Source organism: Orrella sp. 11846 (assembly GCF_048820935.1).
Lineage (GTDB): Bacteria > Pseudomonadota > Gammaproteobacteria > Burkholderiales > Burkholderiaceae_B > Algicoccus.
Genome location: NZ_JBMERD010000018.1, coordinates 1 through 49,518 on the forward strand (window position 1 = coordinate 1; position 49,518 = coordinate 49,518).

The following is a 49,518-nucleotide window of genomic DNA, read 5'->3' on the forward strand; positions in this document are numbered from 1 at the left end:
GAATCATAATCCGCAGGTCCGGGGTTCGAGTCCCTGATGCGCCACCAAAAATTCATAGCAGTATCAAGAGCTTACGCCACTATGCCCAGTGGCGTTTTTTCTTTCTCAGCAGAGATTGACCAAAAATTGACCGTGTTTGCGTGGGATGCCATGTGACTCGGTGCCAAGTGAGCGTATTTCTGCACCATCTGGATCGTCTCCCACCCGCCAAGTTCTTTCAGCACCATTAAGGGCGTTCCACGTTGAGCGTGCCAACTCGCCCAGGTGTGCCTTAGATCGTGCCAGCGGAAGTTTTCAATCCCGATCTCTTCACATGCCCTTTTGAAAATGCGCTTGTCATGCTCAGTGATCAGCCTGCCCTCACCCGAATCGCGTGTGAATACCCACTGCCCTGCACTTCGTAACCGACGCTTGATGACAGCGTAGGCATCATCGTTGAGCGGTACGGATCTCGCACGTCCTGATTTCGCTACGTTGTGAGTAATCCAAGCATGACGTTGGTTGAGGTCAATTTGAGAAGGTGTCAGAGAAAACAATTCACTTTCTCGCAACCCGGTTGAGACAGCCACCAGCGCAGCATCACGCATCCACTGCATACTCATTGATGTGATCAGCGCATAAATTACGTCTGGCGATTCCCATCGAACCCGAACCTTTGGTTCACGGTAAGTCGGTAGCGCTGGTGCCGAATTGATCCAGCCCCAAGTGACACACAGATTGAGCATGCGTCGGATGGTGGACAAATACCGGTTCAATGTCGCATTCGCCAACGGTGTAGGTGCTTTCTTCTGATGCACCCGATGGGTTGGCAATGCATCCACAATATCGTCTGATGTTAAAGAGCTAATGGTGCGACCTGCAAATCTTTCTCGCCAGTACGCGATATGCCGTAACTTCGTGGCATAGTCATTTTGACCAGCACATTCACGCAAGAACCGTACTGCAGCTTCCTCAAAGGTTTTGTCTGGCGTTTCTCCAAGCTGGTCCTGACGCCACATACTGGCCTTTAGCTTGTCGTGGTACTCTTGCGCCGCCTTTCGGTCCGTGGTGAAAGAAGAGCATCTAACTCTTTGGCCGCTTGGCGAGCGGAAGTCGATTTGCCAAACACCTGATTTTTCATCTTTACGGATTGACATGGGTTTTCTCCTACTACCCGCAAAGACAGCCGGGTTACAGTATTACGCGGTGCGGACAGTTCCGCAAGTCTGGATGGCCAGACAAGCCAGACACGACCGCCCGGCAATCTGAATCCAATTTCGTGACGTTTTTGGAAAATGGTGCTGTAAGACAACCCAAGTTTTTCAGCCACCTGCTTAAGTGTCATCGCGTTTTCTGACATATTTACACCTCAGTTATTCATTGAGCGCCATCTTCTCAAGGCGCTCCAGTTCTGCATTGGCATAAAAGATGATCTTCTTGATGTCACGGATCCGTGGACTGTGAGAAACCAGTCCGTATCGGTAACAGGCTCGGAAGATTTCACCAATCTGTGCGTTCATATCTCTGTGCGAAATCAAGTCTTGCAGTTCAGCTGCACCTTTTGGCAGCTCGTAATATGACGCTGTGCTGCCATCACTTGTGTGTTTTCCGTTCATGTCAGCACCACCACAACAATTGCTACTAACAAAAGACCGATCGCTACCATCATCAGCACGTCTGCAACAGACACAGATGATTCTGGTGCCGTGTTGGTACCGGGAATGATCGAGACAGGATCCTCGGGATTCTTTGGCAGCTCCACCCAAAAATCATTTGATTCACTTTTACGCTGAAGGGCTGGAATCTGGTAATGGGGTGCGGAGAATTGCAGCGCACGTTGCTGCGACTTCAAAAAACGAGTGTCAATATCAAACATGATTACTCCTTCACAAACGCGCCACCGGCGGTCATATATCCCTTTCTGCCTTTAATGGCATCCCAAGCAGCTTCGGTGCACTCCGAAATCTCCACACCGCGTACGAAACATGCGTTAATCAAACACACGATCACATCACCCACAGAGTCAATGAAGTCATCGCGATCACCTTTTATGGTGGCATCGGCCAGCTCACCCATTTCACTGACTGCTTTTAGGACTTGTGCCTGGGGGGTTGAGTGTTCGTAGATTCCACGTTCTTGCGCCCATTGCTGAACTAGCCGAACAAAATGCGTAAAGTCTGTTGCGTCAGGCTTGCTGGTCGAATCAACCGGTGCAAGTAAGGCGGCGTGATGTGGTGCCATAGCAGGAAAGAGCATGTCTGCTTCTTTTTGCGTACAGATTGCGTCATCTTCGTTTGAGCAAAGAGTTGCCATGCCGATTTTGTTCAGCATGTACCAACGCGGTGGGATATTCGTATTCATTTTTGGTGCTCCATGTTGTACACAGCTTCTTGCAGGGCCGTGATCAGTCTGTTTGCGTCATTACGTGACATGCTTAATGTGACGGTGTCGTTTGTCTGGCCACTGCTTCTGATCATGAGCAGTAGCGAGTCGTCATTGCGTGGTGCGATTGGAAGAAACTTGTCTTCAGGTGTGAGTGTGAGGATGTTTGAGAAAATCATTTGACTGCCCTCCTCAGTAGTTTTCGATTTCGAGTGCTTGGGCGATCAGTGCCAGACCCTTACGAGTGATGTGACAGTAGGGTCGTGTGACTCGCATTTCTGTTTCGTCATCTGTGTATCCAGCTTCCTTGTACTTAAGCCGTCCGTTCTGGATATGGCGCTGATACGCAACCCAACTTCCGTTTTGTCGATATACCCAACCGTTTTCTGCAAGCCAGTCAGTTAGTTCTGTGCGTTTCATGCCCAGTACTTTTGACGCTTGGGTGATCGTGAGGGTTGTTTTGCCGGCAGAGATTCTTTCCAGTGCTTTGAGTTTTGGCTCGGCTTCTGCCAGTGCTTCTGTCTTTTGCTGATTTTCAAGTGCCAGTGTTTGGTTTTCTTCTGCAAGATCGGCAGCAAGTCGCAGCGCATCAGGCAGATTCTGAGGAACGGACATGACGGCTGTTCTTGCGCGACGTTCGCACTCGATGAAATACAACCGTGCTTGCTTGCCTTTTTCGTTGCGCTCGACCATCGATAGCTCTTTGGCCATTTCGATAGTTAAGAAATAATCTGTTTGCTTTCCGCCGGTCGGTAAATTTTTACCGATCGTTGTAAAGTCCTGATTCTCAACGAAACCGAAGTCATTGATGCGGTTTTTGATCCAGTTCCTAAACTCTGATCGCACCTCTAGGAACGCATGTAATTCACGAGCATCGACAGTCTGAATTGTTTCGTCCCCAATACGACCTTGGGAAATGGTGATGATGCCGTCTTGCGGCAAGGCGTTATTCAACATTTTCTTTTCCTTTACAGGTTCAGGTTTCATGTGTGCCGGGTAGATGGCAGAGAACTCGGTATTGAGTGAGTTGTTTCCCTTGGGGTACTCAGCGATCAGCAAGTCGCCAATCTGGTAATCGGGAACCTTGGTGCCTGAAAGCGTGATGGGGAACGCGACCATGCCGCACTGGATGAATAAGTGCGTGACGTTGCGTGATTGACGTGCAATGTTTTTGATCGTGATCCGTAGGTGGTTTACGGTCGATTGATCGGATGCGGGTTTCAAAGAGGTAGGCGCGGACGCACCAATAGACTTACCAGTCATGGCTGACTCCTGTGTTGCGGTTAAGAGCCGCTGCCCCCTGCTAAAAGGGCGGGCGGATCATGCGGGTTAGCAGACCGGAACACAGGTACCGGCGAGCCCGAAGGCTCCCCACACGACCCACCCATAGGAGTGCCATGCTGCGCAAACAAAAAGCCGCGTGTCGAAGGAGACGGAGCGGCCAGCTGTGCGCCTGTGTATTCCGAGCTGCTAAACCCGAATGTCCTTGTTTTGGACATTGACCGAGTATAGGTCAGCTTTTCACACAAGACAATCAGTAGTATTTAAGCTAATGTTTTGTTAGGTAGCGCGCACGTTCAGCTACAAGTGCGCCGATCAAGGCAATTACGAAGGTATCTTTTGCAACGTTTTCGGTTGTTATGTATCGTTGAACCAAATCTGCTTCTGGTCTTTCAGATGAGGACAAAATATTGCTGATTAGATTTTGGTTATAGGAGAGTGTATTCATGTCGGGTTATGCCATATGGGAAAGGTGTGAGTAAAGAAAAGAGATTCAGTGAAAGGATGTTATGCACTGCCCTATTGATTGGCGTTGCGTTCGGTATCGTGGCTGGGTTTACACTTGGTTGGTTATGGCAAAGTCGATCAGGAACGCTGGCAGGAGTGCGCATACTAGATGTACTTATTGCTTTCGGCACTGTAGGCTCTACAGCAACCGCTCTATGGTTTGGGCTAAGCCAAACAAGAAAGGAAAATAAAACAAGACGAATCCGGAAACGGATTGCGTTACAAGAGCTTCAGGCTAGGATTTTGATTGCGAAGAACAGCGCAATCTTGTTACAAGGCGCGTATCTCGCGGTACGACCTGGCTGTCCCAACGAATCGTCTTCACAACTAATGGATAGGATTGCAGGTCATTTAAAAACCATTACTGAACTTTTCGATAAGGATTTTCTGGAAGGCTTTAGCGAGGCGCTGGAAGATCAGGCCGCTCAATTGATAACACAACTAAGCAGCATAAGGTTATTGAAAATCGAGTTTGGTATCTTTTCATTTCATGTGCGTAACGACAAAGAAAAAGCCATAAATCTAGCCCTAAAAAACAGGCAACAAGTTGGTCAGTTTCTTGGTATGCTGAATGACTTAGAGAAGCACATTCAGTAGCCCAGTTGTCTTTATGAATGCATTACAAAGTCAATCAATCACTTGAGCATCTTGTGCTCTTTAATACCGAGCACACCAGGAGGAAGCACATTATCAGGAATGGCTTCAATAAATTCTGAATGGCTGGTGCCACCAGCTGCTCGTATGTAATCAACTTCGACTTTTGCTGTGTTGATGATGTTTTGGCTAAGATCGCTGATTGCTTTCGCTTGATTTACATCGATCTTTCCTTCTTTGAGTAATGCGATTGCGTCAAAAAGTTCATCACGAAGATGACTGATGTTTTTTGACATGATTGATTCTCCTGTTTAGCGAAGCACGCGTCATGATTGCGCGCCTAATTTCATCTGGGTATCTGTGAAGCGTGTTGCGCTTCATGTTTTCAGCCATGCTGATGCACTCAAGCCTGTCGATTGTGATTTCCTCTTCGATGGTTGTTCGCACACCATCTTTGAACCGCACAACATGCTTTGGCGGTATCGGACCGTGAACGGCTTCCCACACTAATCGGGCAACCGTGACCCATCGTTGCGCTGGTGCAATTGATGGATCGTCAGTGATCTTTTTCTCAAGATTGCCATCGTGATTGATTCTGGTGCCGCCGATCGGGATGTAGTTGTGCCGGTTGTGGATCGGGTCACTTTTCTTGAAGTGGTGCCGCACACTGTTTGGGTGTAGACCAGCGGATCCCGGTTTACCCTTATTCCATGGGACGTGTCCAGGTTTGAATGTGGTGTCTTTGCCACCTGAATATCCAGACTTGAATCGAGATGACTGTGAGCTGGACATGTACTCCGGCGATTTCTTAAGCCCTAAGCGGTACGCTACACCGTATATTGATCGAAGCGACACACCAAAGAGGTCTGCAAGTTCTTTGCCTGGTGTATCTGGATAAAGTTTGCGAAGTGTGTCCTCTTCTGATTTAGTCCAGCGTCTCCTTTTCATTGTGTTTCCCCATCACGCTTTGTCTCAAACAATCAACAATGTCAATTTCAGCCACAACGCAAGCACCAATCAAAGATGCTAGCGTGTGCCCAATGATGCGTTTAATCCGTTCCCTGTCATCGATGTGCAAATTAGCTTGCGCAACGGTTATTTCAGCAGCATGAAACATTAGATGAACCGGTGTCTTGTCCAAGCCTCTTTTGACTAGATCGGCTTCGAATTGTGCTTTAAGTTGTTCAAACGTCATTCTGTTTCTCCAAGCTTTTATCTAGGTAGAACATACCTTCGAACGATTCAGCAGCTCTGTTAAGCAGCACCCCTATTGGGTAGGCAGTCACTTTGCCTTCTTTGGTGTGGATCCTGATCTCATGATCATCACCAACCCCGAAGTCTTGAATTAAGGTTTGGGCGACTTCCATGAGTGCAAACATTGAAATCGCACCATCTTTGATGATCTGTGCTTGGTCTTCAGTCATTGTTGGCCTCCGATGGGCTGATGTCTCATAATTCAATCTCCACAAGTACAGCGCTGGCAAAAGCGTGATGGTTTGCACATTCCAGTGCGCGCTTCTCTGTCTCGTGATAGGCAGCAGACCCATCAGAGTAGAAGTTCACATACACCGTTTTCTTAACGGGTTTCATGAAAAGTCGTGGGTGATATTTATTGAGCGTTTTCCCGTCCTCAAAGCATTTGGAAAAAGTTTTGGTTGTCGTATTGAAAAGGATGACACGGTGACTAGCTAGTGCATCCGGCTCATGGAGGATAAAGCGATACTCATCGCCAGATTCGTCAACGACCGGATCACCTGCTTTCGCTCGCTCTAAGTCAAATGGTTTCATCAATTGAGCTCCTTGAGCTGATTTGCCAGCTTTTCGCACTCAGCGATGCAGAAATCTAAAGTCTTGTGGGTTGCCATTGGGTCATTGGGAATACCGATCACGTCAATCAATTTGCCAAGATAGCGTGCGTAGATTTCTGGATCTGGAGCGTCATGCAAGTGAGCACAATCAAATCCAAATGCCCACGGTGCACCTGAGAAATAAGCACAATGATTTGAAAACGTGATGCTGCCGTGAACGTCCAGTGAAGAAGGCGTTCCCCCATCAAGGGTGCTGTGTGCTTCATCGTATTTCACACCTGTTAGCGGATGCTGATCTGGCAAAGCGACATAACCACATCGATGCCCCTTATTGGTCATCACGACTACAGCATCAAATCCGGCATCTGTCGCCCACCTCTTTTCGATTGTGTTCATTTCAATCCTCCCTTTCTTTTTGATGTTGCAAGAACAGCGTCATGTGCTTCTTGTGGTGTCAGTCTGACTAGGTGGCTTCGTAAGAACACAAGTTCAGCTGATGATCCATCGAGGTCTTTCTCCATCAGTGGCATAGACACCTCCAACTTCCTTGCCAACCGAGTAAGGTGTGAGGCATCGATGCCTGAAAGATACTTATGAAGCCTGGCTACTGATCTCAGCGCTTCGGGCATATCGAAGTACTGACGATTGCCTTTATGGACGATGACTGCGTCTGCATTGACCGTATCGACAAAGCCGGTTGCACGAATATCATCAATGGCTTTCTCGATTGGTGACAGCACTATGTCAACTTTGATCGTCATCGGAACAATCGCTGCACGTGGCCGGTATTTCTTCTTTCGACGCTTGCTCACATCGTCATTCCCGCATTCTGTTTTCTGCTAAAGCCTTGGTTGCTGCAGCAATGTGGGGGTCATTGGCCAACATGTCATCGAGTGACATGCAAACACCATCTTTGACACCCTCGATTTGAACAATTCGATCAAGAGCATTTTCGAGCGTGCTCACATAACCTTTGATTAGTGCCTTCAGTGCTTCACGCAGCTGATTGTGTTCGTAGGTAAGAACTGTGCAGCGCTGGCAACCAGATACGCCACCAGCTCCAACAGCGTCCATATCCTCTTTAAGCCGGATGATCTTCTGACGTAGTGAATAGTTTTCAGACTGCTCGATGCGCAGCAGATCAATAGCTCGTTCGCGCGTGATGGTTTCAATTTTTTGGACTTGCATTCCAACCTCGTTCAGAACGGCACATCATCATCGATGTCCTCTAGGTTTGCAGCACCACTAGCGGCTGGTGCCTTTTTCGTAGATTTAGATTTCTGGCTTTTTTGTGGAGTCTGTGCACTCTGCGAATCTGGTTGTGGATCCTCAGATGGGTATTGCGCTCCACTATCATCACGACCACCTAGCATTTGCATCTGATCGGCTACGATTTCAGTTGTGTATTGATCTTGGCCGTCACGGTTTTGCCATTTACGGGTTTGCAATCGACCTTCGATGTAGACGGGACGGCCTTTAGCCAAGTATTCCCCTGCGATTTCAGCCAGTCGGTTAAACATCACAACCCGGTGCCACTCAGTCTCTTCCTTTCGATTGCCTGATTCTTGGTCCTTGTACACACGGGAAGTAGCGATTGAGAGCGTGCAAACTGCAGCTCCGTTATGCATGTAGCGCACTTCGGGATCTCGGCCTAGGTGGCCAAGAATAATTACTTTGTTAACTGATGCCATCGTCATTCCCATCTACAAAGTTAAAAATTGCTCCGCGTGTTGCAGTTCCTAGGTGGTATAGGGTGTAAATCTCAACTCGCCGGGCGCCATTGCGAACAGCAGAAATCGCGGCTTGTTTGGCTTTTTCACCACCACGGATAATTCGAGGTTTTCGCTTAGGAACGACGATCAAGTAGCGTGACTCAGGCTTTTCAGGCTCAACACGATCTTGGAGAATCTTTTCGGTTTCTTGCTCGATTTCCTCAAGTGCTTCAAGCATGTCGTATTTGATTTCTGGCTCTGGTGCTTGTGAAGGCTCAGGTTCTGGTGCCGGTTTACTGATTGGTCCCAACCATGCGTAACGATTCCCCCAACGTCCTTGTGTCGGAATGACTTCGATTTGCCCCATATTGAACAATGCTCGAACGCTTGCATTTGCCTCATCTTCTGTCACATCGGCGTTAATCATGATCTTCTGAATCGTGAGTCCAGTATCAGACTCCTGCAAAATAGTTTCGACCCGTTCAAGTGCTGATTTCATATGTTTTCCTTGTTGATTCGTTCGTAATGTGCGCGATCAAGTCACGGGACTGTCTGACATAAAGCAGTCTTCATATCGGATTAGTCCTTGAACAATTGGAAACAGAGACAGCGTCGCTAACACGCTGCACAATCCCGTGACTTGATGGCACTCATTAGATAAATAGATGGCCCACCCCGCAGGACTGGACCATATTGCTGATGTCCGCAAAATGGTCTGTGCTCTATCCGGTTGAGCCAAGGAGAGGTGTTGGTAGGTGCCAGCCTTTTAACGAGGGCTGGCCGACTCGCCTTGTTGTCACCACAACAAACAAGGGATACTATGAGCTCACCACAACAAACATAGGAACGCATGATGAATGCGCGTGAGCTCATAGCGGCAGTTATTGATTCAATAACGTCGCATAGGGTTGTCGTGATTATTTCTTTTTTGCTTTCGCTTGTTGGTGTCTATGTGCTTGCGCCGCAAGCCTGGCATGACTTCTTTCTTGGAAAAACACCTGCGTTTGTGCCTTTTGGCATAAATCTGTTTGACGTAATTGCGTTGGCGTTTGCGCTAACAATCGCACTCGTTGTGCATGCAATCATCCGCAGAATCGCTTTGTATCGCCATCGCTCAAAAAGACTGAACGCAAAGAAAATACAAAAAATAATAGATAGTGGACAGATAACTGGTGAAGACTATGGCTATCTTGTGGCCATGGCGCTCAACATTCCATTTTCCACAAGACATTTTTCAACGCAAATATCGAAACACAAACTCAAAGAAGCAGGACTGATAAGAGTCGGCCACATGGGAAATTATTTGGTGAAAGACGAAGTAAAAGCCTTTATCTTTGAAAAGATTGAATCAAAAGAAATAGATCCGAACAGTTTGTTTCCAGGTGTTGATTTTTAACTCTCAGACTTGTCACTATTTGCGTTGTAGACGTGTGGTACGCCCTTGTGAGTAATGACCTTGCCGTCATGTTCGAAAACATGATTTGTTGTGTTTGGTGGAGGTTCATCAGTCGCAACAGCATAATGAATTTGGCAGCCTGCCACGATCATGTTGCCAATCTCAACGTACCAGTTTGTTGAGTTTCGATTTGTGTTGATGCCTAGCACCTCTTTATCGCTTGAGACTGCTTTCACTGTGCCCCACACTGCTCGATAACTATTGCCGTTTGGTGCATAAAACCAGTTATCAGTTGTGATGAGTGCGTTATCACCTACTTTAATCATGATTTCTTTCCTATGTTGGTAAGGTGGTGACGGGCGCTAAAATCCCGCCTAGGTCGTTTAGGCTTGCGTATCACGCCAATCGATCTTGTGAGTGACACTGTCGCAGTGATATTCAAAAATATATTCTGTCTTATTTGATGTTGGCTTTACGAAAATGTCGAGCAAAAAGCCAACAATCGCCAATATGAGCGTAAGGCCTAACATTGATAGTGCCGCACGACGTGCGCCTCTATAACTTAAATACTGCGTCATGATGATCGTCGCAGATAGAAAAAACACCTGTGCCCATGTCATTTTGATTACTCCTAAGGGTGATGGTGGTGGGTGCTGATCTCCCACATAGCAGTGAACACCTGCCGTATTTCATCAGGCTAAAACGTTGCTGCTGCGTATCCTCTTTGCACGTCAGCCCGTGCATTCACCATCAGATCAGGGGGCTGTAAAACCAACAGCTACACAGACAGGCCTGTCCATAGTGTGCACACTCAAGGATTTACCTAGTTCTAATTCTCAGGACACCTTTACCTTGCAATGCCGTGTGTCTATATATCCACACCGCCCCTGATCTGATAGTCCTGCGCATTTAACGTCAGCGCAGGAAGACGTGATGATGACCGGACTCGAACCGATGCATTAGTCGTAAGACTCTCTACCAACTGAGTTACATCATCAGGACTGGAGACGTTAGAGCCGAGTTCCTCACAGGCTTTGAATCTTCACTTTTCACGCTGTGCTCTTGTCCTAACGGTTTGCTCACAGATCGCTACTTACTGGTAACGCACCTCGGGACGCTGAGCGTTCTCCAGTCCTGATGATCCTGCACTTTGCCGGTGCAGGTCGGCATTGGTTAAAAGGTTTCTGGTTGAGCGATTCCGCGAATTGCCCACATAAATCCCTGCTGCAGATTAGTTTTTCCGAGTGCAACAGATCGCTGGTCAAGTTCTGAGTTTGTTTGCAATCGGTCAACCCATGCACCGACCTGCTGTGCAAGGGCTTTACCTTCGTTCATCATGTCGATTTCAGCTTGCGAAAGATCGCGGTATCCTTTGATTAGTTTGTGTTGGTTTTCCATGTTTATCCTTTGTGTTCTGGATATTCGTCATAAAACGCTTCTTCGGGACTTTGCCCAGCATCGAATGGCTCTCGCCATGCGTCCGCATCAGAGACATTTTCACGATGTTTTGCTGCTAGATCTTGCAGAATCATGTACCAATCGTCCCATTCCATATCCATACCTTTTCCTTTTGAAATTTATTACCTGGCCTTCCACCAGGTCGTGAACTCTCACCGCATTCATTACGGACCTGTGCGCCTTCAGGCTGGCGTATCTGAAAATCACTGCAACCGACGCAGTGACAGTCAAAGGCTTAGGCTGGTACCACAGCCTGTAGTTCTTGGTCGTACTTTTGAATACCCCATGCCAGTGCGTAACAGCACCAGATGAAATGATGTGTGTATCGGGTGCAATCGACTTCCCAAAAATCAATGATCTCGAATTTCTGTCCGCCAACTTTTGCGGAGAACAATCTGGCAGCGTCGTATGCATCTACAGCACCATCGTTTGAGTAAGCGAGCACATCATCCTCAATCTTCTCTCGTAGTTTGCGGCGTTCGTCACGATTCAGGTCGTAATCTTGCCACCAGCTAACGAGCAATTTCTTGACGTGCTGCTCAAATATCTCAGGTGAGTATTCCGTTGCGCCTGTGCTGCTCTTACCGCCGTCTGTGGCTTGCAACTTTTCAGCCCAGTAATCCTTATTGATGAATAGCCTGTTATTACCCGCGTACTCACGATCTATACGGAAAAATTCAAACATATCTTCAAGCCGACAGAACACATAAGTTCCCATATCGCCGCAGTAACAGAGATAGCCGGGCCATGTGATCAGGTCAAAGTACATGCACATTGTTCCTGGTCTTCGGAAGCGGATATGTCGATACACTCCATCGTCTTTTATGACTTGCATGACGTGATTTTCTACGTCTTTCAGGAACTCTTGCTCAGTAGTCATGTTGATTCCCTTTTGGAGCTCTTGGAAGCGGCATCCAATGGGTGACTTCGTTTACAGGCTCACACCCCCAGAAAGTCTTATTGTTGCCGTCTAAATTAAGTAAGTAATATCGAAGAACAGCCACATTTGAGTCGTTTCCACTTACATGTTTCATGAAAACAAGAACAGGTGCGCTGTATCTGACTGCGCCACCGCACGTCCCGATCAGCACTGGCAATTTCTGGTTGACGCTAATCCATTCATTTTTCATTCCGATGTAACCTTTGGTGGTGAAGGGAGTGGCATCCAGTGTGAGGCGCAAAAAGTCAGACCTGGGACACCAAATGAGCCACCATGTTCGCTTTTAGCAAAAGTGCCACCTAACACCTTTCCCATAAGATGAGATAGACCTCCGGGTGTCATAGCGACGACAAACGCAACTGGCTGACCATCTTTGGGAAATTGATCATCGACACTGATCCAGCCATCAGCATCAGGCTTGTCTGGCTTACGGGTGTCTTGACCTACTGTGATGGTGATGACACTACCCTTCATGTCTTTTCTATAAATCGCACGCTCAATCGCTTCCTGTGCGAACGCCATGGCATGGTCACGGTCATTTTCTAGGTCATCGATAATGAGTTCCATGGATCTCGTGCCATTGGTGATATTGATCGTGAATCGAGTTTGAGGTTGCTGTTCAGTCATGCTGCTTGCCTTTCTTCTAAAAACGACTCAAGCCAGAAGTGTGGGTTGGTGCCATTTGCCTTGGCTTCGTAATAATCAGCCCAGTCATCTTTGCCTTCTGCTCTTAGAATCTCAGCGTAATCACGTTGCGCTTGTCTGTTACCTTGCATGGCGAACCATTCAATGTTTTCACGACCAATGTCTTTTGAGTATGTAATTGCATGGCTCATACTGCCTCCTTGAGAATCGAGTCCTCGGCTTTTCACCGAGTCGTGAGCCCTCACTGCGCCCATCGCAGTGTCCGTATCGGGGACAAGCCGAGAAGCTGCACCGTACTGCTGGAATATCCATATCCGGCTTGCAGAGACGGCATCCGCTTCAATTTGCTAATCGTTAATGGGATTAAATGCAGCCGTTATAAATTTGACGGTTCGTTTCTGTTTCGATACGTGCCCAGACCGCAGCAACGGCATCTTCAATGATTTTGTGTGGACGTACCAGCTCGTACCACATCACAAGATTTGCATCATTAATGCGGTAGCGCAGACGGCACTCAACAGCGTATGGCTCACCACCTTCCAGTACCTGGACACCGATCTCAAAGGACTCAGGGATATGTAACTTCCCCTTTGCAGTAGTGCCTTGAATCTCTTCCTCGTAAGTCAGTTCTTGCTCACCATTGGAAAGCCGAATGCCAGAAGAGAAGTTCACTTTCTTTTTTGCCTGAAGACTGCGGGATATTTCAAGCATTTCAGCGCCAGAAGGTTTCACGATGTCCAACAAGTTGCGTTCAATGAAAGCTGCAAAGTCAGCTTGATTCATGACGTCTTTGTCTTTTGCTGTCCATTCTTTCCATTCCGTAGAGAACGGGCATGAGTAGGTAACACGATGGTCACGCCAACCGGCATCGATTTTTTCATGATCATTGAGCACTCCGATAAACCGAGGAGGATTGACCTTTGCGTAAATCTGACTGTGCTCAGTGGCGTGTGCATTGAAATAGCGCACAAAACTACTGGCGTCTTCCATGACAACATCGCCAGTCTTTCGGTATGGGCTGTCTTCAAACTTTTCTAGGTCGTGGATCCTGAACCCATCTGGAATAACAGTAAAACTACCAATGCCCGTTGTCTTTGGTGTGCCAAGCGCTGCACCTGCACCAAGTGCTGTGTCAATATCGTTTGAATTTTCGCTCATTATTTATCCTTAAGAACTTTGAGGGGACGTTCGTCCTTCCCGATTTGTTTGAGGTTATCGATTGTCATTTGGCGGGGATCTTGTCTTGACAGGTTTCCTTCTGGTGTTGCCCACATGATTGAGCTGGCTTTTGCGAGCTCTGGCACTGTGGTTTTGATCTGATCAGTAATCTCGAGCTCACCACCCAAGCCGGGTTTCAGCTTGATATTCAACTGAAGGCTTCCGACCCTGCCTGTCTCAACACAGGCGTTCACAACTTCCTGCAGTTTTTCAGACAATTCATCGTGCAGAGTTCCGTATCGCAACTCTTGCAGCACGTCACTAAATGATTTGGTGCTCATAAATGCTCCTGTTATGTCGCTTCAATAAACACCGGACCATCCGATGCTTATCAAAGCGCCCACTTCCGTAGGCGTTTTGTATCCTGCGCAACTCCCGATCTGAATCGGCTCGCAGTGAGCTGTGCTTTCCCAGTCAGTCATCAGTCCAAATACCTCGCGTTTGTCTGATCCACGCGCTGGCTGTATGTCGCCAGTCCCCAGTTCTCAGCATCCTTCACGCAGTCGCACACCGCAGATGCTGGTCGCCAGTTTTCACCCTATTGCTCATCGGCGCGGGGTGGATTCGTCGCGCGCCTTGTCCCGGTCGCATTTCACCTTGTGGTGCCGGGTGCTGTTGTCGTCAGTTTGTTAAAGAGCGTTGCTGTTTTTGCAGCGTTGAATAAATTAAACCATAGTTCATTTATTTAATCAACTATAGTTCATTCAATAGTTCAATAACACAAACCATTCTTAGAACTGCACATGGTGTATCGTTTGGTTTTGAGGGTTGTTTGTTTCGAGCTTCTGAAAAACGGCTTGAATTGGCAGCTTTTAATGACAACTAGCGTTGAGAAATGACATGCGTAGACTAATCATGTTGGGTGTGATGATTGTGATTGCTGGGTGTGCGACAGTTGGTACGCCGATCACAGAAAACCAGCTGAGCAGCTTTCAAGAAGGCGTAACCACAACCAACGATGTCATTGCATCGCTCGGAAAGCCATTCAATGTCTTGAGAAAGTCTGACGGAACGACTTCCATGACATATGTGTATTCAGAGGCATCAGTTCATCCAGCAACATTTATTCCAATTGTTGGCGTGTTTGCTGGTGGTGCCGATACCAAAGGAACGTCCGTTATTTTAAATTTCGACAAAAACGGGAAACTCATCGATTACATAACGTCACACACTTCTATGACGACAAACGCCCTAGGGCAAGCGACTACAACCACAGAGGTCAAGCAGTAACAATTCTTTTGTTATGGGTGACTCAAAATGAAGAAGACACGAGCAGTGCTTGCGGGTACTGGTTTCGAAGGTAGGGAGACTGTAATTAGGAGCTTTGCCAAGAAAGGCTCGGCATTACAACTTCGGAGAGAACCTGCCAACAAATATGATAAAAACGCCATCGCTGTATGGCTTGAGTGCCGAGTATTTTTTGGGCTGCTGAAGTTTTGGCGAAAGATTGGTTACATCCAATCAACCAGGGCCCAGAAGCTGGCACCAAGGATTGATGAAGGAAAAATACAGATAGTTCGCGTGTCAGTTGTAAATCTGTATTGCCCACCAGATCTAAACCATCCGGACGTAACCGCTCTGATTGAGTATGTGAACAATTAACGTCCGAGTTGAAACAAACTTGAAGCCTTCAAAGCAAACGGTCCAGGCTGGCAAACACGGATGAACGATGCTCTGCGTGAGTGGCTGAAGATGCAGCAGGCGTAAGCGCAAAAAAGCCCCTGGGAAGGGGCGGGTGTGGTGGTTAAAGCAGGCAAAACATCACAAAAGGCAGCAAAAATTGATGGCCTAACTGTTTACAACTGACTAGCGTCAATCGTATTACTTGACTCAATAATACGGTCTTCAGGTTTAACTCTAACAAGAGTAAAGCTTTCAAGAACGACAAGAGTAGCTGGAAATGCATCCTTACCATCTGGTTGAGTCGCCATGATACGGCCAGACCCAGTATTGGTTTCCAAAATCCAGTGTCCCTCTTTGATGCCATACATTTTAAGAAGTGAAATCAATACATCTTTAATTGATACCTCAATGTTTGGTGATGATCTTGCGTTTTTTGACTGTTTTTTTGCTGCTTTTTTTGCAGGTGTTGGTTTTTTAGTTGCTGTAGGCTTGTTCGACATAAGAAAAACCCCCTTGAATGTCGTAGATTTGTGATTCCGTGGGACGCAGACGATCTGGCTTACTGCCCTCAGAAATCTGGTACGAACTTTTGTGCATCCTTTCGAAAAGAACTTTTGCAAAAACTTCTTTATTAAAGCTTTTGAGTTGATGGTTGCTAAAGACACGCTCTGAAAGAGCCTCAACAATTATAGAATTAAGGCTTACTCCTTCATTCTCAGCAACAAGCGTCGCTTGGTGGTGTAGGCTTTTGCTCATTCGCAACGTTACTCTGCCGTTAAAATTGGAATCAATGCTCGGCAGTGGGGCTGGGAATTCTCTTCCCTGTTCTTTTGCGATCTCGTAGAGCATTACAAGCGCCTCACGTGCTTCTTCGAATGCATCTGCAGCACACTCAGCGTACCCCGCAACGCCTGGCACTTCTTTGGCCTTAGCTTCGTAAAGCAACCCATCTGGAGAATCTATTCGTTTTATTTCTATCGTGTAGAGTGAGGGATCGAAGTGTTTCATTGTTTTCGCCTTAAGTAATCCTCTAAATCATCGCTTGCTCGTTCAAGCTCTGCAATTATGTTCCTTACGTATACTGACAAGACTTGAGGATTTTTGCCATGGCCACAATTAAAGTTTCCACCTGAATAATGTTTAGTATCAGCATGTGAATACACTTTGTGATTAGGGGCGTTTCTAGAAGTCACTTTGTATCCCAATGATTCTAAACTTTTAATTACTTCTGAGCACCGGAGGTTAGTGGCTCGCGAACTAAGAAGTTGAATGGTATTTGCAACTTTACTCATATGACACCGTATGCGGTGTCAGAACTCAATATCCTAACACCTGTTATATTTTCTGTCGAATTAAATGTTGTTGCTCTTGTGGTTAATATCAACTTTGATAATAACCTTTGTTGCGGCCTTCTCACCCCTTAAACGACCACCAGTGACGGACTAAGCTGTGATCAAACCAGCATTAAAACCCGATGATCATTCCTGGCTTTTTCAACTCTGATCGATCTTCAAAAACTATGTGTATCGGCTCTGCGCTTACGCTAACCTTGGAGAGACCGGCTTCGAGAACCTTGGATCCTTCGTAATGGCCATCCAGAGTGATTTCTCCTTGAGGTTGTACGGAGGTAGCAGATTTCAACCCATAGGACCCAAGGCTATCTCCGAAAATATCATTAGCTCTCACACCAACTTTCACGCCTGCAATAGGTTTTTCTGTCAGATTTCTAACTGTTACTGACACTTTGACTGCACCCTCTCGGTACCCTGATTCTGTCGCTTTCTCAATTTTGATATTTTCAATGGCAACGGCATTTGTAAGGGCCTGTGCTTTCGCTTCTTCTGCGCGTTCCTTTTCTTCTATTTCTTTCTGTCTTGCTTTTTTCTTATCTTCGAATGCTTTTTGATCGGCGATCGCTTCAGCTATAGTGATATTGGCAGTCGGGACACCAGTTATTGCAGAACCTATTGCAGATCGCATCATGTAATGAACCAACAACTGCTTTTCAGCATCCGGCAGTTCTCGAAAAGCTTTTTGGAACTCTTGATCTTCAGCTGCTGCAGTAGGGTTTGCCGGCAGAATAACTGTTGATGATGCTATTGCCACAGCACTGCACAACAACAGAGAACACGACAAAATTAGTTTTGAGAATCGCATTTGGGTGTCTCCTTTGCTCATGGATATATCGATATTTAGCTGAAACGAGTGTGTGTTTTAATTTAAATTTCAGCCGTTCTTAAGTGTCCACCAGGCTAAAACCTTTCCACAGACCGTTATTGTTTCGGCTGCTTTACGTAGATCATGTCGTTCTTCATCAGGATATTCCTTGGTATTTTCGCTCCTCAATATCAAGGTACCAGTCGACAAAATCATGGCTTTTTTCAATAAGAGCAATCCTCCCACGTCGATAACGTAGTATCCGGGTGCATCTATCCACTTGTGCTCAATGTCAACGAAAACAATATCCTGGTCATTGATTGCTGGCTCCATACTGGTGCCGACACCCGTAATGAGCTTTATTCGATCAGGATTAACTGTTCCGACCTTCTGGCGTATGAAGGTCTCCAAAACATCAAGATGCTGAATAACATGCTCAGCATTTTGGATTCGACCCTTACCCATTGATGGTTCGTATGGAAGATGTTCCAGTCGAACGTAGCCGTATGGCACCACTTGAGTATCTTGCTGCGAAGGCTTGATTACATCGCCTGGCGGTTCTGAGTCACCCAGCGCCAGCCAATCACTTTCGATTTCCAATATTCGAGAAGCCTTTGCGTTATTGACTGCACTAAACGCGGAAGACTTGCCGTCTACGACCTTCTTAACAGCCTGATAGGACATGTTTAAAGCGTCAGAAAGCCGCCGAACATCATATCCAGCGCGTTCCATTGCCCATGCGAGACGATCAGAGTATTCAACCATAGTTTAAATAATAAGTTATTTCACATTAACCATAGTTGCATTTATGCATGAACTATGGTTCAATTCTTTTATGAAAAAAGATGAAGCAATCAAAATTCTTGGTGGAAGCATTTCATCTGCTGCTAATGCTGTTGGTATTTCATATCAAGCAGTAGCGAAATGGCCAGAGAAGCTTTCGCCACGCATTGCAGACAGAGTTATTGCGGCAAAGATTCGGCTGGAGAAGGACAACCAGCCAGAACATACCCACGCTTAACTCATGTTTGCATGCTCTCCCGTCATGTTTAGAGACATGGTGTGGGGCTTTATTTGTGAATAGGGAAAGGTAATTCATGCGTAACTCCTGTATCCGTTTTGTGGCTAGGTTGATCCGTCCTGCGGAACTGCACATCGCTATTGATGATTTGCGCAGGGGTAGACCGATTTTCAGTACCCAACAAGGAATATCAAAATGAAACAATTCAATCCTCGAGGTTGGGGGGCAACCGGTCACGAATCCGCTGAGCAACGTCAAAAGTATTTTGCATCTCTATTTTTTAATGGATTAGATCGCGGACAAAATTTAGGTATTGCTGAACATCCACATCAAAAGAATCACAAGTGTCTTCGGACGCATGGCTGTTTAGTAGGAAAACCCTTCCAGCCTCAACGTTTCGTTCCAGCTCTGGCAGTAGCACTTGCAATGTTTCCTTTGGTAGCACTGCTACGAGTGATTTCAACAGAGAGGCGTGAGCGATGAGCATGCCATGCAAGCGTTCTGGATTGCTTTTATGTTCCATGGTCGGTCCTTTGCAAAAAGTATCAAGTCGGAAATTTGGTTCTATGCGCTCAGGACTGACCTCCCTTATGACTCGTTTGACCAGGAGGTTTGAATGAGCACAACTACAGTTTCGCCTGAACTGATTGAAAACACACGCAAGAAGGCTGAAAAGATTCAGGCACAGATTTTGCAAGCACTTGCATTGAAGACTCAGAGCTTTGCCGCTGATTGCATGGGTTCGTCGGACAGTACAGTAAGCCGTCAGAAAGAAGGTTTGCAGCAGTTTTGTTTGTTGCTCGCAGCTGTTGACCTTCAAGTGTCTCCAGTCGATGCGGTCGTGGTTGAGCAGACTGAAATCAAAGCACTTGAGCGCATGGCCTACAAGTATTTGAAAGCCAAGGTTGAATCTGGCGAGGTGGTCTGATGCGAGGCGAGCTATGACTTTCAAAGTGCCTAATCAATATCGCATTCGAGATCCGAAGTTTGGATGGTTGGCTACTGACGACTCAGCAGGAAACAACGGAGCATTCGTTATTCCTTTGCCACGTGGCCAGCGCTTAAATGTAATCGCGTCATCAGACAGCGAATGGGAGCATGTGAGCGTATCGCGTAAAGATCGCTGCCCGACATGGGAAGAAATGTGCAAAGTGAAAGAACTGTTCTGGTGCCCAGAAGACTGCGTTATTCAGTTTCATCCAGCGAACTCAGATTACGTGAATGTGCACGAGTATTGCTTGCACATGTGGCGCCCAGTTCGTGAGTCTTTTCCGATCCCTGAGTTTTGGCGAGTGGGGTTTAAGACATGAAGGCCTGGAACTCGACACTCAAACGCGGATCTTCGCAGTTAAAGAGATCACCATTCAAACGCGCCACACCAAAGACAAAGAGCACGCGTGCTGAACGTGGACTCGCACAACGTATTGCTGAGTCACTGGATGCAGCCATCAGGCATGCGAAAAGGCAATCTGCCCTACTTCGCAGTGAATCACACAGACGCAACGTTGCTGCTCTTCCGTGTGCAGCCTGTGGCAAACAAGGCCAGTCGCAGTGCGCTCATGCGAACGCAACCAAAGGGATGGGTATCAAGGTTTGCGACAGCCTGACGTTCCCCTTGTGCCATGAATGCCATATGGATCACGACCAAGGCGGCCACCTGACAAGAAACCAACGTTGGAAAAAGGAATGGGAGCATGCCGATTACACACGCGCTGAATTGATCAGAAAAAACTTATGGAATGAATCGATTGAAAAACATTATCAACGTGCTATTGAGCCGTTGAAACGGATGTTATCGAAATGAGTTGTTGTACGCACACGCCTAGGATCGCTTCCGAAGAGCAGACTTCCCACCTGCCTGGCGCTGTGTTTTTTGTGGGCATCGAAAGGGATAGATATGACTATGAATCAATCTGGCGTGGAGGTGGTGTTATGAATTACTACCCTCACCATATCGGCGACTTCAACAGCGCGACACGACATTTAACACGTGTTGAACGGTCGTTGTACAGGGACTTAATAGAGCTGTATTACGACACCGAACAGCCGTTGCCCGCTGATGATTTTGATCGACTTGCAAGACGTGTTATTGCCACCAGTGAAGAAGAAAAAGAAGCGCTACGTTATGTTTTAGGTGAGTTTTTCACTTTAGACGATGGTGTTTATTGTAATTCCCGATGCGATGCAGAAATCTCCAAGCATTACAGAAACAAGAAAAACCATTGGGGCAACAATTTAACCAAGGCACAACGATGTGAGATTCAAGCTGCTAGAAATGCAGCCAGGCTAAAAGCAACACCTAATTGGCTGACTAGTGAGCAACGCAAAAGCATTAGAAATGCCTACGCGCAATCATCTTTTAAAACTGCCAAGACAGGAGTTCCGCACGAGGTAGATCATATTGTCCCACTTCGTGGAAAGCTCGTTTGTGGGCTTCACGTGCCATGGAATTTAAGAGTGATAGAGGCCTATCGAAACCGCCAGAAAAGTAATATCTGGGAGGTTTCGTAATGCACTACTACAAAAGAAACATAGGCGATTACGCCAAAAAAGCAGGCAGGCTAACCATGCTTCAGCACGGAGCGTACACGCTTTTGATGGATTCGTGCTACGACCGTGAACAATTTCCCACGTTAGAGGAAGCAATCGAGTGGACATGGGCCAGCACAAAAGAAGAAATCGAAGCGGTTGAGTTTGTTTTAACCAGATTCTTTGATTTGGTAGATGGCGTTTACGTGCAAAAAAGAATCGAAGAAGAGATCGAAGCGTATCAAAAAAGATCTGAAACCAACTCTCGGATTGCAAAAGAAAGAGAAGCGAAGCGTAAAGAAAAAAGCACGAAGCGTGATAGCAATAGCACGAAGCGTGCACATGATGTTAACGACCCTACAACGAATCGCCACCTAACCATTAACCAAGAACCAAGAACCAATATACAAACCACCCCTAACCCCTCCTTGCTGGAGGGTGAAGAACTGGAACCTGAAAAACCAAAGCGGGAACGCAAGAAGCGTGTCCAACTGAAAACATTCATCGAGCTCTGCAAGACCTCAGGTGAGAAACCAATCAGTGGATACCAACCTTTGTTGGAGTACGTGGAGGCAACAGGTCTGCCGATGGAGTTTGTACAGCTTGCATGGGAGGTGTTCAAAACAGAATTTATGCCTGGTGGTGCCAATGAAAAACGTCAACAGGCTGACTGGCGTCGTCATTTCCTGAACTACGTCCAGAGAGGTTACTACCGGCTTTGGTATGCCAAACAGTCGGGTGAAGACACGCTTTACGAGCTGTCGACCCAAGGCATTCAAGCGCAAGCGCTGCATCGGGAGGTGGCATGATTTTCAACGCTAATGCTGAACAATCGGTACTCGGTGCGCTGCTGATCGACAACGATGCTTACGACCGACTTGGGAACCTCAAGGCTGAGCATTTTTACCGTGGTGATCATCGGCAAATCTTTTCGGAAATATGCAAGACGATTGAAGCTGGTCAACCTGCGGATGTTGTGACGATTGGAGACCGATTGCCTGAGAACATTTCGTTTGTGTACCTGAATGAACTGGCTGCAAATACGCCCAGTTCAGCGAATACGGGACGTTATGCCGAAATGGTGCGTACAGCTGCACAGCGTCGTGAGCTGGCGGCTCTGGCAAGCGATTTGCACGACGCAACGCAAAGCACGAAAGATCCGGCGCAAGTGATCGATGAAGCCCAAACGCAGCTGGAAAGCATTGCGGAACAGCGCGTCAAATCCGAACCCGTGAAAGCCGGTGACGACATGCAACGCTACATCGAAGAAATCGAAAAGCGTGCAGAAGGCAATGGGGTCAAAGCAATCCCTACTGGATTTACGGATCTGGATGAGCGCATGGTTGGTGGCATTCGCCGTGGTGAGCTTTGGATCGTGGCTGCGAGACCAAAGATGGGGAAAGCTCAGCCGATATGGTCGAAAGTTCTACTCGCAAACGGAAAATGGAAAAGAATTGGTGACCTCAAAGTCGGGGATGAGGTTGCGTCAATTGACGGCTTGCCAAGCAAGGTAACAGGCGTGTTCCCTCAAGGGCGAAAGCAAATCTACAAAGTGTCCTTGTCTGATGGTAGGCACACCTATAGTTGCGGTGAGCACCTTTGGCGAGTCGGCAATAGAAAATGGAAAGAGGATCGGATTGCTAGCCTTGATGAAATAAGTGCCATGCTGGAAAAGCCATCGATGCAAGGCCGCGTTTATGTTCCAGTCTTTTCTGGTCATTTTGGAACCGGGAGCCTCCCTGTTCGACCATACGCATTGGGAGCTTTGATCGGAAATGGCGGATTTTCAAGCGAAAGCGGCATTCGATTTAGTAGCGCCGATGCTGAAACACTAGCCCATCTTGAGGAAGATATTCCCGGTGTGCGGCTAAACAATGACGGCGAATATGATTATCGAGTTGTTACCCGAGTCGGCAATAAAAGTTGGCTTATGGATGCGATTCGTAGTCTTGGGCTAATGGGGAAGGCTTCATATGAAAAATTCATCCCTGAAGAATACTTGCAAGCAAGTAGAAAAGATCGTCAGGACCTCTTACAGGGCTTGATGGATACCGATGGCTGGGCTGAAAAGAAAGGATGCGCCTTATTTGGGACTTCTAGCAAACAATTAGCTCTTGATGTTCAAAGTCTTGCGAGGTCATTGGGCTATGTGGTGAGGCTGTCCGCCCCTCGTCTAAAAAAGCTCAATCACGCCGGAAAGAAAAAAGCAGGTAGACCTTTTTTTGTACTTAGCATTTCTGGATCAAACCGGTCAGATTTGTTTAGGCTTCCTAGAAAAAGAGAGCGCTGCGGTGGAAAAGAGTCGCGCCTAAACATTTCATCGATTGAGGCCGCAGGATTTGATGATTGCGTATGTATTTCTGTATCGCACCCTGACCGCTTGTACATAACAGATGACTACATAGTTACACACAACACCGCTTTCGCGCTCAACGTGGCACTACGTGCGGCACAGGATTATTCGGTTTTAGTGCTTTCGATGGAGATGCCAAAAGATCAGATTCATGATCGGAACGTGGCCACGCTTGGACACATCCCGCTTTCCCACGTCATCGACCCACGGAAGATGCATCAAAACGACTGGACAGGTCTGGTTTCTGCTGTGGAGAGAATCGGGGATCTGAACCTTTTCATTGACGATCAGGGCGCACTTCGCTTGATCGATGTCCGGATGAAGGCAAAGCAGGTCAAACGTCGCCATGGGCTTGATCTTCTTGTGATCGACTACTTGCAGCTGATGGATGGTGAAGGCGACAACCGCAACGCTCAGGTCGAACAAATCACCAGAGGCCTAAAAGCGCTGGCAAAGGAACTTGGTATCGGGATTGTTCTGTTGTCTCAGCTGAATAGAAACCTTGAACAACGTCCCAACAAGCGGCCCATGCCTTCTGATCTACGAGATTCCGGTGCAATTGAGCAGGATTGCGATGGTGCCTTGTTCTTGTACCGCGACGAAGTTTACAACCCTGACAGTCCAGACAAAGGCATCTGTGAAGTCAACGTGGGATTGATTCGACAAGGTGAGCCAGGAACGGTTGGGCTGGCCTACATCGGACAGCAAACCAGATTTGAAAGTCTAGAGCGGGGTCGTGTCTTTGGGCAAAGAGCCGGGAGAGTGACCAAACACAGGGGGTTAAAAGATTGAGAGTTCAGTGTGTTCAGTGCGAAAGCTTCTCACTTCAAAAGGCCGGCGCAATGGCCCGTGAAGGTTTTGGTGTGTGTCTAAAAGACCCGAGTCCTGGTGCCTATTACCCGGCATCGTACAAGCGTGACTGTGAGAGATTCGAACAAGCTGAGCAAAACCAGACTGACAATCGCATCCAGTGGCTCGCAAAGCGCCGATGGACGATATCAGCATGAAAAAAGTAACTGTGCACCTGCCGTGGCCGAATAGCAAGCTTTTACCGAACAGACGCGGAGGGCGTCATTGGGGTTCATACCAAAATCAAAAAGTCGATTCTCGAGCACAGGGCTTTATTGCTGCTGCTGAATCAAACATGAAACACCTGTTCTCAGCTGATGATCTGGTGAAAGTAATGATCGTTTTCTATGCCCCCGATGCGCGCTTACGCGACTTGGACGGACTGTATAGCTCACTTAAACACGCACAGGACGGAATCTGCAGATATTTTGGCATCGATGACAGCCGGATGAACCCAGTGACCTTGGTACGTCGCATTGATCCAGACAAGGTTGGATATGTGGTGATGACGCTAGAGAAATTGGAGGAGGAACCATGAGGTATTTACTTATTTTCGTAGGGGCTGCAGTCATGGCCTATTTGATAACCAAGGGTGTCAGCGCCGTGCTTGCTGATCGTCAACCGAAGTCACAGGGTCGTCAGCCCAAACCACTAGATCGTCAACAGAAATCATCTAATCACCAACCCAAAAGAAGGAAATCAATCAAATGAATACCAAAGGAATTGCGTTTATTGTGTCAGGCATTTTTGCATTTCTGGTCATCCTCACTCTGTCATTCGGGTCTTGGTACCAAGTTGACCAGGGCGAACGAGGTGTGTTGCTCGAAAACGGACGACTTTTAAGAGTTGAAGACCCGGGACTTGGATTTAAGATTCCCGTGATCGAGTCTGTCCGTTTTGTGTCCGTTCGTGATCAAAACGTCGTCATGAACCTTGAGGCGTACTCATACGACCAACAGCCAGCAAGTATGCAGGTGTCAGTGACATACAGTGTCCCTGCTGACCGTGTGGCAGATCTGTATAGCGAGTATGGAACGCTGAGCAATCTACAAACACGGGTGATTGAGCGCCGGACACCCGATGCAGTTAAGAACGCATTCGGTAAATACACAGCAGTTCGTGCAATTCAAGAACGTGAGAAGTTAGGACTGGATGCAACACAAGCGGTTATTCAATCGATGCGTGATGCACCGGTTCAGATTGTTGGTGTGCAGATCGAGGAAGTGGGTTTCTCTTCAGCCTATGAACACTCTATTGAACAACGAATGCTTGCTCAGGTTCAGATCGAAACTACACGTCAGCAAAAAGAAACTGCAGCGATCAACGCTGAAATCAAGGTGGTTAATGCGACTGCTGATGCAGACGCACGTCGTCAGGAATATCAGGCACAAGCGGATGGTATTCGTCTAAAGGGTGAAGCGGAAGCAGCAGCGATTAAGGCACGGGCTCAAGCACTGTCAGAAAACACAAACCTTGTGAGTCTGATTGCAGTTGAACGGTGGGATGGTGTGCTTCCATCAACACAGGTACCGGGTTCTGCCCTGCCCTTCATCGGCATTAAGTAGTCAATCTAAATCACCAAAGGAGCAGTCAGAGTGAGCTGGCAACACCGATGGGAGACAAAAGACCCGTTGCTTGTGCTTGAGCGTAAGCAACGACGAGATGGCTTGGTGCAATCAATGCTCCAGCTGGAACATCATGGAGAGGATTGCATGGCACGCAAATTAAATGTGGCACCACATATTACAGCAGCACTTTATCAGTGGGGCGTTTGGGCCAGTCGCCCACAGTTCTGGGCGAACCTAGGGGTCACTCCGTTCTGCCGATTGGTAGGTATCGGGCATAGCCGTGAAGCTCCTGACGTAAGACTGGATCCGCAATCAATGAAGATCCACAAGACATTTTTGCGTATGCGATGTCGCGTGACCATGATGGTTCTAATTGGGTATTACGTTGCAGGACATAATTGGGACAGCAAAGAGCATGTGTTCAAGCAGTTTGGAATCTCACGCAGAACATTTTATGAGGCGTTGCGCACAGGAAGCGTGGCACTTTACAACGCATCTAAACTATAGACAAAGTGGTTGCTGAAACTATTTTGGCATGATATGATGGTTTTCAGATAGAGTGCGTTAATTGCGCGCACGAGTTTTAGCCCTAGAGTTTAACTGCTCCGGGGCTTTTTGCTTTTGTACGCAAGGTGATTGAGTGTCGTTAGGTGAGTCTGTTGAGTTAGCTTGGTCGGTGTGTTGCCAGCCATTCGCTTAAGGCGTTATCGATGCGTGATTGCCAACCTGGTCCAGTGGCACGGAAACTCTCTACTACGTTGGACGATAGTCGAATGGTGATGCGTTCTTTTGTCGCTTCCTTTTGGGGGCCGCGCCGGCGCATACCAATTTTTGCTTGCAGCTCAGGCGGTAAAACTTCAGAAGCAGGAGCAAACTTCTTCAAATCGGTGGCGGTGAGTTCACGAACTTCACCTTCTGCATCGATTAGGGGTTTTTTAGCGCTGTTCATATGCCTTTACCTCTCGTTTGTTGGCTTTACGCAAACTAATGATGCGTAGCCCAGCCTCAGTTGCGGTAAACACCACGACATACAGTCGTTGTTCAATGTAGCCCACGGCAATGTAACGAGTTTCTCCGTAGTCCTTGCGGGTATCAGCATAGACGTGAGCAGTATCAAAATCGAATTGAGAAACCATATCGAACGACAGTCCGCGTTCTGCGATGTTTTTGCTATTTTTCGCGGGGTCGTAAGTGATATCCATAGTGCAAATTGTACATACGAATTAGTTTTCTGTAAAGCAAATTGTACATACAATATTCATCCTGTTATCACGCGATAGTGGAGCCGTTCACTTATTCAAATGGCTTTCACCATTCTGCTTGCTGGTGCAACAGGCGGGTTAGCGTTTGCGATTAAAGGTGTGCCGAATTGAGCAATGTGAAAATCACTCGAAATGAATCTGGCAGAGGTACGGTGGTAATCGACGGTGTGGATATGTCATCCATGCTTCGCGCTGTGACGGTTTCGATTACCGCAGGTGTCCCGACACGGGTCAATATTGACTTGGCTGCATCCAAACTAGAGGACGTAGTTCTTGATGGCGCTGAGATTTATGTTGCGGGCGTCGCGATGCCCGCAAGCGTAGAAATGGCGCTTTATCAACATCTATTTCGAAAGCATGGCTTTAATGAACTGGACGTAACACCACTTAACAACGATAACGAAAGAGAGTTTGCTGTTAAATCTTTATTTTCCGATCCCTCCTTGCTGGTCTACCCAACCAGCACTTAACGGCCCTGCTGTCTCATGATGGTAGGGTCGTTTCTTTATATGGCAACCAAACCAAAGACATTCAAACGTGCTGCTTTAACTAATCGGCATGAGCCATTGGATGTTGGTGCAGCCAAGACATATGCACCTGTTCGGTATGGTCAAGGAAGGGGTGGCCGACCGTGGCGACGTTTACGGTTACAGATACTTGAGCGCGACAACTATCTCTGCCAGTGCTCAGATTGCAAGACACGCAAGATTCCCTTACCTGCGCATGAGGTTGATCACATCTCTAATGAGTTAGACGCATCGGGCAAGCTAAACGATGCACCGACAAACTTAAGGGCAATAAACAGAGATTGCCACAAAGCGCTCACAGCGCAACAAAGACGCCTTGCGAGTCGTGGCAGCACGATGACACCAGCGTGGCTACCTGTTACTGCGAAGCCGCTCACATTGGTCTGCGGTCCACCAGGTGCAGGGAAAACGATGTGGGTCACTGAACATGCCAAGAAGGATGACCTAGTCATTGATCTGGATGTGTTTGCAGTTTCTGTGATTGGTAAACCATTATGGGAAGCAAGTAAAAGAGAACGCGCGCAAGTGATACGAGCAAGAAATGATTTGCTTGCTGATTACATGCGAGGCAAAACAGGACATCAGCGTTGCTATTTGATCGATACAGCAGGCAGCTTTAAGCGCCGCAAGTTCTGGTCAGACCGAAACGCAGAGGTTGTCATCGTTGATACAGAAAAAGAAATCTGTAAGCAGCGTATCAGACAGTGCAAAGAGCGTCCAAAAGAGACACATGCAGGCAGAATTGCTGCGGTTGATCGATGGAAGTAGTGGCAAGAGGGGGAGGCGGGTCGAAACTTTCGCGCTGACGCCGGACACCAGCCGCCCACAGCCTTTTTTTTGCACCGTCAGTTTAGAAAAACCAGTTTTTTTAGGATAAAGATATGGCGAATCCGAAAAAGCCCACCAAGTTAAAAGTGGTGGCTGGCACGGATCGCCCCGACCGACATGGGGCTGATCCGATTGATCTGCCACTTGTCGATGAAATCCCCGAGTCACCGAGCTGGATGCCGAATCGGTTTGCCAGTGACGAGTGGGATCGCTTGGCCAGAATTTTGCACGCGAATGGTTTGTTAACCGAGGCAGGACTTGGACCACTGGCGATGCTTTGCGCGTTGCATGGAAAAATTGTCCAGCTTTGGATGGCAGGTGAAACACCGACCGGACACCTCCTTGCGCAGTATCGTGCCCTGGTTGGCGAGTTTGGTTTAACGCCGGTTGCGCAAGGCAAAGTCAGACCAGCCGAACGCAGTCCGACAGGCAATGCATTTGCGAACAATGGCAGACAAAGAAAATCATCGTGATTATGTTGCCATTGCGATCAAGTACGCAAAGGGTGCGATTTCAGATCGCGGGCGCAAACGGCATGGTCGATGGATAAGAGAAGCAGCGAGACGATTTCTCAATGATCTCAAGCGTGCCCGACGAAAGAAGAATCCGTTCTTCTTTGACGAATGGCATGCGAATGATGCGTGTGACTTTATTGAGAAGTTGCCTCATGTGGAAGGCAGATGGGCTGTTCCAACACTCGTGCTGGATCCCGCACAGATTTTCTTCATTGTGCAGCTCTTCGGTTTTCGAAAACATGATTGGGTCCCTGTAGATGGCTATGGTGATGATGATCGTTTTTATCCGAGACGGTTTACTTCAGCACTGTTTGCAGTTGCTCGCAAGAATGGCAAATCCGCCTTGGCATCTGGGATCATGCTTTATTGCATGTGTTGCGAACCAGAGGATGGTGCGCAGGTTATCAGTGCCGCAACAACGTATGACCAGGCATCAATCATCTTTCGCGTTGCAAAGCGCATGGTTGAGAAAACGCCAGACCTTGCGGAAGCGTTCGGACTGCAGACTTGGGCTAAATCAATTAGTCGGGTTGAAACAGGAGGCTCATTCAAGCCATTGCATGCCAAGGCAAGCACGCAGGATGGTCTGAACCCGTCGCATACGAGTCTTGATGAAATTCATGCGCACAAGACCCCTGACCTTCTGAACGTATTGCAATCCGCAGCTGGTGCCCGTGCCAATCCGTTGTGGTTATTTACAACCACAGAAGGTTATACAAACGCTGGTCCTTGGGGCGAGATTCGCGGGTTTGTGTTTGCACTGCTTCGGGGCTTGCTTGGAACGCAGGCAGATCACTTTTTAGCGTTGTATTACGCGCTGGACAACGAAGACAAGTCAGCACGAATCGCACAAGATGACGAGTTTGATGAGTCGAAGTGGATTAAAGCCAACCCCCTACTCGACTCAAACCCGCATTTGCTAGCAGCTATCCGAAAGGAAGCGATTGAAGCAAAGCAAATGCCTTCGAAGCTTGCTGAGTTTCGAATTAAACGATTGAACCGACCTGCGTCAACAGCGGGTGGTTGGGTTGATCTGACCAAATGGGGTAAATGTGGTGGTGAGGTCGATCTCAAATGGTTAGAAAATTATCCGTGTTGGGGTGGTTTAGACCTTGCCAGCACGACTGACATTGCATCGTTCAGGCTGGTTTGGCTTGTCGATGATGTTTTATATACGCATGGCTGGCGGTTTGTACCATCTGAAGCAGTTAGTCAGCGCACTGAACGTGGAACGGTTCCGTACGGTGGTTGGGTTGAGTCAGGAGACTTGATTCAGACTGAGGGCGAAGTCACCGATTACTCAGTGATCGAGAAGCATGTCCTTGATGCGGTTGAGCGCTTTCAGGTGGAAATGATTGCGTATGACGATTGGAACGCAACAGACTTAGTTAGCAGGCTGGTTGAGCAAAGTGTGCCGATGATTCAGTTTGTTCAAGGTACTAAAAGCTATCACCCAGCAATGCAAGCATTAGAGCGTGCGTATGTATCAGGGAAATTTGCACATGGTGGCGATCCAGTTCTTGCCTGGTGTGCTTCAAACCTAGTTGCACGACGTGATGTGAACTTGAATATGGCGCCTGATCGAAAACGCAGTGCGGACAAGATTGACGACATGGCTGCGTTACTGATGGCAGTCGGATTGCTCAATGCCGCAAACAGTATGGATGACAACGGGGATTTGATGGACGCCATCATGAATCCGATTATTGCTTAGGAAAACTTTTGGCTATTGCACTCTCACTCTTCTTGTTGGCAACAATCTTAGGGATGTCGCTACTTGTTGCAGGCGTATACATCTTGGCGGGTTTTGGCTGGTCCCTGCTTGCGTGTGGAGCGTGCTTATTGTCAGCAGCTGCGTTTATTCGCTCGGGAATGCGCGCTCATGAAAACAAAGAGGTGAGCGGTGGCTAAACGCGGGTTCATATCTGTACTGGCAAGTGCTGCTCAATCAGAGTCGATTTGGCGCAACCAACCCATTCGTTTGACGGATGGTGGTGGTTTCTGGTCATCGGTACTCGGCTTTTCATCGACCAGTGGAAAGAGTGTCACGGTTGATTCCTCTTTACGTTTAACGGCTGTTTGGGCTTGCGTCAGATTGATTGCGCAAACCATCTCGACTCTTCCGCTAGGAATTTACGAACGAGAACCAGATGGTGGCCGAAGCTTAGTCACCCGGAGTCCTTTGTATCGAGTCATACATAGCATGCCGAATGCTGACATGACAGCAGTTGTTTTTTGGGAAGCTGTTGTTGCATCCATGCTTTTGTGGGGTAACGCATACGTTGAGATTCATCGCAGCGCAAATGAAGTTATTGGTTTAAATTTCTTGCCGCCATCAAATGTTACCGTTTCTAGGCAAGATGATGGATCTCTCAAATACGTATACAGATCGAAAGGAAAGCAGCGACAGATTTCTGAAAAAAACATGATGCACATCCCTGCCTTTACGCTGGATGGTTTGGTTGGGTTATCTCCAATCGCATACGCGTGCAATACGTTCGGTGCAGCAATGTCTGCTGAAGAAGCAGCTGCTAAAACATTCCAGAATGGCATGATGCCAACGGTCTACTTCAAAATCGATCGGATTCTGAAAGCAGATCAGCGTGAAGAGTTTCGTGAGTATGCGAAAAGTGTATCTGGTGCAATTAATGCGGGTCGGTCTCCAGTCCTTGAGCAAGGCATGACAGCTGACACGATTGGGATCAATCCAAATGATGCGCAGCTGCTGGAATCTAGGCAGTACACAGGTGAAGATATTTGCCGATTCTTTCTAGTTGACCCAAGCATGGTCGGTTATGGCGGTAAAGATTCGAACTGGGGCACAGGCCTTGAGCAAAAGAACATTCGATTTCTGACTTACACACTGGCACCTTGGTTACGCCGAATTGAGCAAGCCGTTGGCCGCTCATTGATCAGTGCAGAAGATCGAGATAGTTTGTACGCGGAGTATTCAATTGAAGGGCTACTCCGGGCAGACAGTGCAGCCCGAGCTCAGTTTTACAGCACGATGGTGCAGAACGGCATTTACACAAGAGACGATTGTCGGGTACGCGAGAATCTACCGCGTCGAGGTGGCAATGCCGATGAATTGACTGTGCAGATGAATCTCACGCCGATCGACTTTCTCGGACAGTCTGCTTTGACTGATTCTCAGATGAAAAACGCGCTTGGCCAGTGGCTAGGCTTAGACAATGGAGAGCAATAATGCCTCGCAAAACACTACCTGAAGCGCCTTCTGTGAATAATCGACAGAACGTGTCATTTGAAATCTCGACCTCCATTCTTCAACGCTGGAATCCAGCAGTCCGTGCTGCAGCTGAGAGTGAGGATGACAACACCATTTCAATCCTTGATGAAATCGGTGAGGACTACTGGACCGGTGAAGGTGTAACTGCCAAACGTATTGGTGCCGCGCTTCGTTCAATTGGTGCCAAAAATCCAGTAACAGTCAACATCAATTCACCCGGTGGCGATTATTTTGAAGGGCTTGCTATCTACAACCTGTTACGTGCCCACGAAGGCGAAGTAACGATCAGAATCTTGGGTGTTGCTGCTTCAGCCGCTTCAGTCATTGCAATGGCTGGTGATACGGTTCAGATTGGTCGAGCTGCGTTTTTGATGATTCACAACGCATGGATTGTGGCCGTAGGAAATCGACATGATTTACGTGATGCAGCTGATTGGATTGAGCCCTTCGACAAAGTTGCAGCGGAGATTTATGTGGCTCGAACTGGTTTAGACGCCGACACGGTTGAGCAGATGATGGACTCTGAATCATGGATTGGTGGCGCCGACGCAATCAACAAAGGTTTAGCTGATGAATTTCTGCCTGCAGATCAGGCAGTAGAAATTGAATCTGGCTCACCTCAATCCTCTGTGCGTCAGGTTGACCTCATGCTTGCTAAGCAAGGCATTCCACGATCTGAACGCAGACGACTCATTAAAGATATTAAGTCCAGCACGCCTGACGCTGCTGGCAACGGTACGCAAGACGCTACCGCATCGAATGCGCACAATGCCATTCGAACAGTGAGCTTTGGGGAGGCAACAGAGCTTTTAGCTTCTTTTGAAGCACTCGCCAAAAAAGAATTGCTCACGTAAATAGCAAAAAGTAAATAAATCCTGAACCGCTTATAAAGCGGCTTTTTTTTATTTGAAAGGAATTTAGCGTCATGGATAAAAATGAGCAAAATACTCTTGAAAAAGAGTACAAACAAGTCCAACAGGGCTTGAAAGACGTCAGTGAACAGTTGAAAAACTATGCTGATAAATCGAAAACCGAATTGAGTGAAGTCAACAAGCTTGGTGATGAACTCAGTAAAAAAGTTGAGAACTCATTGTCTGAGTTCAACAAACTGTCAGCACGTTTGCAGGAAGTTGAACAAAATCTGGCACGTCCTAAAAACGAAGGTGATCCTGCTCCTCGTACACCTGGTGAGATTGTTGTGGCCAGCCAAGAGATGGAGGGTGTGAACAGCTCCTTCCGAGGCTCACGTCGGATTAGCGTTCCTCGCTCTGCAATCACGTCTTTGGACAATTCTGGTGGCGATCTTGTTCAGCCTGATCGTGTTCCAGGTATTGTGATGCCCGGTACGCGAAGAATGACATTGCGTGATCTGATTGCTCCAGGCCGTACATCAAGCAACAGCGTTGAGTATGTGCGCGAATCTGGCTTTACAAACAATGCTGACGTTGTTTCCGAAGGCGCATCAAAACCGTACTCCGATCTGACGTTTGAATTGGAAAACGCACCAGTGCGTGTGATTGCCCATCTGTTCAAAGCCAGTCGTCAAATTCTTGATGATGCACCCGCATTACAAAGCTATATCGATGCACGTGCGCGTTACGCATTGGAGTTGGCAGAAGAGGCGCAGTTCTTGTACGGATCTGGCCAAGGTGCAAACCTGACTGGAATCATCCCCCAAGCGGAAGCATTTGATCCTGAGTTCTCACCAGATAAGGAACAGGCTATCGACCGCATTCGTCTGGCTATTTTGCAGGCAATTCTGGCAGAGTTCCCACCCAACGGTATTGTGCTCAATCCCATCGACTGGGCACGCATCGAGCTGACCAAGGACGAAGAAGGTCGTTACATCTTGGGCAATCCGGGTTCTGGCGCTCAGCCGCTTTTGTGGAGTCTGCCGGTTGTCTCAACCACAGCGATTGTGCAAGATCAGTTCCTGGTGGGTGCTTTCAGTTTGGGTGCACAGGTCTTTGATCGTCAGGATGCCGAAGTGCTGATTTCTACTGAGAACGATAAGGATTTTGAGAAGAACATGGTCACGATTCGCGCTGAAGAGCGTATCGGTCTGGCTGTGTATCGTCCTGAATCCTTCGTTGAAGGCTCAGTCACCGGCGCATCTTCGTAATCTAAGTGGGCGGCGGGGAGCAATCCTCGCCGTTTTTGAATGAACGATCAAATTGAAGTCCAGGCGCTTAAGTTTTTCAAGTTCGGTAATCGTATTGTTTCACCGAAGACCGGCATGTTTGTGATGACTAAGCGCCAATTTACCGCTCATGAAGCAGCAGGTTTGGTTCGCGAAGTGCGCCCTACTCCGGATCGCGGCGAGAATTCGTCTGCATCGCCAGCGGTCCCAGCCTTATCGAAGCAGACTGCGAAAAAGTCCGTCAGTGGCGTGACCAAAGCCCGGAAAACCGTTTCGTCATCGTCGCGAACACAACCTACCGAATAGCACCATGGGCTGATGTTGTTTTTGCAATGGATCGCGCATGGTGGAATCATCACAAGCGTGAATTAGACAAAGTATTTACTGGCGACAAGGTGAGCGTCAGCAAGGTTTCAGGTGTTAAGTACCTGAAAAACCTAAAGTGTAAGAACTCTGGCCAAGGTGCGATTTTATATGCCTACAGCCAAGGCGCAGAACGAATTATTTTGCTTGGGTTTGATGCGCAACCTACCGATGGTCAAAGCCATTGGCATGGTGATCATCCTAAGCCATTAACGAATCCAAGTGCATTTGATCGCTGGCAGATAGAATTTGCCGAGGCTGCAAAGCGCACATCAGAAATTGAAGTAATCAACGCATCACGCGAAACGGCTTTGAGATGCTGGCCACGTGAGGATTTAGAAAGCGCACTGTCATTTACAGCATCAAAGCAGGCTTTTGTTGTGTCTGGCATGCATGGTGTTGGTGACACGCTGCATGAGCGTGCGGTTGTGCGTGAGTTGAAAAAGAATGGTGAGGTCTGGATCCATACACCCTTCCCTAGTTTGTTTTGGGACATGCCTGAAGTGCGGGTGCTGCGAAAGAACTCTGATCTTCCACCGCAGGCACGCAATGAGCGCCAAGAGTCAGACTTGTTTGACGATGCAACGCCACCAACGAACGCAAGGCAACTTCGCATTCAGTACGACCGGGCAGGTGTTTTGCGCCACGGTTCTGTATTGGCTGCGATGTCAGCAAAGGCAGGTGTGGCAACTGGTGACTTCAGGCTTGAAGCGCATCCAGACTGGTTATCACAAGCAGATGAATTGCTTGCACAGTGGAAACCAGACAAATCATTGATGTTTTATCGCCCTGTGATTGATCGAGTTCAGCACAAATTCTGTGCAAAACGCAACCCAGATCACAAGGCTTATACAGAACTGATTCGTTCGATCAGAGAACAGTTCTTTGTGGTTTCCATTGCGGATTCAACTACAGAGAAGATTGTCTGCCACGGGATCGAGCCTGATGTTGATAAGACAGATGGCAGTCTCACCATGGCACAGATTTATGGATTGATGGCGCATGCGGAGCTGGCGTTTGGTCCTGTGTCGTTTGCGACGATCTTGGCACAAGCGCTAGGTACTCCTGGCATTACGGTGTTTGGTGGTTTTGAAAGCAGCCTGTCTTTTGCAGCTGGTGCCAAACTCACACCATGGTTGGGGATTGATCCAGTCAAGCCATGCAACTGTTGGAATGCCCGTCATCGATGTGACAAACAAATCAATATGCCACAGGCCATTGAGCGAATCAAAGAGTTTATAGGTGAACACGTTGAGAACATTGATTGCAGGCAGGAAGTTACAAGCGCTGCTTAACGTGGTGCGTAAGTGCCGCAAAGTGCCGGGCATTGGCGTTGAGTTGGGTGTGTACCAAGGTGGATCACTTAAAGCGATGGCGCAAGCGGATTCCACTCGCAACTATTTTGGCTTTGACACATTTGAAGGTCTTCCGGAGCAGTCTTGGGATGAGTCTGAAGTGCATGTGCCTGGTGAGTTTTCTGATACGCATTTTGATGCGGTAAAGAAACGGCTGCCGAGAAATGTTCAGCTGAAACAAGGCATTTTCCCATTGAGTGCGTCTGATCTGGATCTTTCAGAGATCGCTGTTGCTCATGTGGATTTTGACTTTTACGAATCGACTCGCGCAGCAATCGAATGGTTACTGCCACGGATGTCTTCAGGTGGTGCCATCGTCTTTGACGATTACGAGTGGCGCAATTGCCCAGGTGTAAAACGTGCCATTGACGAAGCCGGTTTGAAGGTCGATACGAGACACAAGCATCAGGCTATTTATTGGGTACGGAAATGATTGATCTTGTTGTCGCAAAAGAGTTTCTGGACGTTATTCATAATGCAGATGATGCAAAGCTGCAGATGCTCCTTGATGGTGTCATAGATGAAGCATGCCAGTTTATGGGTATTGATTCTCTTGATGAAATTGAATCCAGCGCTCCAAGCTCAGGCACGATTCCTGCATCGATCACATTGGGCGTCATGTTATTGCTACAAGCTGTTTATCAAGCATCGCCTGAAGACGCAGAGATTTTGAGACGTGCTGCTGAAGTAAAACTCACACCCTATCGGACTGGTTGGGGAGCGTAATGCTTGCACATAGATTACGCCATCGAATCGAATTTCAAGAAAAGCAGGAAACACCCGTCGATTCGAACGGGTTTCGTGTGAATGGTGGTTGGGACACTGTTTATCTGGATTCAGATACACCATTGGACTCTGTGCCTGCAGAAGTTCTTACTGGACCTGGGCGTGAGCTGATCGCAGCTGGTGCCACACGCTCAGAAATCAGCGCACGTATTAACTGTCGTTGGTTCCCGGTAAATGAGCACGAGCTAGCAGCTTGGCGCATTGTGTGGGACGGCCGTATTTACAACATCGTTTCAATCGAGACGGATGCAACAGCGCGTCGTGAGTGGCGCTTTCAGGTGAAAGATGGTGGCACAGATGGACTCTGAGCGTTTGGATCGTATTGAGCGTAGTTTGGCTGAAATCAAGACCACATTAGAAATTGTTCAGAACGGTTTGACCGCGTTGATCGATGCACTGGCAGAAGAAGATGAGGCCCCGGTCTCATTTGATCTGGATGGCAATGAGTTGCCGATGGAACGTGAGCCGGGTCAATCATTAGGTTAAAGACATGAAAGTTGAGATGAAGTTGCAAGGTGTTGACGATGCGCTAGCAACACTCAAGAAACTTCCACCTGAGATTGTCAGCAAACGAGGCGGTCCTGTGCGTGCTGCGCTGGCTAAAGGTGCTCGCATGATTCGTGATCAGGAGAAAGAAAACCTGCGCTCAATCGTTTCCGCCAGCCCAGATACGACTGGATTGCTTGAGAAAAACATTGTTGTAAGTCGTGGGAAGCAGATTCATGGCAGCAAGGGTGAGCGTTATTTAGTACGGATCCGGCGCAAAGCGTATGACCAAGAAAAGATTGGCAAACGTGAAAAGGCAGGCAAACGGGTCACGACATACAAAACGGCTGCTTTGCTTGAGTACGGTTCAAAGCATCAAACAGCCACACCGTTCATACGTCCCGCAATCATACAAAAAGGTGGTCAAGCCATTGCAGTGATTACGCAAGACTTGAATCGGCGTATTCAACAGATCGTAAAAAAACTTGCGAAGGCATAACCATGTTTGCACCCATTTATTCAACACTGGACACACCCACGATTAAGAGCATTATCTCTGATCGTATTTATGCGTTTGACTCTGCTCCACAAAACGTAAAAACGCCTTACATCACATGGTTCGTGGTAGGCACTGATCCACACAATCAAATCTCAGGTGCACCCTGTGGTGACACCGACACAATCCAGATTGACTGTTGGACTGGTCCCCAAGATGGCAGTGAATCGGACTGCGTTGCGCTTGCGAAAGCAGTGCGTGATGCACTGGATGTAGCTGGTCAAGCCAACCGAGTGATCATCAATACGCGTGATACGGATACAAAGCTTTTCAGAATCGGCTTGCAAGTCGAGTTTTTGCACAATCGTTTTTGAAGCAACTTTCTTTTTCTTGGCAACCTTAAATCGGTAGATACCGAGCCTGTGAGGGTGGATGTGCTTTGAAAGTACGGGCTGTCCAACACGGATGGCCCTTTTTGTTTTTAAGGAGATACTGATGAAAGAACTTATGTTCAGAGACAGAACCTTCCGTCTGATTGAGCAAGATGGAAAGCAATGGGCTAGTGCAGCAGATATTGCACGTGCTTTGGGTTACAGCCGATCTGACAAGGTGAACCAAATATTTGAGCGTCATGAAGCGGAATTTTCAGCATCCATGACATGCATCACGATGGTTCAAGACCTGGACCCTCAAACTGGGGTTCCAGGTCAATTTCGTACAGCACGGGTGTTTAGCCTTCGTGGTGCACACCTAATTGCTATGTTTTCTCGCACAAAAAAAGCTCAGGAGTTCAGACGCTGGGTTCTCGATATTATTGAGCGCCATCAAGCTGAACCATCATTAATCCAAGAATGGTTCGACGCAAAAGCTGCGTTGGACGCTCAGGACAGATTTGCCAGCCTTTGCGGTCGAGGGCTAAATGAACACAAATATCGTAAGCCGCCACTGAGAAAACGAGTGGCAGCACTTGCCAAACAACTTCAACCCTCCCTTTTTCTGCACTAGCCCGGTAAACAACCGGGCTTTTTTTATTGAGGTATTGCCATGTCATTAGCAACCCAAGGAACGCACTTGTTTTTTCAGTCTGACAGTGCGTCAGATGGCTTTTTTAAAATCACCTGCCCCACTGGAGTTTCTGGGTTGGGCGGTGCGCGTGAACAAATTGATGACACTTGCTTAGATGCAACTGATGAGCGTAGTTATCTTGCTGGTTTAGCTGCTCCAGGCACAGTGTCAATTCCATTCAACTTGGATCCACAAGCCGTTGACCATCATGAATTCTTTGTTCTGAAAGAATCCGGAGAAAAGATCCAATGGCTTGTTTGCCTGTCAGACGGTGAAGATGCTCCAACCGTTGATTCAAATGGAGATTTTGATCCGCCTTCGGATCGAACTTCCCTTGAGTTCACAGCATATGTCGCAGACGTAGAAATTGACATTGCAACGGCTGACAAAGTGACAGGCACATTAACTCTGCAACGTTCTGGCAAAGTCACCCCCTACTGGAAAGGTATCTAAACATGTTAGATAACGCATTTTTCGTTTCGGACACAATCCATGAGCGTGAGGTAGAGCTTGCTGATGGCAGTAAGCACAAACTTTACTTCAAAGAAGTTCCGGCTGGAGCATATAGACGATTTGCTTTTGATACTGAGTCTGATAAAGAACAGGTCCGAATCGACGCAATGGCACGCCTTGTCACTGCGTCCCTGGTCACTCCGGACGGTAAATCAGCGATCACTTTTGAACAAGCTAAAAAACTGAAAGCAGCACCAATGCTGTCTATTTTCTTAGCAATTCAGGAGGTGAATGGCGTTGCAACCCCAAAGACAGAGACTGGCGATTCTGGCACATCCTAGCGTTGGCGCTGGGCAAGACTGTGACAGAGCTGCAGTCGATCATGCCTGTTAGAGAATTCCAATCTTGGAAGCTGTTTTACAAAGAGTCGCCATTCGATGACCATCATCGATTTCACAGACCTGCCGTTCTTGTCTCATCGAGCATGAGTCGCGGTAATGCAAAAGACAAGTTCGAGTTTCTGGTGCCAACACCAATCCCTGATGACATGACATCAGCCGATATGACAACACTGGCGGCGTTCGGTTTAACGCCACCTGCAAATAACGAATAGGAGAAATTATGGCAACTGCTGGATCCATTGTTGTCGAACTCCTGATGCGCACCGGTTCGTTTGAAACTGACTTAAATCGCGCCTCTAAGCGCATGAATGAATTTGATCGCAGCCTTAGTCGATACGCTCGCAACGTTGCGTTGATGGGTACGGCAGTCGTAGGCGCTTTTGCTGGTATGTTGAAATCCGCATCAGGTTACATGGATGAGATGGGAAACGCAGCCGAGCGCACGTCCGTCTCTACTAAGTCCTTTACTGAATTGGCGTACGCTGCTGAACGGGCGTCATTGTCCACAGGTGAATTGCAGCGCATTTTGCGGCGCTCAACAGAGGCCATTAATCATGCCATTGACGGCACAGGCAAGCAAGCAGACGCGCTCAGGCGGCTTGGCGTGTCGGCGCACGACTCTACGGGCAAGTTAAAAACCGCCGACGTGATGCTAAAGGACTTAGCGGATCGGTTTTCAAAGCTAGAGCCAGGCGCAGAGAAAACCAAACTTGTGCTTGATCTATTCGGTCAACAGCTTGGACAGAAAGTTATCCCACTGCTGAATCAGGGCGCTGAAGGCATGGAAGCGTTCGCAGATGAAGCGCGACGCTTAGGGCTAGTCATTGATGACGATGCGGCGCGTGCTGCGGCAGAGTTTAACGATATTTTGTCTCGCATGGGTGCGGGGCTTAAAGGCATGGCCGTGGCAATGGCTGGCGAGGCTTTGCCAGCGGTTAACGCGCTCATGCAGCGATTCTCATCAGTGAGTGGCGCGCTGGCAGACTTCGGACGCAAAGCTGGCAGTGCGTTTGCGCAGGCTGCTCAGTTTGCGGGTGCAATTTTAGACGCGCTTGCGCCACTTGGAAAGGCGCTGATGTCCGTGGCACAGTACGCCGATATTGCTGTGGCGGCCATTGCTGGGTTTTACGCGCCAGCGGTACTGTTAGGGTTGGCGGCGCTATCCAAAGCGCTGTTAGTCGGTGTAGCAGGTTCGATTAAAGCGATTACTGCGGCGATGATTGCTAACCCGATTGGCGCGATTGTGGCGGCGTTGGTGGCGGCTGCGTACACGGCTTATAAGTTTCGAGACAGCATTGACGAGGTTTTCGGCATCGATTTGATGCAGATCGTCAAAGACTCTGCGAACTACATCGTTAATAGCTTTGTTCTAGCCTACGAGCTGGTTAAATACTCGTTTAGCAACTTTCCGACTGTGATGGCGGCTGCTGCGATCGGCGCAGTAAATTACGTCAATCGCGCGTTCGATACGATGATTCGAGCAGCCGTGTCAGGTATTAACTTCCTGATTCGCGCCATCAATAACATCCCTGGCATCAATTTGGACGAGATTGAAGCGTTCCAGTTCGGTACGTTTAAAAACAAGTTTGCTGAGAAGATCGCATCCGACATTAACGCGGCTGAGATTATGGCGCGCGATATGTTCGCAGGTATGGCAAGCCCAGATAAAAAGCCCACAAGCGAGTTCGCGGGGCTTGAGTTGCCGGGGCTTGATGATGCTGGTGGCAAAGGCAAGGGTGGCGCAGCCAAAGCGCAGAATAACTATATTTCCCAGATGCAAGAGCGTATCGCGTTACTAGGCAAAGAAACCGAGTACGAAAAACTGTTAGCCCAGCTTCGCATCGGTTCGATTAGCTTTGCCACGGAAGCCGAACGCGAGTACGCGCTGGCATTGGCGCAAACCCACGATATGCTCACTAAAGCGCAGAAAGACGCGCAAGACTTCCAAGCGCTCATGAAGACGCTCTATCCAGAGCGTGCAAAGGCCGAAGAATACGCGGAGCAAGTGCGACTTGTGACTGAAGCCCACGCGATGGGCGCGATTGATGCCAACGAGTTTGCAGACGCCTTGCAGCGCATCGAGGACTTAGCAGGTGATGGTGACTTTTGGACAAACTATATCGAGGGTCTGGAAAAAGCGTTACATAGTTTCGACGAACTCGCAGGTAGCACGTTAGAGAAATTCACACGTGGGTTTGGTGATGCTTTTTCATCCATGATTATGGATGCGGAAGACTTTCAGACCGCGATGTATAACCTTGCATCTGGCATCTCACGATCAATTATCAGCGCTCTGGGCGAGATGGCTGCCCAATGGCTGGTGTACCAGGGTGTGCAGCTGCTTGTCGGCAAGACAACGCAAGCCTCGGCCGCGGGTGCCATGATGGCTAACGCAACAGCTCAAAGTTTACAAGCAGGTTTAGCAGCCTATGCGAGCACCGCAGCCATTCCAATAACAGGTCCGGTGATGGCTCCGGCAGCAATGGCCGCTGCGATTGCTGCAACATCCCCGATGGTGGGTGCCATTGGCGCCGCAGCGCTGTCAGGTATGGCCCACGACGGTATTGACAGTGTTCCAGAAACTGGAACATGGTTGCTGAAAAAGGGTGAGCGCGTCGTGACTTCTCAGACAAGCGCAAAGCTGGACGCGATGCTGGACAAGTCAATGAAAGGCCAAGGCGGCGGCAACGCCGTGGCGGTCACTGTCAATATCGCCAACGGCAAAACGGACACAACAGCTCCGAGCGGCTGGGAGTCGTTCGCGCGAGAGATCGGCGATTTTGTGGACGCTCGGTTTAAAGAGCTAGAGGCGCGCTCGAACATGCAAGGCGGCGCTGCGTGGTCTGTTCGTCAAGGAGTGCTCTAGTGGAAACTTTCACGTGGTGCCCGCGCGTCGACGCGAGTGGTGAGTACGCATATCGCGTGATCGATGCGCAATTTGGGGACGGCTACAAACAGTCAGTTGGCGACGGGTTGAATACAGAAACAAGTTCCTGGTCGCTGAGTTTTCGTGGCCGCTCAGACAAAATCGCCCCGATTCGGAACTTTTTGCGTGCTCGGCAGGGTTTTCAGCCTTTTAAGTGGACGCCTCCTCTCGGCGATGAGGGCGTTTATGAAGCAAGAAAGCTGAGTCTCGTGGCCATCGGCGGGGGAGTTTATGACTTGAGCGTGACTTTCACGCAGAGGTTTGAGCCGTGATTCTTGAAGACGTTCAAAAACTTGTACCGGGCAACTTAGTTACTCTGTACGAGATTGACTGCCGTGCCATCGGCGGCGATGTCGAGCGGTATCACAACCACAACGACGGCGAGATCGTCTGGCAGGGGCACAGCTACCATCCGTGGGCGATCGAAGCCAAGAACTTTGCGCGCACAGGAGAAGGCCAGCAGCCACGGCCTGAGTTGACTGTTGGCAACATCGGCGTGGACGATGAGGGTGAGCCGATCACTGGTGTCGTGACGGCTTTGTGCTTGGCGCTTGATGATCTGATCGGTGCCAAGGTGACACGCAAACGGACGTTTGCAAAATATCTTGACGCGGCTAACTTTCCCGACGGAAACCCGTCAGCAGATCCCAATGAGCATCTGCCTGATGAGCAGTGGTTGGTGTCGCGCAGGAAGTTAGAGACGCCACAAGCGGTCACTTTCGAGCTCACGAGTCCGTTGCAGTTTGACGGCGCCCGTCTGCCATCACGGCCTGTGATTGCAGGCGTCTGTGGCTGGCTTCTGATTGAAGCACCATTCGGCGGGTATCGCGGTGCGTACTGTGGCTACACGGGTGCGCAGATGTTTGACGAGGACGGAAATCCGGTCACGGATCCATCGCTGGATAGGTGCGGGGGCAGAGTGTCTGATTGCAAGAAGCGCTTTGGTGAGCACAATCAGCTGTCATACGGCAGTTTTCCATCAGCTGACAGGTTTAACTAATGCGCACATACATCAGAAAAGCCATCGAGCGCCATGCGCTTGAGGACTACCCGCGTGAGTCGTGTGGATTGATTGTGGCAGATGGCGACAAGCAAAAATACATACGGTGTCGCAACGTGGCAGAAAACGGGCAGGACTTTAGGTTACCGGCAGAAGACTACGCGGCGGCAGAAGATCATGGGCAAGTGTTGGCGGTTGTGCACTCGCACATTGACCGTGACGCCATGCCTACAGAAGCTGATCTGGTGTCGTGTGAAGTTACAGGCCTGCCTTGGCACACTATCGCGGTTGGCCAGGATGCGGGCGAAGACGCACCAAAAGTGCTGGGCTGGCACTCGTTCGAGCCGAGCGGATACGTCGCGCCGTTGGTGGGGCGATCTTTCACGCATGGACAGCTTGATTGCTACACGCTCATTCGTGACTTCTACGCGCGTGAGCTCGGTATCGAGATTCCAGACTTTGATCGTCCAGATAACTGGTGGGACAAGCCTGAATACGGTGAGCTTTACTTAGAAAACTTCCAGAAGGCTGGATTTAACCGAATCGACGAGCGGCCGCGATATGGCGATGTGATTCTGATGCAGTACCGCTCGGATCGCACGAACCACGGGGGTGTTTACATCAGTGACGAACCGCTGAAATCACAGCCGGGACTGCATCCTGTGCCCAATGCGTTGTTGCATCACGCAATGCCGCGCTTGTCAGAGCGTGTTTTGTATTCAGGCTACTGGTCAGATATCACCCGCATGATTGTGAGACATAAGGATTTGCTATGACTGACAAAGTTCGCACAGTGCGACTGTACGGCACGTTGGGCGCCCGTTTTGGTCGTGTGCATCGTTTTGTGTGTGCTGACACAGCAGGGGCTATCAGGGCCCTGTGCCACATGGTGCCGGGCTTTCAGCCGTTTTTGTATGAGTCCAAGGACCGTGGCCTGGGCTACGCTTGCTTTATCGGCAAAGAAAACATTGGAGAGTCGGCACTGACTGCGCCGGCTGGCGATGAGGACATCCGCATTGCGCCAGTGATTATCGGTTCAGGTCGTGGTGGTTTCTTTCAAATTATTTTGGGTGCCGCGCTAATTGGCGCTGCTTTCTTTACAGGCGGCACGTCGTTGGCAGCATGGGGCACGCTGCAATACGCGATGGCAGGTCTTGGTGCTGGCTTGTTATTCGGCGGCGTTGCATCAATGCTCACACGTCAGCCAGCAGGCCTGCAAAGCGTTCAATCTACTGACAACGGACAGTCGTACACATTTAATGGACCTGAGAATCTGACGGCGCAAGGCAACCCGGTTCCTATTCTCTACGGCGAGGCAATTGTGGGCTCCATCGTGGTGTCAGCTGATATGTACTCCGAGGATCAACAATGACAGTTGAGATCAAAGAGATCAAGGGCGGATTGAGCGTTCGAGGCTCAGGCGGTGGCGGCAAAGGCGGTGGCGGTTCAGCTCGCACGCCGGTTGAGTATCCGGATAGCGCGCGATCAATTTCATACGCTGTGCTGTTAGACGTAGTCTCCAACGGGGAGATTGAAGGCTTTGTACATCCCAACGAGCCTTTGCGCGATGTGTATCTCGATGGCACGCCAATCCAGAACACAGACGGATCGCTCAACTTCGAGTCTGTGCAGATGGAGTACCGCGCTGGAACTGTCGACCAGACGCACATTCCAGGCTTTCCTGCATCAGCGCACACTATTTCAGTCGGCGTCGAGGTCAAGCAGAGCCAGCCGTGGACACAAACAGTCACAAACTCTGATCTATCTGCGTTGCGCGTCACTTTGCGCTGGCCGGCACTTTTGCGGGTTGTTGAGGAGGGCTCAAGCGCTGGAGATCGAACAGGCACACGTGTTGATTACGCAATAGATCTTGCGACTAACGGCGGTGTTTTTGTCGAGCAGTTTAGTACGCATGTAGAGGCTAAAGCGCGCAACTATGAGCGCACGCATCGTATTGATTTGCCGCCTGGCACAACGTGGACTATACGTGTCAGACGACTTACAGCTGACAGCACGAACGCGATGCTTGAGAACGCCTTTCATGTGCAGTCGTATGCTGAGGTTATTGACGGAAAATTTCGCTATCCGATGACAGCACTGGTTGGTCTGAAGGTAGATGCGCGTCAGTTCTCGCGCATTCCAACTCGCGCTTATCGACTGCGCGGTATGCGCGTCAGGGTGCCAAGCAATTACGATCCAGTTGCGCGGACTTACTCAGGCGTCTGGGATGGTTCGTTCAAGACAGCGTGGTCAAACAACCCAGCGTGGATTTATTATGACCTACTGACGAACAGGCTTTACGGCTTAGGCGATCGAATCAGCGCAGAGATTCCTAATCGCTACGCGCTGTATCAGATCGGTGCGTACTGCGATCAGCTAGTACCTGACGGGCTTGGTGGGACTGAGCCGCGCTTTGTCTGCAACGTATTCATTCAAAAAGAGGCGGATGCGTTGCGCGTGATCGGCGACTTGGCCAGCGTCTTTCGCGGCATCTCTTACTGGGCTGGTGGCATGGTTGAGCCGGTCGCAGACATGCCCAGTGACGCAGTTTACACATATACTAACAGCAACGTCATTGATGGTATTTTTGAGTACGCCGGCGCAGACAGCACGACGCGCAAAACCGTTGCGCTCGTGTCATGGAATGACCCGAGTGATTTCTATCGCGCGAAAGTTGAAGTTGTCGAGGATAAAGCGGGCATTCAGCGCTTTGGCATTCGTAAAGAAAAGATCACGTCCTTCGGGGCTACGTCGCGCGGGCAGGCAGCAAGGGCTGGCAATTTCTTACTCTACACGTCTAGAATGGAAGGCGGTGGCGTCACGTTTTCCGTTGGTTTAGATGGCGTCATTCCGCAGCCGGGCGACATCATTCGCATTGCTGACAAGAATAGAGCTGGGCGCACTATCGGAGGCCGGCTCAAAGCTGCCAGCGCGACGGTGCTGACGCTTGATAGAGATGTGTCAGCAGGCGCGACGCACATTGTTGTCAATCTTACAACAGGCGCAGCAGAAACTCGTGAAATTTTAAATGCAGACGGCGCAACTGTAACTGTAAAATCTGCTTTTTCATCTACGCCAGCTGCCCAGGCGGTCTGGTCTGTTAGATACAGTGATTTGTCTGAGCAGTACGCGCGAGTCATTTCGATCGCAGAAAATGACGGGATTAGATTCACGATCAGCGCAGTAGATCACCACCCAGGCAAGCACGCAGCAATTGACAACGGTGTACGGCTAGACCCGCTGCCGGTGTCGGTTGTGCCGCCTCGTGTGCAGCGCGCTCCAACGAACATTCAAGTCACGCAGCATCATACCTTCCACCAGGGCACGACGCGCCAATACGCCGAAATCACGTGGGATGCGCCAGAATACGCAGCGACCTACGACGTGCAGTGGCGTCGCGACAATGGCGAGTGGGTGCAGATGCCGCGCACTGGCGCAAGGCTTGTGCAAATTGAAGATATCTACGCTGGCACCTACATCGTCCGCGTTCGCGCAATCAATGCACTTGATGTGCCGAGCTTGTGGGCATACTCAGCGCTTACAGAACTCACCGGAATAGCCGGTACACCCCCATCGGTTACACATTTGTCGGCAACCGGTGAAGTGATGGCGATTCGACTTGGTTGGGGATATCCGGCAGGTCCGTCAATTATCGAGCGTGTGGAAATCAAGGCAAGTCTCGACAATGACTTTGGCAACAGTTATGTTTTAGCGCAGATTCCATTTCCAGCAAACAGCCATACGTTATATGGTCTTGGGTATTCCACTGAGACGTGGTTCTGGGTTCGCTTGATCGACAAAAACGGTTTGCCTGGTCCTTGGTATCCGTCTGAGTCTGGCGCGGGTGTGTTCGGAAAGCCCACACAGGACGCAGGTCAGATTCTTGACTATCTGGAAGGCAAAATCACTTCGGGCGAACTTGCTCAAGAACTTGTTGCACCGATAGAAAGTATCCCTGACATCAAATCATCGCTTGAGACGCTTGAAGATACGCGTATTCCAAGCATAGAGAGCACATTAGGCGATCTTGGGATTGACGTGGGTGTACTCGACACACGCCTTGATCTGCTTGATTCGCTGACACTTGAGGAGCTCTCGCTGATAGACGGCGCAGGTCTATTATCTGTTGTCCGAGATTTGTCCAGCGAACTGGCGACGATAGATGTCAAGTCAGACGAAATCGCAGAGGCGGTTTTGCGTGCTGCGATTGAGACCGACAAGAACAAGCGCAGGCTGACGGATGCAGGGATTCAGGTTGACCCTGACACAGGCGAAGTCTATATCTACGGTTTGCGCCAAGCAGATGAACGTATTGACTCAGCAGAGATCAGACTTCAAGCTGCGGAAGCAAACATCAACTTGAAGGCCAGCACGAGCTACGTACAGCAGGCAATTCTTGAGGCTGTACTCGACCCATCTCAAATCGCTGAGTTGGGTGACATCTTCATGCGCTTGGGTCAAGCTGAGGTAGATATCAGCGGTTTGGACTCTGCGATTACACTCAAAGCGGATCAGCTTGAGGTGCAAGGGCAAGAAGTTCGCTTGAGTACGGCTGAGGGCAAGGTCGATGCCTTGGAAGGCCAGATCGCGTTCAAGGCGGACATCACAGAACTGGACGCAGTTGAGAGTCGTGTTTCATCTACCGAGATCACGCTGAACTCTCTTGATATTCCTTCGATCACGCAGTCTGTGACCGATGTGCGGGCGCTCAAGAAAGAGCAAGATGATCTCGCAAATGCGACGCTGCAAGACATTCTGACAGGCGAGCGCAATCGTCAGACGTTGGATGCTGGTATCGCACTTGCAGAGACAGAGTTGCGAGCGCACGTTGATGACGGCTTGAACGCCGAGGCATTGGCGCGTCAAAGCCTTGCGGTGCAGGTGAATGACAATCGAGCAGCGAGTGTTGCTGAGTCACGAGTTCTCGCAAACGCGATTGAGGCTGAAGCGCAACAACGACAGAATTTAGCAGTGCAGGTGGGTGACAATTTATCCGCGATTGAAAGCGAAGCACTTACCAGAGCGAACGAAGATGAGGCACTGGCTGGACGCATTGACACAATGCAGATTGAAGTCGGTCAAAACACGTCCGCGATTCAGACTGAATCTCAGATTCGTGCGAACGAGAACGAGACACTTGCGGGTCATGTGATGCAGGTTCAGTCTGTGTCAAAGAAAGCTACAGACAAATTGGCTGAAGCTCAATTGCAAGACATTCTGACAGGTGAGCGAAACCGACAGGGATTGGATGACGTGATAGCAGTTGCACGTCAGGAAGTCTTGACACACGTTGATGAAGGTCTGAATGCTGAGGCGCTGGCGCGTCAGACGCTGGCAACGCAAGTTCAGCAAAATCGATCTCAGATCAGTGATACGCGTAGAGTATTGTCTGATCTTGATTCAACCCAAGCGCAAGTTAACGTTTCGCTGTTGTCGCGTATGGGCAATGCTGAGGGCTTAGTTGCAAGCCTTGAGGCGACAAAAATTACGGCAGCACAGGCTGAGTCGATTGCACAGTCAGAAGTCAGCGCAAGGATTGATGGACCTGAAGGCCTTGACGCAAAGGTGCAGAATCTTGAGGCGACAAAGGTTGACGCGACGGGTGCGACTTCGGTGGCGCAATCTGTTGTGAATTCGAGGTTTGGTAC

75 protein-coding genes, 1 tRNA gene and 1 pseudogene are annotated in these 49,518 nt (G+C 48.8%); 42 read left to right on the forward strand and 35 right to left on the reverse strand.

Going from position 1 to position 49,518, the window contains the following annotated elements; translation table 11 throughout:
• Window positions 1–71: 71 nt before the first annotated feature.
• The 6 genes from ACOI06_RS12520 to ACOI06_RS12545 all read right to left on the reverse strand — a co-directional run bounded on the left by ACOI06_RS12520 (window position 72) and on the right by ACOI06_RS12545 (window position 3,624).
• Window positions 72–1,136, reverse strand: a complete 1,065-nt coding sequence (locus ACOI06_RS12520; RefSeq protein ID WP_420662931.1) for a tyrosine-type recombinase/integrase — start codon at window positions 1,134–1,136, stop codon at window positions 72–74.
• Window positions 1,137–1,352: 216 nt separating this feature from the next.
• Window positions 1,353–1,595, reverse strand: a complete 243-nt coding sequence (locus ACOI06_RS12525) for a hypothetical protein (RefSeq protein WP_420662932.1) — start codon at window positions 1,593–1,595, stop codon at window positions 1,353–1,355.
• Entirely contained in the window at window positions 1,592–1,855 is a 264-nt protein-coding gene (locus ACOI06_RS12530) for a hypothetical protein (protein WP_420662933.1), read from the reverse strand. Before ACOI06_RS12530 ends, ACOI06_RS12525 begins: the two co-directional genes overlap by 4 nt.
• A gap of 2 nt (window positions 1,856–1,857) precedes the next feature.
• Window positions 1,858–2,340 carry a MazG-like family protein gene (locus ACOI06_RS12535; RefSeq protein WP_420662934.1) on the reverse strand — a complete coding sequence of 161 codons (483 nt, stop codon included), beginning with the start codon at window positions 2,338–2,340 and terminating at the stop codon, window positions 1,858–1,860.
• Entirely contained in the window at window positions 2,337–2,540 is a 204-nt protein-coding gene (locus ACOI06_RS12540; protein ID WP_420662935.1) for a hypothetical protein, read from the reverse strand. Before ACOI06_RS12540 ends, ACOI06_RS12535 begins: the two co-directional genes overlap by 4 nt.
• Window positions 2,541–2,553: 13 nt before the next feature.
• Window positions 2,554–3,624 carry an antA/AntB antirepressor family protein gene (locus ACOI06_RS12545; RefSeq protein ID WP_420662936.1) on the reverse strand — a complete coding sequence of 357 codons (1,071 nt, stop codon included), beginning with the start codon at window positions 3,622–3,624 and terminating at the stop codon, window positions 2,554–2,556.
• Between the two features lie 492 nt (window positions 3,625–4,116).
• On the opposite strand from ACOI06_RS12545, the gene ACOI06_RS12550 reads away from it, so the two are divergent.
• Window positions 4,117–4,746, forward strand: coding sequence for a hypothetical protein (locus tag ACOI06_RS12550; protein WP_420662937.1), 630 nt, complete (start codon window positions 4,117–4,119; stop codon window positions 4,744–4,746).
• Between the two features lie 38 nt (window positions 4,747–4,784).
• Here ACOI06_RS12550 and ACOI06_RS12555 read toward each other — a convergent pair whose 3' ends face one another.
• The 10 genes from ACOI06_RS12555 to ACOI06_RS12600 are packed head-to-tail and all read right to left on the reverse strand — an operon-like array spanning window position 4,785 to window position 8,762.
• Window positions 4,785–5,039 carry a hypothetical protein gene (locus ACOI06_RS12555; protein ID WP_420662938.1) on the reverse strand — a complete coding sequence of 85 codons (255 nt, stop codon included), beginning with the start codon at window positions 5,037–5,039 and terminating at the stop codon, window positions 4,785–4,787.
• A complete protein-coding gene (locus ACOI06_RS12560; RefSeq protein ID WP_420662939.1) occupies window positions 5,011–5,691 on the reverse strand; it encodes an HNH endonuclease signature motif containing protein in 681 nt (226 codons plus the stop codon). The genes ACOI06_RS12555 and ACOI06_RS12560 overlap by 29 nt, the downstream gene beginning before the upstream one ends.
• On the reverse strand, window positions 5,669–5,938 hold the full coding sequence (locus ACOI06_RS12565; RefSeq protein ID WP_420662940.1) for a hypothetical protein: 270 nt from the start codon (window positions 5,936–5,938) through the stop codon (window positions 5,669–5,671). Before ACOI06_RS12565 ends, ACOI06_RS12560 begins: the two co-directional genes overlap by 23 nt.
• On the reverse strand, window positions 5,928–6,167 hold the full coding sequence (locus ACOI06_RS12570; RefSeq protein ID WP_420662941.1) for a hypothetical protein: 240 nt from the start codon (window positions 6,165–6,167) through the stop codon (window positions 5,928–5,930). Before ACOI06_RS12570 ends, ACOI06_RS12565 begins: the two co-directional genes overlap by 11 nt.
• 25 nt (window positions 6,168–6,192) lie before the next feature.
• Window positions 6,193–6,531 (reverse strand): hypothetical protein, encoded by a 339-nt coding sequence (locus tag ACOI06_RS12575; protein ID WP_420662942.1) that lies wholly within the window; start codon window positions 6,529–6,531, stop codon window positions 6,193–6,195.
• Window positions 6,531–6,947, reverse strand: coding sequence for a hypothetical protein (locus ACOI06_RS12580; protein ID WP_420662943.1), 417 nt, complete (start codon window positions 6,945–6,947; stop codon window positions 6,531–6,533). The genes ACOI06_RS12575 and ACOI06_RS12580 overlap by 1 nt, the downstream gene beginning before the upstream one ends.
• Window positions 6,944–7,363, reverse strand: coding sequence for a hypothetical protein (locus tag ACOI06_RS12585; protein ID WP_420662944.1), 420 nt, complete (start codon window positions 7,361–7,363; stop codon window positions 6,944–6,946). Before ACOI06_RS12585 ends, ACOI06_RS12580 begins: the two co-directional genes overlap by 4 nt.
• 4 nt (window positions 7,364–7,367) lie before the next feature.
• Window positions 7,368–7,739, reverse strand: a complete 372-nt coding sequence (locus ACOI06_RS12590) for a hypothetical protein (protein WP_420662945.1) — start codon at window positions 7,737–7,739, stop codon at window positions 7,368–7,370.
• Between the two features lie 11 nt (window positions 7,740–7,750).
• Window positions 7,751–8,242, reverse strand: coding sequence for a single-stranded DNA-binding protein (gene ssb / locus ACOI06_RS12595; protein ID WP_420662946.1), 492 nt, complete (start codon window positions 8,240–8,242; stop codon window positions 7,751–7,753).
• Entirely contained in the window at window positions 8,229–8,762 is a 534-nt protein-coding gene (locus tag ACOI06_RS12600; RefSeq protein WP_420662947.1) for a hypothetical protein, read from the reverse strand. The genes ssb and ACOI06_RS12600 overlap by 14 nt, the downstream gene beginning before the upstream one ends.
• A gap of 351 nt (window positions 8,763–9,113) precedes the next feature.
• Here ACOI06_RS12600 and ACOI06_RS12605 point away from each other — a divergent pair, with 351 nt between their 5' ends.
• Window positions 9,114–9,659, forward strand: coding sequence for a hypothetical protein (locus tag ACOI06_RS12605; protein WP_420662948.1), 546 nt, complete (start codon window positions 9,114–9,116; stop codon window positions 9,657–9,659).
• On the opposite strand, the gene ACOI06_RS12610 is transcribed toward ACOI06_RS12605, so the two are convergent.
• From ACOI06_RS12610 to ACOI06_RS12660, 11 genes are all read right to left on the reverse strand, one after another.
• Window positions 9,656–9,985 carry a hypothetical protein gene (locus ACOI06_RS12610; protein ID WP_420662949.1) on the reverse strand — a complete coding sequence of 110 codons (330 nt, stop codon included), beginning with the start codon at window positions 9,983–9,985 and terminating at the stop codon, window positions 9,656–9,658. The two genes, ACOI06_RS12605 and ACOI06_RS12610, sit on opposite strands and share 4 nt — an antisense overlap.
• Window positions 9,986–10,042: 57 nt before the next feature.
• On the reverse strand, window positions 10,043–10,279 hold the full coding sequence (locus tag ACOI06_RS12615) for a hypothetical protein (protein WP_420662950.1): 237 nt from the start codon (window positions 10,277–10,279) through the stop codon (window positions 10,043–10,045).
• A 311-nt stretch (window positions 10,280–10,590) separates the two neighbouring features.
• Window positions 10,591–10,656, reverse strand: a tRNA-OTHER gene (locus ACOI06_RS12620).
• A 176-nt stretch (window positions 10,657–10,832) separates the two neighbouring features.
• Window positions 10,833–11,057: a DUF7681 family protein gene (locus ACOI06_RS12625; RefSeq protein ID WP_420662951.1), complete on the reverse strand. Its 225-nt coding sequence runs from the start codon at window positions 11,055–11,057 to the stop codon at window positions 10,833–10,835.
• Between the two features lie 2 nt (window positions 11,058–11,059).
• The gene (locus tag ACOI06_RS12630; protein ID WP_420662952.1) at window positions 11,060–11,218 is read right to left on the reverse strand and encodes a hypothetical protein; all 159 of its coding nucleotides are present in this window, start codon (window positions 11,216–11,218) and stop codon (window positions 11,060–11,062) included.
• A 134-nt stretch (window positions 11,219–11,352) separates the two neighbouring features.
• Window positions 11,353–11,997 carry a hypothetical protein gene (locus ACOI06_RS12635; RefSeq protein ID WP_420662953.1) on the reverse strand — a complete coding sequence of 215 codons (645 nt, stop codon included), beginning with the start codon at window positions 11,995–11,997 and terminating at the stop codon, window positions 11,353–11,355.
• On the reverse strand, window positions 11,987–12,247 hold the full coding sequence (locus ACOI06_RS12640) for a DUF551 domain-containing protein (RefSeq protein ID WP_420662954.1): 261 nt from the start codon (window positions 12,245–12,247) through the stop codon (window positions 11,987–11,989). The genes ACOI06_RS12635 and ACOI06_RS12640 overlap by 11 nt, the downstream gene beginning before the upstream one ends.
• Window positions 12,244–12,684: a DUF551 domain-containing protein gene (locus ACOI06_RS12645; protein ID WP_420662955.1), complete on the reverse strand. Its 441-nt coding sequence runs from the start codon at window positions 12,682–12,684 to the stop codon at window positions 12,244–12,246. The genes ACOI06_RS12640 and ACOI06_RS12645 overlap by 4 nt, the downstream gene beginning before the upstream one ends.
• A complete protein-coding gene (locus tag ACOI06_RS12650) occupies window positions 12,681–12,893 on the reverse strand; it encodes a hypothetical protein (protein WP_420662956.1) in 213 nt (70 codons plus the stop codon). The genes ACOI06_RS12645 and ACOI06_RS12650 overlap by 4 nt, the downstream gene beginning before the upstream one ends.
• 172 nt (window positions 12,894–13,065) lie before the next feature.
• A complete protein-coding gene (locus ACOI06_RS12655; protein WP_420662957.1) occupies window positions 13,066–13,860 on the reverse strand; it encodes a DUF2303 family protein in 795 nt (264 codons plus the stop codon).
• On the reverse strand, window positions 13,860–14,201 hold the full coding sequence (locus tag ACOI06_RS12660; protein WP_420662958.1) for a hypothetical protein: 342 nt from the start codon (window positions 14,199–14,201) through the stop codon (window positions 13,860–13,862). The genes ACOI06_RS12655 and ACOI06_RS12660 overlap by 1 nt, the downstream gene beginning before the upstream one ends.
• A 559-nt stretch (window positions 14,202–14,760) precedes the next feature.
• Here ACOI06_RS12660 and ACOI06_RS12665 point away from each other — a divergent pair.
• The 3 genes and pseudogenes from ACOI06_RS12665 to ACOI06_RS12675 form a co-directional block, all read left to right on the forward strand.
• The gene (locus tag ACOI06_RS12665) at window positions 14,761–15,150 is read left to right on the forward strand and encodes a hypothetical protein (protein ID WP_420662959.1); all 390 of its coding nucleotides are present in this window, start codon (window positions 14,761–14,763) and stop codon (window positions 15,148–15,150) included.
• Between the two features lie 27 nt (window positions 15,151–15,177).
• Window positions 15,178–15,522: an HIRAN domain-containing protein gene (locus tag ACOI06_RS12670; RefSeq protein ID WP_420662960.1), complete on the forward strand. Its 345-nt coding sequence runs from the start codon at window positions 15,178–15,180 to the stop codon at window positions 15,520–15,522.
• Window positions 15,523–15,540: 18 nt separating this feature from the next.
• Window positions 15,541–15,627: pseudogene (locus ACOI06_RS12675) on the forward strand (BrnA antitoxin family protein); the annotation flags it as partial.
• A gap of 89 nt (window positions 15,628–15,716) precedes the next feature.
• On the opposite strand, the gene ACOI06_RS12680 reads toward ACOI06_RS12675, so the two are convergent.
• The 4 genes from ACOI06_RS12680 to ACOI06_RS12695 form a co-directional block, all read right to left on the reverse strand.
• Complete coding sequence (locus ACOI06_RS12680) at window positions 15,717–16,043, reverse strand: hypothetical protein (protein ID WP_420662961.1); 327 nt, start codon at window positions 16,041–16,043, stop codon at window positions 15,717–15,719.
• Window positions 16,018–16,551: a toxin-antitoxin system HicB family antitoxin gene (locus ACOI06_RS12685; protein ID WP_420662962.1), complete on the reverse strand. Its 534-nt coding sequence runs from the start codon at window positions 16,549–16,551 to the stop codon at window positions 16,018–16,020. The genes ACOI06_RS12680 and ACOI06_RS12685 overlap by 26 nt, the downstream gene beginning before the upstream one ends.
• 456 nt (window positions 16,552–17,007) lie before the next feature.
• Window positions 17,008–17,721: a hypothetical protein gene (locus ACOI06_RS12690; protein WP_420662963.1), complete on the reverse strand. Its 714-nt coding sequence runs from the start codon at window positions 17,719–17,721 to the stop codon at window positions 17,008–17,010.
• Window positions 17,722–17,769: 48 nt separating this feature from the next.
• Window positions 17,770–18,432: a S24 family peptidase gene (locus ACOI06_RS12695; RefSeq protein WP_420662964.1), complete on the reverse strand. Its 663-nt coding sequence runs from the start codon at window positions 18,430–18,432 to the stop codon at window positions 17,770–17,772.
• 103 nt (window positions 18,433–18,535) lie between these two features.
• Between ACOI06_RS12695 and ACOI06_RS12700 the strand changes: the two genes are divergently transcribed.
• The 4 genes from ACOI06_RS12700 (at window position 18,536) to ACOI06_RS12715 (ending at window position 20,031) form a co-directional block, all read left to right on the forward strand.
• Window positions 18,536–18,721 carry a hypothetical protein gene (locus ACOI06_RS12700; protein WP_420662965.1) on the forward strand — a complete coding sequence of 62 codons (186 nt, stop codon included), beginning with the start codon at window positions 18,536–18,538 and terminating at the stop codon, window positions 18,719–18,721.
• 195 nt (window positions 18,722–18,916) lie between these two features.
• Window positions 18,917–19,204 (forward strand): hypothetical protein, encoded by a 288-nt coding sequence (locus ACOI06_RS12705; RefSeq protein WP_420662966.1) that lies wholly within the window; start codon window positions 18,917–18,919, stop codon window positions 19,202–19,204.
• Window positions 19,205–19,337: 133 nt separating this feature from the next.
• The gene (locus ACOI06_RS12710) at window positions 19,338–19,649 is read left to right on the forward strand and encodes a CII family transcriptional regulator (RefSeq protein ID WP_420662967.1); all 312 of its coding nucleotides are present in this window, start codon (window positions 19,338–19,340) and stop codon (window positions 19,647–19,649) included.
• Between the two features lie 13 nt (window positions 19,650–19,662).
• Entirely contained in the window at window positions 19,663–20,031 is a 369-nt protein-coding gene (locus ACOI06_RS12715; protein ID WP_420662968.1) for a DUF7694 domain-containing protein, read from the forward strand.
• On the opposite strand, the gene ACOI06_RS12720 is transcribed toward ACOI06_RS12715, so the two are convergent.
• Window positions 20,021–20,170 (reverse strand): hypothetical protein, encoded by a 150-nt coding sequence (locus ACOI06_RS12720; RefSeq protein ID WP_420662969.1) that lies wholly within the window; start codon window positions 20,168–20,170, stop codon window positions 20,021–20,023. The two genes, ACOI06_RS12715 and ACOI06_RS12720, sit on opposite strands and share 11 nt — an antisense overlap.
• Window positions 20,171–20,300: 130 nt before the next feature.
• Between ACOI06_RS12720 and ACOI06_RS12725 the strand changes: the two genes are divergently transcribed.
• From ACOI06_RS12725 to ACOI06_RS12755, 7 genes are all read left to right on the forward strand, one after another.
• Entirely contained in the window at window positions 20,301–20,525 is a 225-nt protein-coding gene (locus ACOI06_RS12725; RefSeq protein ID WP_420662970.1) for a hypothetical protein, read from the forward strand.
• 128 nt (window positions 20,526–20,653) lie between these two features.
• The gene (locus tag ACOI06_RS12730) at window positions 20,654–21,232 is read left to right on the forward strand and encodes a YdaU family protein (protein WP_420662971.1); all 579 of its coding nucleotides are present in this window, start codon (window positions 20,654–20,656) and stop codon (window positions 21,230–21,232) included.
• Window positions 21,232–22,059, forward strand: coding sequence for a YdaU family protein (locus ACOI06_RS12735; RefSeq protein ID WP_420662972.1), 828 nt, complete (start codon window positions 21,232–21,234; stop codon window positions 22,057–22,059). The genes ACOI06_RS12730 and ACOI06_RS12735 overlap by 1 nt, the downstream gene beginning before the upstream one ends.
• The gene (dnaB, locus tag ACOI06_RS12740) at window positions 22,056–24,395 is read left to right on the forward strand and encodes a replicative DNA helicase (RefSeq protein WP_420662973.1); all 2,340 of its coding nucleotides are present in this window, start codon (window positions 22,056–22,058) and stop codon (window positions 24,393–24,395) included. Before ACOI06_RS12735 ends, dnaB begins: the two co-directional genes overlap by 4 nt.
• Window positions 24,396–24,606: 211 nt before the next feature.
• On the forward strand, window positions 24,607–24,990 hold the full coding sequence (locus tag ACOI06_RS12745; protein WP_420662974.1) for a hypothetical protein: 384 nt from the start codon (window positions 24,607–24,609) through the stop codon (window positions 24,988–24,990).
• A gap of 169 nt (window positions 24,991–25,159) precedes the next feature.
• Window positions 25,160–26,017 (forward strand): prohibitin family protein, encoded by an 858-nt coding sequence (locus ACOI06_RS12750; RefSeq protein ID WP_420662975.1) that lies wholly within the window; start codon window positions 25,160–25,162, stop codon window positions 26,015–26,017.
• A 30-nt stretch (window positions 26,018–26,047) separates the two neighbouring features.
• On the forward strand, window positions 26,048–26,527 hold the full coding sequence (locus ACOI06_RS12755) for a hypothetical protein (RefSeq protein WP_420662976.1): 480 nt from the start codon (window positions 26,048–26,050) through the stop codon (window positions 26,525–26,527).
• A gap of 157 nt (window positions 26,528–26,684) precedes the next feature.
• Here ACOI06_RS12755 and ACOI06_RS12760 read toward each other — a convergent pair whose 3' ends face one another.
• Both ACOI06_RS12760 and ACOI06_RS12765 read right to left on the reverse strand, forming a co-directional pair.
• Window positions 26,685–26,969 (reverse strand): BrnA antitoxin family protein, encoded by a 285-nt coding sequence (locus ACOI06_RS12760; RefSeq protein WP_420662977.1) that lies wholly within the window; start codon window positions 26,967–26,969, stop codon window positions 26,685–26,687.
• A complete protein-coding gene (locus ACOI06_RS12765; RefSeq protein ID WP_420662978.1) occupies window positions 26,956–27,222 on the reverse strand; it encodes a BrnT family toxin in 267 nt (88 codons plus the stop codon). Before ACOI06_RS12765 ends, ACOI06_RS12760 begins: the two co-directional genes overlap by 14 nt.
• Before the next feature lie 167 nt (window positions 27,223–27,389).
• On the opposite strand from ACOI06_RS12765, the gene ACOI06_RS12770 reads away from it, so the two are divergent.
• The 5 genes from ACOI06_RS12770 (at window position 27,390) to ACOI06_RS12790 (ending at window position 31,063) form a co-directional block, all read left to right on the forward strand.
• Window positions 27,390–27,752 carry a hypothetical protein gene (locus tag ACOI06_RS12770; protein WP_420662979.1) on the forward strand — a complete coding sequence of 121 codons (363 nt, stop codon included), beginning with the start codon at window positions 27,390–27,392 and terminating at the stop codon, window positions 27,750–27,752.
• Between the two features lie 39 nt (window positions 27,753–27,791).
• Window positions 27,792–28,577, forward strand: a complete 786-nt coding sequence (locus tag ACOI06_RS12775) for an AAA family ATPase (protein ID WP_420662980.1) — start codon at window positions 27,792–27,794, stop codon at window positions 28,575–28,577.
• 113 nt (window positions 28,578–28,690) lie between these two features.
• Window positions 28,691–29,110: a hypothetical protein gene (locus ACOI06_RS12780; protein ID WP_420662981.1), complete on the forward strand. Its 420-nt coding sequence runs from the start codon at window positions 28,691–28,693 to the stop codon at window positions 29,108–29,110.
• Window positions 29,085–30,866: a terminase large subunit gene (locus tag ACOI06_RS12785; protein WP_420662982.1), complete on the forward strand. Its 1,782-nt coding sequence runs from the start codon at window positions 29,085–29,087 to the stop codon at window positions 30,864–30,866. The genes ACOI06_RS12780 and ACOI06_RS12785 overlap by 26 nt, the downstream gene beginning before the upstream one ends.
• An 8-nt stretch (window positions 30,867–30,874) precedes the next feature.
• Complete coding sequence (locus ACOI06_RS12790) at window positions 30,875–31,063, forward strand: hypothetical protein (RefSeq protein WP_420662983.1); 189 nt, start codon at window positions 30,875–30,877, stop codon at window positions 31,061–31,063.
• A 33-nt stretch (window positions 31,064–31,096) separates the two neighbouring features.
• Here ACOI06_RS12790 and ACOI06_RS12795 read toward each other — a convergent pair whose 3' ends face one another.
• The gene (locus tag ACOI06_RS12795) at window positions 31,097–31,264 is read right to left on the reverse strand and encodes a hypothetical protein (RefSeq protein WP_420663005.1); all 168 of its coding nucleotides are present in this window, start codon (window positions 31,262–31,264) and stop codon (window positions 31,097–31,099) included.
• Between ACOI06_RS12795 and ACOI06_RS12800 the strand changes: the two genes are divergently transcribed.
• The 21 genes from ACOI06_RS12800 to gpJ all read left to right on the forward strand — a co-directional run.
• Window positions 31,248–32,357, forward strand: a complete 1,110-nt coding sequence (locus tag ACOI06_RS12800; RefSeq protein WP_420663004.1) for a phage portal protein — start codon at window positions 31,248–31,250, stop codon at window positions 32,355–32,357. The two genes, ACOI06_RS12795 and ACOI06_RS12800, sit on opposite strands and share 17 nt — an antisense overlap.
• The gene (locus ACOI06_RS12805) at window positions 32,357–33,253 is read left to right on the forward strand and encodes a head maturation protease, ClpP-related (protein WP_420662984.1); all 897 of its coding nucleotides are present in this window, start codon (window positions 32,357–32,359) and stop codon (window positions 33,251–33,253) included. The genes ACOI06_RS12800 and ACOI06_RS12805 overlap by 1 nt, the downstream gene beginning before the upstream one ends.
• A 71-nt stretch (window positions 33,254–33,324) precedes the next feature.
• Window positions 33,325–34,521: a phage major capsid protein gene (locus tag ACOI06_RS12810; protein WP_420662985.1), complete on the forward strand. Its 1,197-nt coding sequence runs from the start codon at window positions 33,325–33,327 to the stop codon at window positions 34,519–34,521.
• A gap of 39 nt (window positions 34,522–34,560) precedes the next feature.
• Entirely contained in the window at window positions 34,561–34,845 is a 285-nt protein-coding gene (locus tag ACOI06_RS12815; RefSeq protein ID WP_420662986.1) for a hypothetical protein, read from the forward strand.
• Window positions 34,846–34,871: 26 nt separating this feature from the next.
• Entirely contained in the window at window positions 34,872–36,197 is a 1,326-nt protein-coding gene (locus ACOI06_RS12820) for a hypothetical protein (RefSeq protein WP_420662987.1), read from the forward strand.
• Window positions 36,154–36,690 (forward strand): TylF/MycF/NovP-related O-methyltransferase, encoded by a 537-nt coding sequence (locus ACOI06_RS12825; protein ID WP_420662988.1) that lies wholly within the window; start codon window positions 36,154–36,156, stop codon window positions 36,688–36,690. The genes ACOI06_RS12820 and ACOI06_RS12825 overlap by 44 nt, the downstream gene beginning before the upstream one ends.
• Window positions 36,687–36,983 carry a head-tail connector protein gene (locus ACOI06_RS12830; protein ID WP_420662989.1) on the forward strand — a complete coding sequence of 99 codons (297 nt, stop codon included), beginning with the start codon at window positions 36,687–36,689 and terminating at the stop codon, window positions 36,981–36,983. Before ACOI06_RS12825 ends, ACOI06_RS12830 begins: the two co-directional genes overlap by 4 nt.
• The gene (locus ACOI06_RS12835) at window positions 36,983–37,351 is read left to right on the forward strand and encodes a head-tail adaptor protein (RefSeq protein WP_420662990.1); all 369 of its coding nucleotides are present in this window, start codon (window positions 36,983–36,985) and stop codon (window positions 37,349–37,351) included. Before ACOI06_RS12830 ends, ACOI06_RS12835 begins: the two co-directional genes overlap by 1 nt.
• Complete coding sequence (locus ACOI06_RS12840) at window positions 37,341–37,529, forward strand: hypothetical protein (protein ID WP_420662991.1); 189 nt, start codon at window positions 37,341–37,343, stop codon at window positions 37,527–37,529. The genes ACOI06_RS12835 and ACOI06_RS12840 overlap by 11 nt, the downstream gene beginning before the upstream one ends.
• A 4-nt stretch (window positions 37,530–37,533) precedes the next feature.
• Window positions 37,534–38,028, forward strand: a complete 495-nt coding sequence (locus ACOI06_RS12845; protein ID WP_420662992.1) for an HK97-gp10 family putative phage morphogenesis protein — start codon at window positions 37,534–37,536, stop codon at window positions 38,026–38,028.
• A gap of 2 nt (window positions 38,029–38,030) precedes the next feature.
• Complete coding sequence (locus ACOI06_RS12850; RefSeq protein WP_420662993.1) at window positions 38,031–38,399, forward strand: DUF3168 domain-containing protein; 369 nt, start codon at window positions 38,031–38,033, stop codon at window positions 38,397–38,399.
• Window positions 38,400–38,520: 121 nt separating this feature from the next.
• Complete coding sequence (locus tag ACOI06_RS12855; protein WP_420662994.1) at window positions 38,521–39,030, forward strand: BRO family protein; 510 nt, start codon at window positions 38,521–38,523, stop codon at window positions 39,028–39,030.
• A gap of 39 nt (window positions 39,031–39,069) precedes the next feature.
• Complete coding sequence (locus tag ACOI06_RS12860) at window positions 39,070–39,543, forward strand: phage tail tube protein (RefSeq protein WP_420662995.1); 474 nt, start codon at window positions 39,070–39,072, stop codon at window positions 39,541–39,543.
• Between the two features lie 2 nt (window positions 39,544–39,545).
• Window positions 39,546–39,884 carry a hypothetical protein gene (locus ACOI06_RS12865; RefSeq protein ID WP_420662996.1) on the forward strand — a complete coding sequence of 113 codons (339 nt, stop codon included), beginning with the start codon at window positions 39,546–39,548 and terminating at the stop codon, window positions 39,882–39,884.
• Between the two features lie 41 nt (window positions 39,885–39,925).
• On the forward strand, window positions 39,926–40,156 hold the full coding sequence (locus ACOI06_RS12870) for a hypothetical protein (RefSeq protein WP_420662997.1): 231 nt from the start codon (window positions 39,926–39,928) through the stop codon (window positions 40,154–40,156).
• Between the two features lie 8 nt (window positions 40,157–40,164).
• Window positions 40,165–42,810: a hypothetical protein gene (locus ACOI06_RS12875; RefSeq protein WP_420662998.1), complete on the forward strand. Its 2,646-nt coding sequence runs from the start codon at window positions 40,165–40,167 to the stop codon at window positions 42,808–42,810.
• A complete protein-coding gene (locus tag ACOI06_RS12880) occupies window positions 42,810–43,142 on the forward strand; it encodes a phage tail protein (protein ID WP_420662999.1) in 333 nt (110 codons plus the stop codon). Before ACOI06_RS12875 ends, ACOI06_RS12880 begins: the two co-directional genes overlap by 1 nt.
• The gene (locus ACOI06_RS12885; protein WP_420663000.1) at window positions 43,139–43,870 is read left to right on the forward strand and encodes a phage minor tail protein L; all 732 of its coding nucleotides are present in this window, start codon (window positions 43,139–43,141) and stop codon (window positions 43,868–43,870) included. Before ACOI06_RS12880 ends, ACOI06_RS12885 begins: the two co-directional genes overlap by 4 nt.
• A complete protein-coding gene (locus tag ACOI06_RS12890; protein ID WP_420663001.1) occupies window positions 43,870–44,646 on the forward strand; it encodes a C40 family peptidase in 777 nt (258 codons plus the stop codon). Before ACOI06_RS12885 ends, ACOI06_RS12890 begins: the two co-directional genes overlap by 1 nt.
• Entirely contained in the window at window positions 44,643–45,242 is a 600-nt protein-coding gene (locus tag ACOI06_RS12895) for a tail assembly protein (protein WP_420663002.1), read from the forward strand. Before ACOI06_RS12890 ends, ACOI06_RS12895 begins: the two co-directional genes overlap by 4 nt.
• A partial coding sequence (gpJ, locus tag ACOI06_RS12900; RefSeq protein WP_420663003.1) for a TipJ family phage tail tip protein occupies window positions 45,239–49,518 on the forward strand: 4,280 nt, incomplete at its 3' end. The genes ACOI06_RS12895 and gpJ, both read left to right, overlap by 4 nt.

Excerpts from the sequence above, each read along its gene's own strand:
- ACOI06_RS12575 (WP_420662942.1), bottom strand. The coding sequence starts at position 6,531 with ATGAAACCATTTGACTTAGAGCGAGCGAAAGCAGGTGATCCGGTCGTT.
- ACOI06_RS12835 (WP_420662990.1), top strand. The coding sequence starts at position 36,983 with ATGCTTGCACATAGATTACGCCATCGAATCGAATTTCAAGAAAAGCAG.
- ACOI06_RS12565 (WP_420662940.1), bottom strand. The coding sequence starts at position 5,938 with ATGACGTTTGAACAACTTAAAGCACAATTCGAAGCCGATCTAGTCAAA.
- ACOI06_RS12610 (WP_420662949.1), bottom strand. The coding sequence starts at position 9,985 with ATGATTAAAGTAGGTGATAACGCACTCATCACAACTGATAACTGGTTT.
- ACOI06_RS12720 (WP_420662969.1), bottom strand. The coding sequence starts at position 20,170 with ATGGCTGCATCCAGTGACTCAGCAATACGTTGTGCGAGTCCACGTTCA.
- ACOI06_RS12765 (WP_420662978.1), bottom strand. The coding sequence starts at position 27,222 with ATGGATATCACTTACGACCCCGCGAAAAATAGCAAAAACATCGCAGAA.
- ACOI06_RS12745 (WP_420662974.1), top strand. The coding sequence starts at position 24,607 with ATGAAAAAAGTAACTGTGCACCTGCCGTGGCCGAATAGCAAGCTTTTA.
- ACOI06_RS12700 (WP_420662965.1), top strand. The coding sequence starts at position 18,536 with ATGAAAAAAGATGAAGCAATCAAAATTCTTGGTGGAAGCATTTCATCT.
- ACOI06_RS12760 (WP_420662977.1), bottom strand. The coding sequence starts at position 26,969 with ATGAACAGCGCTAAAAAACCCCTAATCGATGCAGAAGGTGAAGTTCGT.
- ACOI06_RS12695 (WP_420662964.1), bottom strand. The coding sequence starts at position 18,432 with ATGGAACGCGCTGGATATGATGTTCGGCGGCTTTCTGACGCTTTAAAC.
- ACOI06_RS12705 (WP_420662966.1), top strand. The coding sequence starts at position 18,917 with ATGAAACAATTCAATCCTCGAGGTTGGGGGGCAACCGGTCACGAATCC.
- ACOI06_RS12775 (WP_420662980.1), top strand. The coding sequence starts at position 27,792 with ATGGCAACCAAACCAAAGACATTCAAACGTGCTGCTTTAACTAATCGG.
- ACOI06_RS12605 (WP_420662948.1), top strand. The coding sequence starts at position 9,114 with ATGATGAATGCGCGTGAGCTCATAGCGGCAGTTATTGATTCAATAACG.
- ACOI06_RS12830 (WP_420662989.1), top strand. The coding sequence starts at position 36,687 with ATGATTGATCTTGTTGTCGCAAAAGAGTTTCTGGACGTTATTCATAAT.
- ACOI06_RS12670 (WP_420662960.1), top strand. The coding sequence starts at position 15,178 with ATGAAGAAGACACGAGCAGTGCTTGCGGGTACTGGTTTCGAAGGTAGG.
- ACOI06_RS12685 (WP_420662962.1), bottom strand. The coding sequence starts at position 16,551 with ATGAAACACTTCGATCCCTCACTCTACACGATAGAAATAAAACGAATA.
- ACOI06_RS12545 (WP_420662936.1), bottom strand. The coding sequence starts at position 3,624 with ATGACTGGTAAGTCTATTGGTGCGTCCGCGCCTACCTCTTTGAAACCC.
- ACOI06_RS12560 (WP_420662939.1), bottom strand. The coding sequence starts at position 5,691 with ATGAAAAGGAGACGCTGGACTAAATCAGAAGAGGACACACTTCGCAAA.
- ACOI06_RS12590 (WP_420662945.1), bottom strand. The coding sequence starts at position 7,739 with ATGCAAGTCCAAAAAATTGAAACCATCACGCGCGAACGAGCTATTGAT.
- ACOI06_RS12725 (WP_420662970.1), top strand. The coding sequence starts at position 20,301 with ATGGGTATCAAGGTTTGCGACAGCCTGACGTTCCCCTTGTGCCATGAA.
- ACOI06_RS12630 (WP_420662952.1), bottom strand. The coding sequence starts at position 11,218 with ATGGATATGGAATGGGACGATTGGTACATGATTCTGCAAGATCTAGCA.
- ACOI06_RS12530 (WP_420662933.1), bottom strand. The coding sequence starts at position 1,855 with ATGTTTGATATTGACACTCGTTTTTTGAAGTCGCAGCAACGTGCGCTG.
- ACOI06_RS12780 (WP_420662981.1), top strand. The coding sequence starts at position 28,691 with ATGGCGAATCCGAAAAAGCCCACCAAGTTAAAAGTGGTGGCTGGCACG.
- ACOI06_RS12820 (WP_420662987.1), top strand. The coding sequence starts at position 34,872 with ATGGATCGCGCATGGTGGAATCATCACAAGCGTGAATTAGACAAAGTA.
- ACOI06_RS12635 (WP_420662953.1), bottom strand. The coding sequence starts at position 11,997 with ATGACTACTGAGCAAGAGTTCCTGAAAGACGTAGAAAATCACGTCATG.
- ACOI06_RS12865 (WP_420662996.1), top strand. The coding sequence starts at position 39,546 with ATGTTAGATAACGCATTTTTCGTTTCGGACACAATCCATGAGCGTGAG.
- ACOI06_RS12525 (WP_420662932.1), bottom strand. The coding sequence starts at position 1,595 with ATGAACGGAAAACACACAAGTGATGGCAGCACAGCGTCATATTACGAG.
- ACOI06_RS12600 (WP_420662947.1), bottom strand. The coding sequence starts at position 8,762 with ATGAAATCAGCACTTGAACGGGTCGAAACTATTTTGCAGGAGTCTGAT.
- ACOI06_RS12655 (WP_420662957.1), bottom strand. The coding sequence starts at position 13,860 with ATGAGCGAAAATTCAAACGATATTGACACAGCACTTGGTGCAGGTGCA.
- ssb (WP_420662946.1), bottom strand. The coding sequence starts at position 8,242 with ATGGCATCAGTTAACAAAGTAATTATTCTTGGCCACCTAGGCCGAGAT.
- ACOI06_RS12805 (WP_420662984.1), top strand. The coding sequence starts at position 32,357 with ATGCCTCGCAAAACACTACCTGAAGCGCCTTCTGTGAATAATCGACAG.
- ACOI06_RS12665 (WP_420662959.1), top strand. The coding sequence starts at position 14,761 with ATGCGTAGACTAATCATGTTGGGTGTGATGATTGTGATTGCTGGGTGT.
- ACOI06_RS12660 (WP_420662958.1), bottom strand. The coding sequence starts at position 14,201 with ATGAGCACCAAATCATTTAGTGACGTGCTGCAAGAGTTGCGATACGGA.
- ACOI06_RS12580 (WP_420662943.1), bottom strand. The coding sequence starts at position 6,947 with ATGAACACAATCGAAAAGAGGTGGGCGACAGATGCCGGATTTGATGCT.
- ACOI06_RS12715 (WP_420662968.1), top strand. The coding sequence starts at position 19,663 with ATGACTTTCAAAGTGCCTAATCAATATCGCATTCGAGATCCGAAGTTT.
- ACOI06_RS12850 (WP_420662993.1), top strand. The coding sequence starts at position 38,031 with ATGTTTGCACCCATTTATTCAACACTGGACACACCCACGATTAAGAGC.
- ACOI06_RS12650 (WP_420662956.1), bottom strand. The coding sequence starts at position 12,893 with ATGAGCCATGCAATTACATACTCAAAAGACATTGGTCGTGAAAACATT.
- ACOI06_RS12640 (WP_420662954.1), bottom strand. The coding sequence starts at position 12,247 with ATGAAAAATGAATGGATTAGCGTCAACCAGAAATTGCCAGTGCTGATC.
- ACOI06_RS12890 (WP_420663001.1), top strand. The coding sequence starts at position 43,870 with ATGCGCACATACATCAGAAAAGCCATCGAGCGCCATGCGCTTGAGGAC.
- ACOI06_RS12750 (WP_420662975.1), top strand. The coding sequence starts at position 25,160 with ATGAATACCAAAGGAATTGCGTTTATTGTGTCAGGCATTTTTGCATTT.
- ACOI06_RS12795 (WP_420663005.1), bottom strand. The coding sequence starts at position 31,264 with ATGGTTTGCGCAATCAATCTGACGCAAGCCCAAACAGCCGTTAAACGT.
- ACOI06_RS12710 (WP_420662967.1), top strand. The coding sequence starts at position 19,338 with ATGAGCACAACTACAGTTTCGCCTGAACTGATTGAAAACACACGCAAG.
- ACOI06_RS12845 (WP_420662992.1), top strand. The coding sequence starts at position 37,534 with ATGAAAGTTGAGATGAAGTTGCAAGGTGTTGACGATGCGCTAGCAACA.
- ACOI06_RS12810 (WP_420662985.1), top strand. The coding sequence starts at position 33,325 with ATGGATAAAAATGAGCAAAATACTCTTGAAAAAGAGTACAAACAAGTC.
- ACOI06_RS12875 (WP_420662998.1), top strand. The coding sequence starts at position 40,165 with ATGGCAACTGCTGGATCCATTGTTGTCGAACTCCTGATGCGCACCGGT.
- ACOI06_RS12555 (WP_420662938.1), bottom strand. The coding sequence starts at position 5,039 with ATGTCAAAAAACATCAGTCATCTTCGTGATGAACTTTTTGACGCAATC.
- dnaB (WP_420662973.1), top strand. The coding sequence starts at position 22,056 with ATGATTTTCAACGCTAATGCTGAACAATCGGTACTCGGTGCGCTGCTG.
- ACOI06_RS12840 (WP_420662991.1), top strand. The coding sequence starts at position 37,341 with ATGGACTCTGAGCGTTTGGATCGTATTGAGCGTAGTTTGGCTGAAATC.
- ACOI06_RS12615 (WP_420662950.1), bottom strand. The coding sequence starts at position 10,279 with ATGACATGGGCACAGGTGTTTTTTCTATCTGCGACGATCATCATGACG.
- ACOI06_RS12540 (WP_420662935.1), bottom strand. The coding sequence starts at position 2,540 with ATGATTTTCTCAAACATCCTCACACTCACACCTGAAGACAAGTTTCTT.
- ACOI06_RS12625 (WP_420662951.1), bottom strand. The coding sequence starts at position 11,057 with ATGGAAAACCAACACAAACTAATCAAAGGATACCGCGATCTTTCGCAA.
- ACOI06_RS12730 (WP_420662971.1), top strand. The coding sequence starts at position 20,654 with ATGAATTACTACCCTCACCATATCGGCGACTTCAACAGCGCGACACGA.
- ACOI06_RS12645 (WP_420662955.1), bottom strand. The coding sequence starts at position 12,684 with ATGACTGAACAGCAACCTCAAACTCGATTCACGATCAATATCACCAAT.
- ACOI06_RS12860 (WP_420662995.1), top strand. The coding sequence starts at position 39,070 with ATGTCATTAGCAACCCAAGGAACGCACTTGTTTTTTCAGTCTGACAGT.
- ACOI06_RS12785 (WP_420662982.1), top strand. The coding sequence starts at position 29,085 with ATGGCAGACAAAGAAAATCATCGTGATTATGTTGCCATTGCGATCAAG.
- ACOI06_RS12680 (WP_420662961.1), bottom strand. The coding sequence starts at position 16,043 with ATGTCGAACAAGCCTACAGCAACTAAAAAACCAACACCTGCAAAAAAA.
- ACOI06_RS12735 (WP_420662972.1), top strand. The coding sequence starts at position 21,232 with ATGCACTACTACAAAAGAAACATAGGCGATTACGCCAAAAAAGCAGGC.
- ACOI06_RS12815 (WP_420662986.1), top strand. The coding sequence starts at position 34,561 with ATGAACGATCAAATTGAAGTCCAGGCGCTTAAGTTTTTCAAGTTCGGT.
- ACOI06_RS12520 (WP_420662931.1), bottom strand. The coding sequence starts at position 1,136 with ATGTCAATCCGTAAAGATGAAAAATCAGGTGTTTGGCAAATCGACTTC.
- ACOI06_RS12535 (WP_420662934.1), bottom strand. The coding sequence starts at position 2,340 with ATGAATACGAATATCCCACCGCGTTGGTACATGCTGAACAAAATCGGC.
- ACOI06_RS12690 (WP_420662963.1), bottom strand. The coding sequence starts at position 17,721 with ATGAGCAAAGGAGACACCCAAATGCGATTCTCAAAACTAATTTTGTCG.
- ACOI06_RS12895 (WP_420663002.1), top strand. The coding sequence starts at position 44,643 with ATGACTGACAAAGTTCGCACAGTGCGACTGTACGGCACGTTGGGCGCC.
- ACOI06_RS12870 (WP_420662997.1), top strand. The coding sequence starts at position 39,926 with ATGCCTGTTAGAGAATTCCAATCTTGGAAGCTGTTTTACAAAGAGTCG.
- ACOI06_RS12570 (WP_420662941.1), bottom strand. The coding sequence starts at position 6,167 with ATGACTGAAGACCAAGCACAGATCATCAAAGATGGTGCGATTTCAATG.
- ACOI06_RS12855 (WP_420662994.1), top strand. The coding sequence starts at position 38,521 with ATGAAAGAACTTATGTTCAGAGACAGAACCTTCCGTCTGATTGAGCAA.